Origin of the sequence: Planktothrix mougeotii LEGE 06226 (genome assembly GCF_015207485.1) — a bacterium.
In the GTDB taxonomy this organism is placed as follows: domain Bacteria; phylum Cyanobacteriota; class Cyanobacteriia; order Cyanobacteriales; family Microcoleaceae; genus Planktothrix.
In genome coordinates, this window is record NZ_JADEWU010000027.1 from 1 (window position 1) to 57,671 (window position 57,671).

At 38.7% G+C, this 57,671-nt stretch carries 49 protein-coding genes, 1 tRNA gene and 1 pseudogene (1 of these 51 running past the window's edge); 28 read left to right on the top strand and 23 right to left on the bottom strand.

The window, feature by feature from the left end:
* Positions 1-3: 3 nt before the first annotated feature.
* The 4 genes from IQ236_RS13185 to IQ236_RS13200 form a co-directional block, all read right to left on the bottom strand.
* Positions 4-588: a hypothetical protein gene (locus IQ236_RS13185; RefSeq protein ID WP_193869681.1), complete on the bottom strand. Its 585-nt coding sequence runs from the start codon at positions 586-588 to the stop codon at positions 4-6.
* 70 nt (positions 589-658) lie between these two features.
* Positions 659-4,483: a PAS domain S-box protein gene (locus tag IQ236_RS13190; protein ID WP_193869682.1), complete on the bottom strand. Its 3,825-nt coding sequence runs from the start codon at positions 4,481-4,483 to the stop codon at positions 659-661.
* 282 nt (positions 4,484-4,765) lie between these two features.
* Positions 4,766-5,716 carry a glycosyltransferase family 2 protein gene (locus tag IQ236_RS13195; protein WP_193869683.1) on the bottom strand — a complete coding sequence of 317 codons (951 nt, stop codon included), beginning with the start codon at positions 5,714-5,716 and terminating at the stop codon, positions 4,766-4,768.
* 16 nt (positions 5,717-5,732) lie between these two features.
* Positions 5,733-6,752: an Npun_R2821/Npun_R2822 family protein gene (locus IQ236_RS13200; protein WP_193869684.1), complete on the bottom strand. Its 1,020-nt coding sequence runs from the start codon at positions 6,750-6,752 to the stop codon at positions 5,733-5,735.
* A gap of 61 nt (positions 6,753-6,813) precedes the next feature.
* Between IQ236_RS13200 and IQ236_RS13205 the strand changes: the two genes are divergently transcribed.
* The 3 genes from IQ236_RS13205 to IQ236_RS13215 all read left to right on the top strand — a co-directional run bounded on the left by IQ236_RS13205 (position 6,814) and on the right by IQ236_RS13215 (position 10,930).
* Positions 6,814-8,046 (top strand): glycosyltransferase family 4 protein, encoded by a 1,233-nt coding sequence (locus tag IQ236_RS13205; protein WP_228041606.1) that lies wholly within the window; start codon positions 6,814-6,816, stop codon positions 8,044-8,046.
* 28 nt (positions 8,047-8,074) lie between these two features.
* The gene (locus IQ236_RS13210; RefSeq protein ID WP_193869685.1) at positions 8,075-9,742 is read left to right on the top strand and encodes a hypothetical protein; all 1,668 of its coding nucleotides are present in this window, start codon (positions 8,075-8,077) and stop codon (positions 9,740-9,742) included.
* A 153-nt stretch (positions 9,743-9,895) separates the two neighbouring features.
* The gene (locus IQ236_RS13215; RefSeq protein WP_190519121.1) at positions 9,896-10,930 is read left to right on the top strand and encodes a hypothetical protein; all 1,035 of its coding nucleotides are present in this window, start codon (positions 9,896-9,898) and stop codon (positions 10,928-10,930) included.
* A gap of 31 nt (positions 10,931-10,961) precedes the next feature.
* Here IQ236_RS13215 and IQ236_RS13220 read toward each other — a convergent pair whose 3' ends face one another.
* Complete coding sequence (locus IQ236_RS13220) at positions 10,962-12,401, bottom strand: DNA methyltransferase (protein ID WP_193869686.1); 1,440 nt, start codon at positions 12,399-12,401, stop codon at positions 10,962-10,964.
* A gap of 210 nt (positions 12,402-12,611) precedes the next feature.
* Between IQ236_RS13220 and IQ236_RS13225 the strand changes: the two genes are divergently transcribed.
* Together IQ236_RS13225 and IQ236_RS13230 are read left to right on the top strand one after the other, a co-directional pair.
* Positions 12,612-13,715 (top strand): GGDEF domain-containing protein, encoded by a 1,104-nt coding sequence (locus tag IQ236_RS13225; RefSeq protein WP_193869687.1) that lies wholly within the window; start codon positions 12,612-12,614, stop codon positions 13,713-13,715.
* Between the two features lie 239 nt (positions 13,716-13,954).
* Entirely contained in the window at positions 13,955-15,385 is a 1,431-nt protein-coding gene (locus IQ236_RS13230; RefSeq protein WP_193869688.1) for a sensor histidine kinase, read from the top strand.
* Here IQ236_RS13230 and IQ236_RS13235 read toward each other — a convergent pair.
* A complete protein-coding gene (locus IQ236_RS13235) occupies positions 15,336-16,181 on the bottom strand; it encodes a PHP domain-containing protein (RefSeq protein ID WP_193869689.1) in 846 nt (281 codons plus the stop codon). The genes IQ236_RS13230 and IQ236_RS13235 overlap by 50 nt on opposite strands.
* 97 nt (positions 16,182-16,278) lie before the next feature.
* On the opposite strand from IQ236_RS13235, the gene IQ236_RS13240 reads away from it, so the two are divergent.
* Both IQ236_RS13240 and miaE read left to right on the top strand, forming a co-directional pair.
* The gene (locus IQ236_RS13240; protein WP_228041607.1) at positions 16,279-16,998 is read left to right on the top strand and encodes a hypothetical protein; all 720 of its coding nucleotides are present in this window, start codon (positions 16,279-16,281) and stop codon (positions 16,996-16,998) included.
* A 225-nt stretch (positions 16,999-17,223) separates the two neighbouring features.
* Positions 17,224-17,823 (top strand): tRNA-(ms[2]io[6]A)-hydroxylase, encoded by a 600-nt coding sequence (miaE, locus tag IQ236_RS13245; protein ID WP_193869690.1) that lies wholly within the window; start codon positions 17,224-17,226, stop codon positions 17,821-17,823.
* An 18-nt stretch (positions 17,824-17,841) separates the two neighbouring features.
* Here the strand turns inward: miaE and IQ236_RS13250 are convergent, their stop codons facing one another.
* Positions 17,842-18,405 carry a Uma2 family endonuclease gene (locus IQ236_RS13250; RefSeq protein ID WP_193869728.1) on the bottom strand — a complete coding sequence of 188 codons (564 nt, stop codon included), beginning with the start codon at positions 18,403-18,405 and terminating at the stop codon, positions 17,842-17,844.
* Positions 18,406-18,517: 112 nt separating this feature from the next.
* Between IQ236_RS13250 and IQ236_RS13255 the strand changes: the two genes are divergently transcribed.
* On the top strand, positions 18,518-19,006 hold the full coding sequence (locus tag IQ236_RS13255; protein WP_193869691.1) for a GNAT family N-acetyltransferase: 489 nt from the start codon (positions 18,518-18,520) through the stop codon (positions 19,004-19,006).
* A gap of 282 nt (positions 19,007-19,288) precedes the next feature.
* Here the strand turns inward: IQ236_RS13255 and IQ236_RS13260 are convergent, their stop codons facing one another.
* On the bottom strand, positions 19,289-20,161 hold the full coding sequence (locus IQ236_RS13260) for a VHS/ENTH/ANTH domain-containing protein (RefSeq protein WP_193869692.1): 873 nt from the start codon (positions 20,159-20,161) through the stop codon (positions 19,289-19,291).
* 128 nt (positions 20,162-20,289) lie between these two features.
* Complete coding sequence (locus IQ236_RS13265; protein WP_193869693.1) at positions 20,290-20,715, bottom strand: hypothetical protein; 426 nt, start codon at positions 20,713-20,715, stop codon at positions 20,290-20,292.
* 327 nt (positions 20,716-21,042) lie between these two features.
* On the opposite strand from IQ236_RS13265, the gene IQ236_RS13270 reads away from it, so the two are divergent.
* The 4 genes from IQ236_RS13270 (at position 21,043) to IQ236_RS13285 (ending at position 30,510) form a co-directional block, all read left to right on the top strand.
* Positions 21,043-22,944 carry a response regulator gene (locus IQ236_RS13270; RefSeq protein WP_193869729.1) on the top strand — a complete coding sequence of 634 codons (1,902 nt, stop codon included), beginning with the start codon at positions 21,043-21,045 and terminating at the stop codon, positions 22,942-22,944.
* A 103-nt stretch (positions 22,945-23,047) separates the two neighbouring features.
* The gene (locus tag IQ236_RS13275) at positions 23,048-29,434 is read left to right on the top strand and encodes a PAS domain S-box protein (RefSeq protein ID WP_193869694.1); all 6,387 of its coding nucleotides are present in this window, start codon (positions 23,048-23,050) and stop codon (positions 29,432-29,434) included.
* A complete protein-coding gene (locus IQ236_RS13280; RefSeq protein ID WP_193869695.1) occupies positions 29,406-29,786 on the top strand; it encodes a response regulator in 381 nt (126 codons plus the stop codon). Before IQ236_RS13275 ends, IQ236_RS13280 begins: the two co-directional genes overlap by 29 nt.
* A gap of 115 nt (positions 29,787-29,901) precedes the next feature.
* Positions 29,902-30,510 (top strand): hypothetical protein, encoded by a 609-nt coding sequence (locus tag IQ236_RS13285; RefSeq protein ID WP_228041609.1) that lies wholly within the window; start codon positions 29,902-29,904, stop codon positions 30,508-30,510.
* A 54-nt stretch (positions 30,511-30,564) separates the two neighbouring features.
* Here IQ236_RS13285 and IQ236_RS28045 read toward each other — a convergent pair whose 3' ends face one another.
* Complete coding sequence (locus tag IQ236_RS28045) at positions 30,565-30,693, bottom strand: hypothetical protein (RefSeq protein ID WP_265578689.1); 129 nt, start codon at positions 30,691-30,693, stop codon at positions 30,565-30,567.
* A 33-nt stretch (positions 30,694-30,726) separates the two neighbouring features.
* Between IQ236_RS28045 and IQ236_RS13290 the strand changes: the two genes are divergently transcribed.
* From IQ236_RS13290 to IQ236_RS13325, 8 genes and pseudogenes are all read left to right on the top strand, one after another.
* On the top strand, positions 30,727-30,966 hold the full coding sequence (locus IQ236_RS13290; RefSeq protein ID WP_193869734.1) for a hypothetical protein: 240 nt from the start codon (positions 30,727-30,729) through the stop codon (positions 30,964-30,966).
* Positions 30,967-30,994: 28 nt separating this feature from the next.
* Positions 30,995-32,902 (top strand): putative bifunctional diguanylate cyclase/phosphodiesterase, encoded by a 1,908-nt coding sequence (locus IQ236_RS13295; protein WP_193869696.1) that lies wholly within the window; start codon positions 30,995-30,997, stop codon positions 32,900-32,902.
* A gap of 35 nt (positions 32,903-32,937) precedes the next feature.
* Positions 32,938-33,252 carry a heavy metal-binding domain-containing protein gene (locus IQ236_RS13300; protein ID WP_193869697.1) on the top strand — a complete coding sequence of 105 codons (315 nt, stop codon included), beginning with the start codon at positions 32,938-32,940 and terminating at the stop codon, positions 33,250-33,252.
* 117 nt (positions 33,253-33,369) lie between these two features.
* Positions 33,370-33,885: a hypothetical protein gene (locus IQ236_RS13305; protein WP_193869698.1), complete on the top strand. Its 516-nt coding sequence runs from the start codon at positions 33,370-33,372 to the stop codon at positions 33,883-33,885.
* A gap of 63 nt (positions 33,886-33,948) precedes the next feature.
* Positions 33,949-34,080: pseudogene (locus IQ236_RS13310) on the top strand (element excision factor XisH family protein); the annotation flags it as partial.
* A complete protein-coding gene (locus IQ236_RS13315; RefSeq protein WP_193869699.1) occupies positions 34,068-34,403 on the top strand; it encodes a XisI protein in 336 nt (111 codons plus the stop codon). The pseudogene IQ236_RS13310 and the gene IQ236_RS13315, both read left to right, overlap by 13 nt.
* Positions 34,404-34,455: 52 nt before the next feature.
* Positions 34,456-34,665 carry a hypothetical protein gene (locus IQ236_RS13320; protein WP_026789078.1) on the top strand — a complete coding sequence of 70 codons (210 nt, stop codon included), beginning with the start codon at positions 34,456-34,458 and terminating at the stop codon, positions 34,663-34,665.
* The gene (locus IQ236_RS13325) at positions 34,662-35,072 is read left to right on the top strand and encodes a type II toxin-antitoxin system VapC family toxin (RefSeq protein ID WP_193869700.1); all 411 of its coding nucleotides are present in this window, start codon (positions 34,662-34,664) and stop codon (positions 35,070-35,072) included. The genes IQ236_RS13320 and IQ236_RS13325 overlap by 4 nt, the downstream gene beginning before the upstream one ends.
* Positions 35,073-35,254: 182 nt before the next feature.
* On the opposite strand, the gene IQ236_RS13330 is transcribed toward IQ236_RS13325, so the two are convergent.
* From IQ236_RS13330 to IQ236_RS13350, 5 genes are all read right to left on the bottom strand, one after another.
* Positions 35,255-35,728, bottom strand: a complete 474-nt coding sequence (locus IQ236_RS13330; protein WP_193869701.1) for a type IV pilin-like G/H family protein — start codon at positions 35,726-35,728, stop codon at positions 35,255-35,257.
* Positions 35,729-35,920: 192 nt separating this feature from the next.
* The gene (locus tag IQ236_RS13335; RefSeq protein WP_228041610.1) at positions 35,921-36,325 is read right to left on the bottom strand and encodes a hypothetical protein; all 405 of its coding nucleotides are present in this window, start codon (positions 36,323-36,325) and stop codon (positions 35,921-35,923) included.
* 128 nt (positions 36,326-36,453) lie between these two features.
* On the bottom strand, positions 36,454-37,809 hold the full coding sequence (locus IQ236_RS13340; RefSeq protein WP_322744153.1) for a DUF3370 domain-containing protein: 1,356 nt from the start codon (positions 37,807-37,809) through the stop codon (positions 36,454-36,456).
* A gap of 122 nt (positions 37,810-37,931) precedes the next feature.
* Positions 37,932-38,003, bottom strand: a tRNA-Asn gene (locus IQ236_RS13345).
* Positions 38,004-38,126: 123 nt separating this feature from the next.
* Positions 38,127-38,675, bottom strand: coding sequence for an NYN domain-containing protein (locus IQ236_RS13350; RefSeq protein WP_193869702.1), 549 nt, complete (start codon positions 38,673-38,675; stop codon positions 38,127-38,129).
* Between the two features lie 293 nt (positions 38,676-38,968).
* Here IQ236_RS13350 and IQ236_RS13355 point away from each other — a divergent pair, with 293 nt between their 5' ends.
* Positions 38,969-39,820, top strand: a complete 852-nt coding sequence (locus IQ236_RS13355; RefSeq protein ID WP_193869703.1) for an alpha/beta fold hydrolase — start codon at positions 38,969-38,971, stop codon at positions 39,818-39,820.
* 72 nt (positions 39,821-39,892) lie between these two features.
* Here IQ236_RS13355 and IQ236_RS13360 read toward each other — a convergent pair whose 3' ends face one another.
* A complete protein-coding gene (locus IQ236_RS13360; protein ID WP_193869733.1) occupies positions 39,893-40,384 on the bottom strand; it encodes a GNAT family N-acetyltransferase in 492 nt (163 codons plus the stop codon).
* A 281-nt stretch (positions 40,385-40,665) separates the two neighbouring features.
* Here IQ236_RS13360 and pheS point away from each other — a divergent pair, with 281 nt between their 5' ends.
* The gene (gene pheS / locus IQ236_RS13365; protein ID WP_193869704.1) at positions 40,666-41,667 is read left to right on the top strand and encodes a phenylalanine--tRNA ligase subunit alpha; all 1,002 of its coding nucleotides are present in this window, start codon (positions 40,666-40,668) and stop codon (positions 41,665-41,667) included.
* Positions 41,668-41,705: 38 nt separating this feature from the next.
* Positions 41,706-42,353 carry an SH3 domain-containing protein gene (locus IQ236_RS13370; protein WP_193869705.1) on the top strand — a complete coding sequence of 216 codons (648 nt, stop codon included), beginning with the start codon at positions 41,706-41,708 and terminating at the stop codon, positions 42,351-42,353.
* A 63-nt stretch (positions 42,354-42,416) separates the two neighbouring features.
* On the opposite strand, the gene IQ236_RS13375 is transcribed toward IQ236_RS13370, so the two are convergent.
* Complete coding sequence (locus IQ236_RS13375) at positions 42,417-43,724, bottom strand: bifunctional folylpolyglutamate synthase/dihydrofolate synthase (protein WP_193869706.1); 1,308 nt, start codon at positions 43,722-43,724, stop codon at positions 42,417-42,419.
* A gap of 114 nt (positions 43,725-43,838) precedes the next feature.
* Between IQ236_RS13375 and IQ236_RS13380 the strand changes: the two genes are divergently transcribed.
* Positions 43,839-46,499 carry a putative bifunctional diguanylate cyclase/phosphodiesterase gene (locus IQ236_RS13380; protein WP_193869707.1) on the top strand — a complete coding sequence of 887 codons (2,661 nt, stop codon included), beginning with the start codon at positions 43,839-43,841 and terminating at the stop codon, positions 46,497-46,499.
* Positions 46,500-46,562: 63 nt separating this feature from the next.
* Here the strand turns inward: IQ236_RS13380 and IQ236_RS13385 are convergent, their stop codons facing one another.
* Positions 46,563-46,985 (bottom strand): type II toxin-antitoxin system VapC family toxin, encoded by a 423-nt coding sequence (locus IQ236_RS13385; RefSeq protein ID WP_193869708.1) that lies wholly within the window; start codon positions 46,983-46,985, stop codon positions 46,563-46,565.
* A gap of 3 nt (positions 46,986-46,988) precedes the next feature.
* Positions 46,989-47,240, bottom strand: coding sequence for a DUF2281 domain-containing protein (locus IQ236_RS13390; protein ID WP_193869709.1), 252 nt, complete (start codon positions 47,238-47,240; stop codon positions 46,989-46,991).
* A gap of 961 nt (positions 47,241-48,201) precedes the next feature.
* Between IQ236_RS13390 and IQ236_RS13395 the strand changes: the two genes are divergently transcribed.
* Entirely contained in the window at positions 48,202-50,634 is a 2,433-nt protein-coding gene (locus tag IQ236_RS13395) for a tetratricopeptide repeat protein (protein ID WP_193869710.1), read from the top strand.
* A gap of 127 nt (positions 50,635-50,761) precedes the next feature.
* Here IQ236_RS13395 and IQ236_RS13400 read toward each other — a convergent pair whose 3' ends face one another.
* The 4 genes from IQ236_RS13400 to IQ236_RS13415 all read right to left on the bottom strand — a co-directional run bounded on the left by IQ236_RS13400 (position 50,762) and on the right by IQ236_RS13415 (position 54,281).
* Positions 50,762-51,334 (bottom strand): Uma2 family endonuclease, encoded by a 573-nt coding sequence (locus IQ236_RS13400; RefSeq protein WP_193869711.1) that lies wholly within the window; start codon positions 51,332-51,334, stop codon positions 50,762-50,764.
* A gap of 107 nt (positions 51,335-51,441) precedes the next feature.
* Positions 51,442-52,140 carry a haloacid dehalogenase type II gene (locus tag IQ236_RS13405; protein ID WP_193869712.1) on the bottom strand — a complete coding sequence of 233 codons (699 nt, stop codon included), beginning with the start codon at positions 52,138-52,140 and terminating at the stop codon, positions 51,442-51,444.
* Positions 52,141-52,217: 77 nt separating this feature from the next.
* Positions 52,218-53,516 (bottom strand): TldD/PmbA family protein, encoded by a 1,299-nt coding sequence (locus IQ236_RS13410; protein ID WP_193869713.1) that lies wholly within the window; start codon positions 53,514-53,516, stop codon positions 52,218-52,220.
* 99 nt (positions 53,517-53,615) lie between these two features.
* The gene (locus tag IQ236_RS13415; RefSeq protein WP_228041612.1) at positions 53,616-54,281 is read right to left on the bottom strand and encodes a lysophospholipid acyltransferase family protein; all 666 of its coding nucleotides are present in this window, start codon (positions 54,279-54,281) and stop codon (positions 53,616-53,618) included.
* Between the two features lie 380 nt (positions 54,282-54,661).
* Between IQ236_RS13415 and metG the strand changes: the two genes are divergently transcribed.
* The 3 genes from metG to lptC form a co-directional block, all read left to right on the top strand.
* Entirely contained in the window at positions 54,662-56,269 is a 1,608-nt protein-coding gene (metG, locus tag IQ236_RS13420) for a methionine--tRNA ligase (RefSeq protein WP_193869715.1), read from the top strand.
* A gap of 118 nt (positions 56,270-56,387) precedes the next feature.
* A complete protein-coding gene (locus IQ236_RS13425; RefSeq protein ID WP_072718487.1) occupies positions 56,388-57,002 on the top strand; it encodes a LabA-like NYN domain-containing protein in 615 nt (204 codons plus the stop codon).
* A gap of 148 nt (positions 57,003-57,150) precedes the next feature.
* On the top strand, positions 57,151-57,671 hold the start of the coding sequence (gene lptC / locus IQ236_RS13430) for an LPS export ABC transporter periplasmic protein LptC (protein ID WP_193869716.1). 607 nt of this gene lie beyond the right edge of the window; only the first 521 of its 1,128 coding nucleotides appear in the window; it begins with the start codon at positions 57,151-57,153; its stop codon lies off the right edge, out of view.

The following is a 57,671-nucleotide window of genomic DNA, read 5'->3' on the forward strand; positions in this document are numbered from 1 at the left end:
CCCCTATCCCTCCTCAATCGGGGGTAATTGAGGTAAAGGTTGTTGAGCTTCGGGAAGTTGAGCAATAGAAGACGAATACTCTGACGGATTTGCTATTAACGTCGGTAACACAGTGGTTGCAGATTGAGATTGATTTTGAGCTTTAGTGAGTAAATCAACGGTATCGCCTAACGCTGTTGTTAAGCTATTGCGGGTTTCCAGATGAGCCGCTTTTTCGGCTTCTAAAGCTTCGACAAGTTGATGAATCTGTTCACGAGAGCGATCGCGTTCTAACATCGCTTCAATTAATTTAGCTTTCACCTCATCCAAGGTTTTTAACTGATCCATTTCTTGACGAACTGCAACCCGCACTTGTAACTCATTGGGAAGGGGAGATAAACGTTGCCATCGTTCTAATTCTCCCCGCAGTTCCCCTACTTGTTCTAAATATCGTTGCGCTTCTTGGCGTCGTTGCTGGGCTTCGATATTGTAGCGTTGTCGCCATTGGTCAGAACTTTCGATCGCCGCATTCAGTTCCCGTTGGGTTTGTGCCAACTGTTGTTTCAAGCGTTTAATTTCGTCTAGCCACTGTCGAACATCCTGGGTCATAGAACTTAGGGAAATCACAAATCGAGCAACTCATTATCTTAAGATTTTATCGAATTGCGGGTAAAGTCTGTTAAATCTGATTCAAATACTCGTCAATATAGACTTTCAGGGTTTCTAAATTCTGTTCAATTTTCCTGATCAGTTTAGAACACAGGGAAAGGTTTTGCTGTTGTGTCGCATTTTCCAGTTGATAAGCCAGTTGAGAAATAATGGTTGCTCCCACATTGGCACTAGAGCCCTTGAGGCGATGAGCATATTGTCGGAGGGTGGCAAAATCTTGATCGCTGATGGCGATTTCAATCTGACTAAAATCTTGATGGGTGCGGTCTAAATAAACGGCTAATAATTTTTGTTGAAAGTCTTTTTTCCCGCCAGAAATTGTTCGCAAACGTTCGACATTCAAAGGCGTTTGAGCCGCAGAACTAGAAGGAATTTTTGCCTTCATTAATCCTGAAGTTCCTAAAATTTGGGGTTGGTGACTTTTAGAATGAATCACCTGAGCCCATTTCATTAAAACCGCTTCTAAATCTTCGGGTTCAACGGGTTTACTCAGATAATCATCCATCCCCGCAGCAAGACATTTTTCTCGATCCGCAGGTAACGCATGGGCGGTCAGCGCAATAATAATCGTATGACGACGATCATGTTCTTGTAATCTTAATTGTCGAGTTGTTGCATACCCATCTAAAAGGGGCATTTGACAATCCATAAACACAACATCATAGGTTTTCTGGCTCAAAATTTCCAAAGCTTCCTGCCCATTATTAGCTAAATCTGCTTCATATCCTAATAAACTTAATTGATTTAAAATCACCTGTTGATTAATGGGATGATCCTCGGCTAAGAGAATCTCTAAGGGGGGTTTGGGTTGGGTATCTTTTTCCTGACGATAGGAAGAAGCATCTTGACGTTGTTGTTGTAAACTAGATGAAATTTGATTCGCCATTGCAGTCAATAACGCATCAAATAAACGAGAAGCTCTTACAGGTTTAATTAAATAACTGGCAATTCCTTGTTGTAACATTTGTTCAGCGAGATCCCGTTGATTCATCATGGTCATTAAAACTAATTTAGTTTGGGATAAATTGCGATCGCTACGAATCACCTCCGCCACATTTTCCCCATTTCCCCGTAATAATTGTTGATCAAAAATTGCCGCATGGTAAGGTTCCCCTTGAGTCGCCGCTTGGTGTAATAACGTTAATGCTGATTCTCCATTCATGGCTTCATCTAACTGCATTCCCCAAGATTGAGTTAAATAGCGAATAGCTTGACGAATCGTGGCACTACTATCAACAACTAATAGTTTTAAATTCATTAAACTGGGGGGGACAGCGCGATTTTTTGTTGCTTCCCCGGTCAAAAATTGAGCCGTAAACCAAAATTTAGAGCCTTGACCTAACTGACTTTCAACCCCAATTTCTCCCCCCATTAAAGTCACCAATTGTTTAGAAATGACTAATCCTAATCCAGTTCCACCATATTGACGAGTGGTGGAAGCATCCAATTGAGAAAAACATTGAAAGAGTTTTTCCTGTCCTTCAGGAGAAATCCCAATTCCGGTATCAGAAACTTCAAACCGTAATAACGTCATTTTAGAGGTGCTAGAAAGTTGCTTAACCCGCACCACAACTTCTCCCTGGGAGGTAAATTTTATTCCATTTCCTAATAAATTTAATAAGACTTGACGCACACGACCCGGATCTCCGCGTAACTGACGGGGGACTTCCAAATCAACAATAATCGCCAGTTGTAACCCTTTTTCTTCCGCTTGAGTGGCGACTAAATCAATAACCGTTTCTAAACAATTTTCTAAATCAAAATCTAAGCTTTCCAGCTTCATTTCTCCAGCTTCTAATTTAGAAAAATCCAGAATATCATTAATAATCGCTAATAAATGTTCCGCACTCATCCGAACACTTTGAACAAAATCCTGTTGTTTAGAGGTTAATTCTGTTTTTAATAATAATCCCGCCATCCCCATTACCCCATTCATAGGAGTACGGATTTCATGACTCATATTCGCTAAAAATTGAGACTTAATTCGAGCATTTTCTAAAGCCGCTTCCCGTGCTTCTACTAACTCATCAATGCGATCAGCTGCAATCACAGCACCGCCGATTTGTTCATTCGGTTCATACCAAGGATGAATCGCCCAACGAATAATACCTTTTGTGCCATCTGCATCATAAAACACATCTTCAGCACTGGAAATAATCTCCCCTTTTAAAACCTGTTTAAACGCATTTTTCCAGGCTTCCGGCATTTTAGGAAAGGCTTCAGGGTAGGGAGATTTAAGGGGGGAAGACTGTTGTTTTAATCCAACCAAACCAAAATCAGAAAGCCATTTATCACTATAGGCAATGTAACCCATTTCTCGATCAAACATTGCCATGGCAACGGGAGCATGGGTAATAATTTGTCGCAATTGTTGACGTTCTCGTTCAATGCCATCTTCTATTTGTTTTCGTTCGGTAATATTTCGACCTGTTCCATACATTAATCCACTACTAGCAACCCGAACACAATTCCAAGCAATCCATTTATAGGTATTATCTTTACATCGTAATCGGGTTTCAAAAGAAACAATCAACGCTTCTTGGGTATTTTCATCACTAATCGTCGCCTCAACAAAACTTAAATCATCGGGATGAACTAGAGATAGAAAGGAGGTTTGTAGCAATTCTTGGGACGTAAAACCCAGAATTTTTTCCGCAGAAGGACTGATCCGTTTGAATTTTCGATCTCGGTTGGCAATCATTAAGAAATCAACGGATAATTCAAAAAAGCGATCGCGTTCTAATTCTAATTCTTTGCGAGATGTAATATCTTCAATTACCGTAATCCCATAGCGTTTTTCTTCCCCTTGCCAGTAGGGAGATCGCTCTAACCATGACCCCAAAGAAACCGTTAAATTAATCCAAACAATTGAACCATTTTTCCGAAGATAGCGTTTTTCAATTGAATAACTAGGAATTTCTTGATCAATGAGCTTTTGAAACAAATATAATTCAGCCTCAGCATCATCAGAATGGGTAATATCAAATAACTTACATCTTAATAGCTCATCACGGGAATAACCAACAATATCACAGAATTTTTGATTAACTTTTAGCCATTTTCCAGACAGAGAAATATGACCAATGCCGACAGCAGCTTGTTCAAATGTATCTCTAAATAAACGTTCTTGAGCATGGGTTTTAGCAATTTGGATAGCTAACTTTTGATCTAGTTTCTGCATTAAATAAAGAGCAAATCCTGAACCAATTATACCCATTCCTGTTACAACAAACATAGAAATCCAGATCAATTTTGTTTGCTGATTTTGTAGACTTCTCCCGAGTTCGAGTAGACGTTCTTCTTCGCTAATAAATTGATTAATATCTTGACGAGTAATTTGCATTTGTATCCCCGTCTTTTTTAATAGATTTTGTAAAAATAGCGACTGGTTTGGGGATGGATTAGGAGATTGAGTCGTATTTAAGTAAAGTTTTAAGAGTTCTTGGGATTGATTAATAGCAGTTTCAAGCTTTTGAATTTGATCAGTTTGATTGGACTTCTCGGCAACTAAATCTTTAAGTTTTTTGATAGAGGATGGTAAACTTTTTAAGGCTTCTTGGTAAATGTTTAAATAATGCTTTTGACGAGTTAACGCATAATCTTTAACCCCCATTTCGGCGGTTAAAACTTGAGTTAACAACTCTTGAGCTTGATTACGGACAAGATAACTATGGCGGACTCGATTTCTCGCCTCTTGGCTTTGGTACTGAAAGATCGCAACAATCACCAAACCAATGGTTAAACTTGATATGGGAATTCCAATAATCAGACTGGCGCGATAACGCTGAATAAACTTCAGCCACTTAGGTAAGGAATTAGTAAAATCTGTGTTCATATTTTATAGCAGGGAATAGGGAGAAAAGGAGTTTAAAGTTCTGGCGCTGATTCTATGTTATCCCTAATGTTTCGATATGATTCCTATGACCCTTCCCATAAATCCATCAATGAATAATGCTGTCTACAAAAACACCGCTCAGAAGCGAGAGCGGTGCATAGGGGGTGTTATGGGTGTTATCTACTCTAAACAATAACAGATGGGAACTCGGCTTGGAGTGCAACTATGTGCTGGTTTCCAAATTGTCACAAGTGGGGTGTGGGTTGTCCGCAGTCCTAGATATTATCGATTTTGCAATTGTCGCAACTGTTTAAAGGTATATTGTCTTAGCTTCATCGGTAAAACTGATAAAATCAATGCCATTCCCGCTTTAAGATGGGAGTGGGATTTTCCCCGCCAAACCAATTTTTGTCCGGTTGGAGTTTCTCCCGCTTCAATTAACCGTAATCCTAATAATAATTGTGTTTCAATTAAACGGTATTGACGAATTGATTCGCAAGTTGCAGAATCAAATTTAAAGCTATTTAAATAATTTAATTTATCCCGTAAATAGGGAATAGCTCGCTTGATTGCTTTTTGTTCCTCATAAACCCGATATTCCATTAAGCGTTGGGGTAAATAATATCCTTTTTTTCCGGCTAATGCTAACCGAACAAATAAATCATTATCTTCACAGTTTTGTAGATTAGGACGCATGAAATCTACATCTAATAAAGCCTGATGACGAAATAAGGTCGCTCCTACCTGAAAACTTTGTTGAATAAAAACGACTTCTAAGAAATTCTGAACAATTCCTTCTGTTAAGTTGGTTCTTCCCCAGCGTTCAGAGTTTTGTTGAGTTAACGCTTCATCTCGCTGAGTATTCATATCAATAATCCAGTGATCGGTTCCTATAAAATCGACTTTAGGATTTTGATCTAAAATCGCTGTTGTTTTCTCCAGAAAATCAGGAGTTAGGCGATCATCATCATCAAATTTGATAAAATATTCTCCCGTTGCTTCCTGAAAACCTGAACGCATATTATTACTTTTACCAATATTTTGAGAATGGCGGATATAACGAATCCGAGAATCTTGATAGTCAGCCATTAACTCTGGAGTTCCATCAGTTGAACCGTCATCACAAACGATTAATTCCCAATCTGAATAGGTTTGTTGTTGAACACTTTCAATGGCTATTGGTAATAGGTGACAGCGATTAAAAGTTGGGATACAAACGGTAACTTTTATCATAAGTTGTTCAGGGGTACTACTGATACATTTTCTGGAGTTTTTGCATGGCTTTTTGAATCTTGCGATTGGTTTTTTGCAACAAACTCGGCGGTTTCAAAACTTGAGGTTTTAGTTCAGGTTGCTTGAGAAAACGATAGTGTAAAAATATATCTTGATAACGGATATTAACATCTTCCCCTTGGCATAATCTGGCAAAATCAGCCGAAGAATAATTCATATAATGAATTCGATGAATGGGTTTCAATCCATCTTGATTATAAAGAATATTATTAATATTCACAAAAGCATCCGCATCGGCACAATTTCCGGTGACTTCTTGCCCATTAGGACTTCTAGTAAAGTTAAAAAGTTTCAAGTTTCTTGCAAAGGTAATGTAGATTGATAACGCAGCACTTGACCACCAAAATTTAGGTTGTAACCATTCAATTTCTCCTTGGTCAATGGCTCGTTTTTTTAAATCTTCTAACTGCTCAACGCTAAATACACCTTTTTGAGAAGCAAAAAAACTATCACAGTGTAATCGAGGACGAATTTCAGGTTCTGTGAGTCCGGTTTTCTGTTCAATGATTGATAAATCGAGTGGGGTAACTTCTCTGGGTTTTTGATGTTCCCAATCATCTAAAATAAAATCGTACTCGTTGAGTTTTTCAAAAACATCATCTACGGACTTCATCGCTAAACTATCCGCATCAAAAAATACAAATTGATCAAATTTTCCATTAAAAGATGCCCATTTTCTCTGAAGAGGACTTTTATATCGGGCTGGACGGAGTTGTTTTAAATCCTTGGCTCTGGAGTAAGATTCCCAAACTTGATTAGCAAAATCATCCCATGTTTCTAGTACAATTGTATTGTCAAATAAAGTTACATTTTTTCTGAGACTGATTTCCTGTTTGACTCGTTCAAGACGATGATCGTAAGGAATCACGCAAACGGGAATATCAGGACTAATATTAACCTCAATACTATTGAGTAAAGCGACTAACTGGTCAAAAACCACATCATTTGCTAAAGTGTAAATGCCCCGAGACTGCATCTATTAACTCCTCGTGTTTCTCAAGCTCTTAACAATTTAAACTAAGGTTTCAGTAAATTCTATGATGCCAGACGATTCTCGAAAAATTTTAATGATTTCTTCAACCTTTCCCTATCCCCCCAGTCGAGGCGGAACCGAGATTAGAACGTTTAACTTGCTGAAATATCTACATTCTCACCACAATATTACCTTAGTCACCCAACGACATTCAGGGGTGAGTGATCACGATGTCGAAGAATTGCGTCAATGGGTGAGTCAACTCATGGTTTTTCCCCTTCCTCCAGAGCCTGGTTCTTCAGGAGTGGGTAAAGTGGGACGGTTTTTAAATTCCTTAATAAAAAGTACGCCTCCTAATGTTCTCTATCGTTACTCTAAAGAGATACAAACTTGGATTGATCAAGGAATTCAACAAAGCAAATTTGATATCATTACTTGTGAACATAGTGTTAATGAAATTTATATTCGACCTTCCTATCTCAACCAAGTTCATACCGTTGTTAATATTCATAGTTCCTTGGTGGGTTGGACTCGTAATCATTTAGAAATGGGGGCTTCTCCCAATCCTCAACGCGATCGCATTTACTTAAATTTACTCTTAGAACGGTATGAAAAACGCTATGCTGCGAAATTTCAGGATTTAGTCGTGACCACCGATGATGATGAAAAACAGTTTCAGGAGTTTAACCCTCAAGGTCAAATTCATGTGATTGCTAATGGCGTTGATTTAGAATTATTTCCCATGCGATCGCAAGATCCCAATAATCATAACTTAGCCTTTGTCGGTGCGATGGATGCTTCCCATAATATCGATGCGGCTCGATTTTTTAGCTTAGAGGTTTTACCCATTTTACAAGAACGCTATCCTGATACAACCTTTACCATTGTAGGAGCAAGACCGGTGCCAGAGGTTCAACAATTAACCAATTATCCCGGTGTAATTGTCACTGGAAGCGTTCCGAAGGTGGTGGATTATTTACATCAAGCAACGGTTTGTGTAACCCCCTTACGCAGTGGATATGGGATTAAAAATAAAACCCTAGAAGCAATGGCCGCAGGAGTTCCCGTCGTGGCCAGTGACCGAGGCTTAGAAGGATTGGCCGTTGATGGGCCAAATCATCCCCATCGAGCCTTACGCGCTAACACCGTTACTGAATATGTGGAAGCCATTAGTCGATTGTTTGAACATCCTAACCTCCGACACCAATTGTCGCAAAATGGGCGATTATTAATTGAAACTGAATATACTTGGGAACGAGCCGGAGAACTTTATGAACAAGTGTTGCTCCGCCGTTAGCATAACCCCATCTTACTTCTAAATCCCCATGATGAATCCTTTAGAGACAGGTCATCAACCCTCTCCCCAAAAAAAGAGTCAACCCCTAAAACCCAAGGCTAAACCGGGGAAACCCCAGGCTCCATCAGGGTTACAGCGTCGTCAAATTCGACGTTCTCAACAAGCTGTTTTGGCTTCTGGGAAAAAATCATCACCCAACGCCTTAAAACCGTTGGTTAAACGGGGAGGTCAACCGCTATGGATATTGTGGAAAAAATGGATCGCGGATGGGGTTGCCTTTACCTTATTGTTGGGAGGCTCAACCTTAATTGGCGGGTGTGCTTGGTTTAGTTATCAACTGATTGTTAATCCTGATGTGGGAATTTGGCTGAATCAATTTTTACCCGCTTGGACACAAATTCCTCTGCAACGCCGGGACTCAATTCAAACCTTAGAAGAAATTAGTCAAACCCTGAAAAAAGAGGGGTTAATTGCGGGCAAATCTTTTGCCTTACCTCAACTGAATTCCCCTAACTCCTTAGCCCAAAATCAAGCGGCTTTATTGCCTCTTCCTTCGGCATTTGTTGCTTCAAAAACCTGGGTTCAAGAGTCACCCGATCTATTAATTCCCGTGTTAAAAACTCGCAAATCTAGTGTGACTCATCCTTGTGAAGGAGTGTGTCAGGAAATCGTGCAATTGCGACTTTATCAAGCGGTGCAAATGCCCTATCAACGACCAGGTACCACTTCCTATTATCGCTTAACTCAACAACTTGATACTCAAGGCCCAGCCGAATCTTTTGTAATTGCATCTTTAATTGGAACTGAATCCAATCAACAAGGTTCTAATAAGCCACTTCCCTTAACGCGATTAACTCCATTTAAAGGCAAAATTCCTCAAATGGGGCTTTGGTTTAATCTCAATAGTGAGCGAGTTATGGGGGACAAAATTGTTCCCTACGGACAGATTATTCATTACAATCCCAATCACCATCATTTGAGTATGATGTTGGAGTGGAAAAGTGCCGCCGGACAGCAACCGATCTGGCAGGAAGTTACGGGAGGAAAAGACCCGGAATTATTAATTGAACAAACCATTGGCTTAGAACCTCAGTTTAGTATTTATCAAGTTCAACCCTTTAAATTTATTCCAAATCCGATTCAATTAACGGCTATTTCTTTAGATGAAGTCTTCTTAGATAATTATAATTATCGCCAAGCTTTACGATTAGCTAGAAGTGGGTTATGGTCGCCTGCATTAGATTTAATTAAACCCTTGAAAAAAAATATTGTTTCTGGAAATCAATCGACTTTAAAATGGTCATCCGCCGTTCAAGGGCAGTTAGATTTAATTGAATTTCATGCTAAAATTACAAAAGCGCAAGCCATTGCAGCCTGGGCGAGTCCCAGTCAACAAGTTTTAGCAAGTTTAATTGATGGACGCTGGAGTGAGGCGTTAGAAGTGTTAAAAAATAATCCAGGGAATCAACAAGAAATTGCTAATTTATTAAGATCTAATGGAGGACGAATTAAAAATCGTCTGAATGCTGCTTTATTAGAAAAACCCGATCAACTGGATTTAAAAACCTGGGGTACTTTAATGATTGCGGCGGAAGAGGGAAGAAATGAAGCGATCACTTGGTTAGATGAACAACCCGAAACTAATCAAAAAGATCGCCAAGAAATTTTAGAATTACTATTTAAATTAATCGAATAAATTGATCTTGTAGGGTGTATAAATGTAGCACACAGGCTGTTTAATTCCTATCGAATAAAACTGAATTTGGCGTTTGATCCTTGATCGATAACGTCAGAGGTTGCCTAATTGTGCAATAATGATCCGGCAGTCTCCCAACTAAGCGTGCGTCCGATGGCCGACAGTCCCCAAACTCCCGATGAACTTGTCCAGGTTTTAGCTGAATTTCAGGATCTGCATTTTGAACTTCCTGATCCAGAAGCAGAAATTCCTGAATTGGATTTTGAACACCAAATTGATGTCGCTTGGAAAGTTTGCGATCGCTTTGACTTGCAAACCGAAATTTGGCGCGGCAGAATTTTAAGAGTGGTTCGCGATCGGGAAAAAAAAGGTGGCGAAGGACGGGGTACAGGCTTTTTAAATTGGTTAAAAGAACGGGAAATTAGTAAAAGTCAAGCCTACGCTTTAATTGAATTAGCAAATAGTGCGGATACTTTATTACTTCAAGGTCATCTTAACCCCGATGCAATTAATAATTTTAGTAAACGAGCGTTTGTAGAAACTGCAAAAGCTCCCGCAGAAGTTCAACAAATGGTGAGTGATGCGGCGTGTAAAGGCGATCGCATTACTCGTCGTGAAGTCCGACAATTAAATGATGAATGGACGGCGATGAGTTCTGATTTAATTCCTGATGAAATTCGGGAAAAAGCAACGGAGGGTTCCATGCCACCTCGGTATCTTGCGCCATTAGTTCGAGAAATGGAAAAATTACCCGAAGCACATATTACAGAATTGCAACGGGAAATGGTAGAAAATCCTGATGTTGATACGATTAAACAGTTAACATCGGAAGCGAAAAATTTATCGAAATATTTGGATGCTGCGGCTCAAGTTCAAGCGTTAAATCAGTCTTCTGTGGATATGGAAATGGCTTTAGAAGAAGCGTTACGGGTGGGATGTTTAAATACGGCTTCTGATTTAGTTAAACAAGCCACTGTTCTCGAACAAACGATGGTTAAACTGTATAGTAGTTGGAAACGAGTCGGAAGTTTAGCGGATCGATTATATGTCGATACAGGAGCAAGTACCCCCCATTTGCGATCGCTTTTAGGGTGTTTAGAACAGTTAGCGGGTCAAATTATTGAAGTGCAATTAGGGGATGGTAGTGAGGGTAGAATTCGTTTACAAATTCTATCGGATAATGAGTAAACATTAAAGTGAAGATAGGTTTTTGGGGTTGTCATTTGCTTTTTCTCCAAATATAGATACACTTTCTTAAAGCGTCTCTCCCATGTAACCCCATTTGCTGACTACTGTTTCCTTTTGCATTAGGTAAGACTAAAATATTTTCAATATAAAATCCTAAATCTTCTGCAATTTTAGAGAGAATTAAATCCACAGAAATGCTGATTCCAGCATAGCGAACATTATCATTAACTAGAATTAGAGGTGCATGGGGTTTCATCACTCTACCACACTCCTGAATTACACAAGCCATTTCATAAAAATAACCTGTTATCATTCTAATAATACCATTATTATTTAATAAATTTTGTTTTTTTTGTTCTTGTAAATAATGTAAAATAGATTGTAATAATTCTTGATTACTGGTTACATCAAGAGCCGTTTTCCAACCGGGATTCATCTTTAATAAATCCTTGGCTTTATTTTCAACAGTACAACTTAGCATTTGTTGTCTAAGTTTTACCAGTTCTTTTTCATTCACCCCCAGTAATGCTAATTCTAAAGCATAAGTTCGAGTATAGTCATAACGATTACAATAAGGAGGAGAAGTAATGACAGCATCATAGATATTTTCAGGTAAGCTGGGTAGAATATCTAAACAGGAGCCGTTATAAAGTTTAAGTGTTCGTTGATCTGGATTCGTAGGAATAGAAAAAAGTTCTAATTGTTGACTAGAAGGCTGAATATCTTGAATAATTTCATCTAATTTATTAACAATGGCTTGTTCAAAGCCAATAATTTCTCCTTTATTAAAAGGTGTTTTACCTTGTTTATGACTTGAACGATAATCCCATCGTAAATATTGACCATCTTTACGAGTATAACTGACTTCTTCTAATATACATAATAAAGCAAAACATAATACAGTTTTTACGGGTTCAGATTCTAGTTTTAAAGCACCCCTATATTTTTCAATTGCTCCTTTTGTTTCTTCAGGATAAGCACCTTTTGTAATTCTCAATTCCAATAAAGGATCTAACTCTTTTGTTTCTAACCAAGGTTTTTGGGTTTTCCAATATTCAATTCTTGATAAATCTTCTTGAGTTAAATTACAATCAATAGTTTTTCTAGCCTTAATAATTTCCTGGCCAATTGGAAGTAATTCAATCCCATCTGTATTAATCCCATGAGAATTAGCTGCAAATAAAGTTGTCCCACTTCCTGCAAAAGGATCTAAAATATTACCTTGATTAATCTGATATTTTTTCAGAAAATATTCAATAAGAGGAACTGAAAAGGCTTCTTTATATTTAAAGCAACGATAAAGAGCCTGAGTTTTATTCGCTTGAAAACTAACTAGAGTTCTACTTAATTCAGGTTTTAAAAATAACTGTTTTGAGAAATACTCTTTCAGTTGACAATCTAAATTTATAAGTTTATCGATACTAGATGGTTGTAAGTTTTTACAATTTTGAGAAAGGGGTTCTATTAACACAGGTGTATTAGTTAAAAGATCAGTAAAACCATTATTAATACTATCACAAAAATCCAAATAATTCCAGTTGAAGCTTGATCTGAATGGAGGTTGACAACTACCATTCTGGTAGAACTTGGTTATGATAGAGAAGAATGAATTTGATCGGGGATTCTGAGAAACCTGATCTACTTCAGAACATCATATCTTTACAAACAACATCAACATTTTATGCTAAGTTCCAACGGATTTGATTTATACAACTTGTCCTACCCTATCACTTCTACTCCCTATGCTGACTTATCATCAACCCTTCAAAATCAATACTTATATGATTTTCAAGTTGATGTTTCAGAAATTGGAGGAGTTATCGCTAAATCTTTTAATTCTAATCCTTCATTACCTGGGGTAATTTTAACCGAAAATAAAACTTTTTTTGGCATGATTTCTCGACGACGATTTTTAGAACGATTAAGCCGTCCCTATGGGATTGAACTATTTTTCAACCGTTCTTTAAAATTGTTGTATCGCTGGGAAAAAACAGACATTTTAATTTTGCCTGGTTCCACTCCAATTTTAGAAGCGACTCAAATAGCTTTACAGCGCTTACCTGATTTAGTTTATGAACCCATTGTTGTCCAACTTGCACCTCAAACCTATCGACTGATTGATCTGTATCAACTGTTACTTGCCCAGTCAGAAATTCATCAATTAGCTCATCAAGTTTTGCAAGAATTATATCATGAATTACAAATCAAAGCCAGTTTAGATGGATTAACTCAGGTCGCTAACCGTCGCTTTTTCGACCAATATTTTGAGCAACAATGGTTACAACTTGAATCCACTGAATTTCCACTTTCTCTGATTTTTACTGATGTGGATTACTTCAAAGCCTATAATGATACCTATGGACATCATGCTGGTGATGATTGTCTCAAACAAGTTGCTCAAGTGATTGCACAAACCTTGACATCAGATCAAGGTTTAGTCGCTCGATATGGAGGGGAAGAATTTGTAGTTATTTTACCCAAAGTCGCCCAAGAACAAGCTATTTTAATTGCTGAAAAAATGCGAAATAATGTTAAAGCAATTCAGATTCAGCATCAAAGTTCTTCCGTGAGTTCTTATGTCACAATCAGTTTAGGAATTGCTACTGTAGAATTTGGTCATTCAGAAATCATTAGTAAGATTAAAACACCAGGAGATTTAATTATTGCAGCCGATCAAGCATTATATCAAGCTAAAAATCAAGGACGGGATCAGGTGGTCTGTTCCAGTATGAAACATCCTTACTTTTGGGCTTTAAGTTCCCAAATTTCCCTACAAAATTCCTAGAAGACTAGCAAAATAGCTAAAATCAACACTCAATCCTCTTTTGAACCAGGTCTTTTGGGTTTAGGGACTATTCAGCACTGATTAGTTTAAAAATAGGTAAAAAGATTAATAACAGATTAAATTAAAAATTTCGCTTCAAACTATAAATTATAGAATAAAATAGAATAAAATGCTTTCAGGGTTAAAAAGCATCCCTTATCCTATCAGTTAAATTTTAATCAATTACCCTTAATATAATTATGGTCAATCTCCAGCCTATGGAAACGCCATCCTCACCCCTTCCTTTCTCATCCATTCATAACTTAGAGCTAGAATCTACTCTCCAAGATCTCTCTTTGTATGATGTTCAAGTTGACATCAAGGAACAGGGAATGATTCTCGCTAAAAAGTTAGAAGTAAATCCCTTAATTCCTGGGGTAATTTTAAAAGAAGACGGTGAATTTACGGGGATGATTTCTCGACGACGATTTTTAGAACAGTTAAGTCGTCCCTACGGACGAGAATTGTTTTTACAACGTTCTATTCGTTCATTACAACGATTTGCTCAAGTAGAGTTATTTGTGTTACCTGGAAAGACTTTAATTGTAGAAGCAGCCCATAAAGCAGTACAGCGATCGCCTGAATTATTGTATGAACCTATTATCGTTCAGTTAACGGAAAATCGGTATCAACTTCTCGATACTCAACAGTTATTAGTTGCTCAATCTCATATTCATCAATTAACCACTGAATTATTACGTCAGCAAGCTCAATCTCAACTGATTCAAACCGAAAAGTTAGCCAGTTTAGGACAAATGGTGGCTGGAGTAGCCCATGAAATTAGAAACCCAGTTAGTTGTATTTTAGGTAATTCTGGCTGTCTATTGAATTATTATCAAGATTTAATGAAGTTGATTAAAACCTATGATGAAAATACTGAAAAACCTTGTGCTTTGATTGATGATCTCAAAGCCGAAATTGATTTTGAATTTCTACAACAAGACTTAGGAGAAGCGATTAAAAGTATTCTAGTCAGTTCAGAACGTCTGAGTCAACTTGTCAATAGTTTGCATAGTTTTTCGTACATGGATGGAAATCAACGCCGAGAAATCAATATACATGATTGTATTGATAGCACATTATTAATCCTAAAAAATCGCCTCAAGCAAGGAATTGAAGTGATTAAAAATTATGATGATATTCCTTTATTTAAGTGCTATTCTGGTCAACTTAGTCAAGTGTTTATGAATCTGATTTCTAATGCGATTGATGCGTTAGAAGATGGAAAACAAAACGGTCAAAAATCTCCTAGAATTGAAATTCATACTCAAGTTAAAATGCTATCTGAAGATCAAATCTATCCGGCTCGGTTAGCTCAACTTTCTCAAGAAAATCGTTTATTGTATTCTTTCCCAACTTACAAAAAAGCAATTGACCAAGATATTCTTGAGATTGATGTTAACTCAGAATGGCTATCAATTCGGATTCGGGATAATGGAAACGGAATTCCCCCGGAAATTCAATCTCGAATTTTTGATACCTTTTTTACCACTAAACCAGCCGGAAAAGGAACCGGATTAGGATTAGCCATTAGTCACCAAATTATTCGTGAAAAACATGGGGGTCAACTGAATTTTATTTCTACCCCAGGTGTGGGGACGGAATTTGAGATTTTATTACCCCTTCTTTAAGATTATAAGCGGTTTGTTTAATCGGTTCTAATAAATTCAAGGATAAATTAAATAGGTTTAAAGCGCTTCCTCCCCCATGATAATCACTCCCCCCTGTTTTTAATAAACCATAAGCTTCACAGAGTTTTTCTAATCGTTGAATTTGGGAAGAACTATGATAAGGATGATACACTTCAATCCCCATTAATCCGGCTTCTAATAATTCCTGAAAAACCGTTTCAACTTTTCCCCCTTGGTATAAATAAGGATGCGCCCAAACCGGAACTGCGCCACAGGATTTTAACAGTTGAATTCCATCAAAACTCGAAAATTTGTCATACTGAACAAAGGCAGGTTTATGTTCTCCTAACCAGCGTTCAAAGGCTTCTTGGGGAGACTGAATGTAACCCGCTTTTACCAGTGCCCTAGCAATATGGGGACGGGCTGCTGCAACGCCTTCTCCCATTGCTTCTAACTCAATAGGATAACCGAGTTGAGCCAGTTTTTCGAGGATTTGATTGGCTCGATTTTTACGTCCATTTAAACGTTCTTTGAGGGGATTTTCAAGTTTATTTTTATCGGGATAAAAGCCTAAAATATGTAACGATCGTTCATTATAAACCGTTGATAATTCAACACCGGGTACAATTTCAATATTATAGGATGCTGCCGCTTGAAAGGCTTCTTCCCAACCGGATAAAGTATCGTGATCTGTAATCGCTAAAGCTTTGACTCCGGCTTCTGCGGCGGCTATCACCAATTCAGTTGGGGTGAGTTGGCCATCGGAGTAGGTTGTATGACAGTGAAGTTCTAACATCGGTGTAATCAAATTTCTAGGAAACTGCCTGTTTTGAGTATAGTCCGGCAAATCTCGGCTTGGCTCTTGATCCTCTGAAAAGAGTTTGTTAAGATTTATGAAAATTATTAATTTTTTCTTCATGAGCTTTTTTCATCCCACAGAACCCATCATCCGAAGCAAACAGAACCATCTCGATATTCAAGACTTAAAAGGGTTATTAAAAATAAACTTAAAATTCGGTAATATAACGTTGTTATCCAGCTTTTACACCCGAATTGACCAAGTATTCTTACTTTGGGGCTGGATTTCGCTGATTATCTTTGCTATTGCTCAATTTTTACCCATTAGTTGGATTACCCAAGCTTACTGGTGGTCAATTCTAACAATTGTGGGAACTATTGGAATGATGGCTTTAAGTTATTATTGGGTACAAGTTGAACGATTGACTTGGATGGTTTATTGGTGGGTGGCGTTAATGGTCTTGGGTTTGGGGTTAACAAATCTGGGAATTTTTTGGGGATGGTCAGAGATTTTAATGAATCTTTGTCCCCTCTGGTTAGGGTTGTGTGCATTAGGCTATTTAGGAACAGGAATTGGATTGCATTCTCGTGCTTTTTTAATTGCCGGATTTATCCATTTCTGGGGTATTTTTCTATTGCCTTATTTTATCGGTTGGCAATTTTTAATTAGTGGTTTAATCCTGGGTGGAACTTTATTATTTTTTGCCGAAGTTCAATGGGATATGCGATCGCAAATTGAATCCTATTTACTAACGGCTGAAGAAATTGCGTTCAACAAAGAACAACATCAACGCCGACAAATGCAGAGTTTATAAGCAATGGGGAATTACGAATTACGAATTACGAATTACGAATGGGCACTCTTGCAATGGGCAATAGTGACAATACTTTTGGCTGTTTCATAGACGTTTAAAATTATTACAAACTATTTGGGATTCGTATATTATCCCGATTGCTTATTTCCTTAACTCAATCGGTCAATTACAGCCGTGATAGCTTATAATAGTAAGAAACGGATTTAATGATCATTCATTTGAGTTATGACTGCTGCTAGTTTCCCGAAAATAAAATTTCTGAAAATCCCTACCTCTCAAGCTTGGGTGGAACAGGCGATCGCAAATTTAGATATCATTTTACTGGATCATTCTCACTGTGAACGCAAAGCGGCTGGAGTGGCGATTAATTTAATGTTTCGCTATCCTTCAAGTGTGAAACTGATTAAAGAATTAACCGCAATTGCTAAAGAAGAATTAGAACATTTTGAACAAGTGAATCAATGGTTAGAACGGCGAGGCGTTCCCTTAGCACCGTTATCTGCACCGCCTTATGGTGCTCGTTTAAATCAACAAGTGCGGCGAGATGAACCCCAACGAATGTTAGATTTATTATTAGTTTCGGGATTAATTGAAGCCCGAAGTCATGAACGATTAGGGTTATTATCTCAAGCTTGTCCTGATCCTGAACTCGCTAAATTTTACCGAGGATTAATGGCATCAGAAGCGAGACATTATGGGATTTATTGGGGATTAGCAACGACCTATTTTGAGACAGAGATAGTTACCAAGCGATTAGAAGAATTAGCTACGGTAGAAAGTGAGTTATTATCAACCTTATATCCAGAACCGAGAATTCATAGTTAAACAAACAAGACTCTATTATTATTCTAATAACCATCCGAATAATTCCTCAACTTTTAATTCCAACTGACCCGCAAAGTCGGGAACAGGTAATAACCTTTCAGGTTGATCAAAAACTTCGGGTTGTCGTTGAGGATAATAGACAAAAATTGTTTGTTCTTCGGGGTGAATTAACCAACCCATTTGGGTTCCATGCTGCAAACAATGTAAAATATTTTTAATCACTTTGGTTTGGCTTTGTTCAGGAGATAAAATTTCGATCACCCAATTCGGTGCTAAATTAAACAGATTAGAAACGCGACCATTTTCTTGACGAGGAATGCTTTCCCAGGTAAAAACAGAAACATCAGGAACAATAGAGCGTCCGCCAAAATTACAGCGAAGTTCAGAAAATGCCCTCGCAATTCGTTGATGCTTTAAAACTGCATTAATAGCCGTTGCAAGTTCCGTTTGAATAGCACTATGTTCTCCTTGTGGCATCAGTTTCTGGGTAATTTTACCGTCAATATATTCACTGGCTGGGGTCGTTTCTGGCAATTGCAGAAACTCCTCTAGCGTTAAAGATTTAGTGGGAGTTTGTACTATCATTTTTGATAAAAAGATGATATTCTTCTATTCATTATATAATATTCTCAACCCGCTATTCAATTTTCGCAAATCGATTTTCTAAGCTGTTCTCCTTTCTCATAAACTGACGATGAACCTTCAATATCACTCCTTTTTAATTCGAGATTGGCAACCCCAGGATCGAGAGACTGCTGCGAGTTTAATTGCTTCTGTTTTAACGGAATATGGTTTAGGATGTGAACCCTATGGCGCAGATATAGATGTGTACCAAGTCGAAGAATATTATCAACAGCAAGGGGGAGAATTTTGGGTGATAGAAGAAAATCACAAATTAGTGGGAACCGCAGGGTTTTACCCAATTCCGAGAGGAAATAGGGCGGTGGAAATTAGAAAAATGTATTTATTACCCGAAGTAAGGAGAAAAGGATTAGGAAAATTTTTATTATTAGAATTAGAACGGGAAATTAAAGAAAAAGGGTTTAAAGAAATTTGGATAGAAACAGCAACAATATTAAAAGAAGCCGTCCAACTTTATGAACGTTATGGCTATGAACCGACAACAGGAGTGGAAACAAAACGCTGTGATTTGGTTTATAAAAAAGTCATTAATTCAACGTGAGTTCGATGGAGTGGGATGGCTACGCACCCGAACTGCTCATGAAAAGAACTTTCCCGAATGCAGGGTGTAAAAAGTATTTTATGATACAAATTTTGCCATCATGAAGGCTGGAAAGCTTGACAGAAGTGGATGATCAGCGTGCGTTATCACCCTAAGTACAGGAGAGCCAGGGGCAAGCACTTCAGCATTTCCCCCTTGTGTTAATGACCCTCATCATTCTTTGTCCTAAGCAGCAAACAAATATTTCAGTTCGGGAATTTCATGGGACATTATTATTATTTTTTATAACCCCGCTTGTTGTAAAGCTAACTCTAAAAGAGATTGGACTTGGAGAATTTCTGCCCATTGATTAAGATAGTTGAAGTCCAGACGTTCTCCTTGCACTTTTAAAACTCCCAAGACATCTCTCCACTGTTTTTGAGATTCTTTAGCAGACAGTAAATACCAATATAACTTTTGTAAAATTATATCTTCGGGTGAATAAATGTAAATCCCTTTTTCAGATTCATCAATTTTATAAAGTTGGCGACGATTCATTTTAGAACAAGAAAAGGCATCATCTCCAATCACAAAAATATCTATTTTTTCCAATGAGGTTAAATGAATAACATTAAAAGAGCGTTTCTCAGTCACCGCTTCGACAACCGCCGATTCACTAATATAAAACTCCTGTTCCATTGCTCGAATAAGTTGCTGTGCTTTTGACAGCGAAATGCTGATGACTAAATCTAGATCTTGAGTTGAACGACTTTCTCCTAAGAGGGAACTGGCTACAGACCCACCCACTAAATAGGAAATATTTAAAGTCTCAAATAGGGTTGCCATTCGACTAGCGAGTTCCAAAGGATCTTCAATCCTAAATTTTTCTTCAAATTCTGTTGTTTTTAATTTTAAAACGGTTAGCCATTCTGAGCCCAAATGCCTTCTGATGAATTCTTGATAAATCTTGGATGAAGAAGCATTAGGATAATGATTTTTAATGGCTATTATTGTTAGTTTGCGAGGGGCTTGATTGAAGTGTCGAAATCTTTGGGTTCTCTGTTGGAGTGTCAGTTGTCGAAGTAGTTGAAACATCAGCACATCTGCATCAATGCTGGTGTCTTCTGACTGAGAGCGGTATCCAGGTGTAACTACCGAGATAGGAATTTGTGGCATCAGTTATCTGGGTTATAGTTAAATTTAATACACCATTGCAGGAGGAGGAAACGTTATCGATTCAGAAACATTATTGAATCCGTTAAGAAAGGTGGAGATTGAGGCGTAAACGCCTCACTACAAATAGATTAGGAATGAGAGTTAAAAAGTTCAAAAATTTGCCGACAAAAGAGTTTTAATTTTTCAGCAGATTCAGGTTCTGGTTGAGTTTGACCGACAAAATTCCAATTTTCAATCGTAGAGACTTTCCACTGTTGTCCTTGATGGTCATATCCTGCCGCTTCGACACCGATCACACGGCGGGTTTTATCCACAGGATCATGATAAAAGCGAATTTCAATTAAAATACAACGACTTTGTAACAACCGACTGCGACCGGGGAAGTGAAAACCGATGTCAATCGAATCAGGATCAACCAGTTCCCTCGTTTCGGGGTCATTTGTCCAGGGTTTGAGATCCACCCGCGCATCAGGAAATTGAACTTTAAATAAATTGACAACCGATGCGATTTTGCTGGCAATTACCACGTTATTAGCCTGTTCAGCAGCGTTCACGAAACCACTCTCCTCCAAAATAATACTCTGAGTGCCTTTAATTAACTTATGTTAACTACAGATGATTGATCACAGACTGTTAACGGTAAACACTCCCCTGAAATTTCAATAAAAAGTCTACTTTTTACAAAAATTAACATAAAAAGCTGAATCCAGGGAGGAAAACAAGAGTTATAAACTTGATTTGATCAGCCAAGAATAGAGTTGTTTCGTCAAGGCTTGTCAACTTGATCTGACTGAATCTATCCATTAGAATTAAAGTAGAGAATAATAGATAATTCTGACTAAAAAGTGGGTCAGTGGTCAGATCTAAGGATGACACCAGCTATGAGAATTTTATTGGTAGAAGATGATTCAAGTTTTGCAACGATGATTCAAGAATTATTAAGTCACCACTATTATCTAGTGGATGTAGCTGATGATGGAGAAATGGGTTGGAAACTAGCAGAAGCCTTTGAATATGATCTGATTTTATTAGATTTGATGTTGCCTAAATTAGATGGTTTAAATTTTTGTAAAAAACGGCGACAAAAAGATGATCGCACCCCAATTTTATTAATCACAGGTGAAGATAATAGTACCACAAAAGTAGCGGGTTTAGATGCTGGGGCAGATGATTATCTGGTTAAACCCTTTGATTTAGAAGAATTATTGGCTCGAATTCGGGCTTTATTACGACGAGGACATGATGCCTTAAATCCTTTAATAGAATGGGGGCTTCTGCACCTTGATCCTAGCAATTGTCAAGTTACTTATGGTAATCAATGCCTTAATTTGACGGCTAAAGAATATGCTTTATTAGAACTTTTTTTACGCTATCCGCAACGAATTTTTAGCCAAGCGTCTCTGTTAGATCATCTGTGGTCTTATGATGAACCTCCATCCGAAAATGCGGTACGAACTCATATTAAAAGCTTGCGTAAAAAGCTTAAAAATGCCGGAGCAAATGAAGTAATTGAAACGATTTATGGGTTAGGATATCGGTTAAAAGAAATGGCTAAAAACTCTTTATTAGTAAAATCTCAGCCTCCTGTTTGTAATTCCAAAAAACCTCAGACTTTAAACTTAAACAAAATTTGGCAGAAACAAAAATATAAATATTTTGAACGAATTAATATTATTGAAGATGCAGTGCAATCCTTAAAAACCGATGCTTACACCTTAGAAATTCAGCAAAAAGCCTTGAGGGAAGCTCATACGCTCGTTGGTTCATTAGGAGCTTTTGGGTTTAAAGAAGCCTCTAATCTTTCTCGCCAAATCGAACAATTGTTAAAAGAAAAATATGAAAAAAATGAGTTGGATTATCAATATTTATCGGATTTAATTCAAAAAATTAAAGATCTATTAAATCACCCCTTATCAGATCCTTCACCTGTGGTTTCACCCCCACCTTTACCTGTTCCCCATTTAAAAGCCGCTAACCTGTTAATTGTAGATGATGATCAAAGTTTAGCAGAAGCATTAGTCGCCGAAGCACTTGCGAGAGGAATGATAGCTACTGCCACCTATAGCTTAGAACAAGCCCGCCAGAAATTGCAACATAATTCCTCCGATGTTGTCCTTTTAGATTTAAGCTTTCCTGAGTCTACAGAATCGGGGTTTGAACTATTAGCAGAACTTGCCATCCAAAACCCTCCAATTCCAGTCATTGTGTTTACGGCTCAAGAAAGTTTTGCCGACCGTGTGAAAGTTGCCCGTTTAGGAGGACGAGGATTTTTACAAAAACCTATTTCTCCGGCTGAAGTCATAGAAACCGTGAGTAAAGTTTTGCAAAAATCTCAATCTAATGTGGGTAAATTATTAATTGTTGATGATAATTTAGAAATCTTAGATTGGTTGCGGACTATATTAGAACCTTGGGGATTACAATTGATTTTACTCGATGATCCTCAGCAATTTTGGAGTACCCTAGAACAATCTAACCCCGACTTACTGATTTTAGGGCTTCATTTACCCGGTGTAAGTGGAGTAGAACTGTGTCAAGTTGTTCGTAATGATCCTAAATGGAATGACTTACCTGTGCTCATGCTTTCCTCTGAAAGGGATTCAGAAATTGTGCAGCAAGTGTTTATGGCAGGGGCGGATGATTATATTCAAAAACCCATTGTTGAGCCTGAACTCATTGCCCGCGTCTTTAATCGCCTAGAACGGAGTCAACTCAGGCGTAAAATTGTTGCTCAATGTTATCTCGGTACTTACCTTAACCCGAATCCGTTTAAAATGGAATGAGGGATGATCATTAAATCAGATACAATGAATTCCAGAGTAAAATTTTACCATAAATCAATAAAAATCCCCTTGTAGAACTTAAGATTAATTTAATTTTTATCCTATGGCTATCTCAGAAGTTGTTTCTTCCTTTCCTGAACCCAACTATCAAGTTATTTATGCCTCAACTTGGGATGAGCGGTGGCAAATCAATCAACTCTTGGGAGTCATTCACGATTTGATCCTGATTGTGGATAGTGAACATCAAGAAATTCAGGTTTTACCCACTCAAGCCCTGGCTGATTTAACCTTTCAATCTAACCGAATTGAGTTGATTTGGGAACAGCTACAAAACCAAAATCAGTCTCCTGAATCAATCTCAATCCTGCAAGCGGTTTTAACCGAGCAAAGAGCCTGTAAAATCATCTATGAATGCCATCATGACCCGAAAAATTATAGAATCTTAACAGAAATTTATCCCTTATCAACAACGGTTGTGATGGTTGGGATTAAGGATATTAGTGACTGTCCAGAGGGAGAAATTGTTCTGCAAAATCCATCGGAACAAGCGGATAGCAAAACCCCAATTCCCGCCTTACAAACAACCCATCAATGTTTAAGAAAGCAAATTGAAGAACGACAACGGATTGAAAACCACCTGCATACTCGTAAAACTGAATTAGAAACTTTAATGGATAATGCAGGAGATTGTATTGTCCGCCTCGATCACAAATTTCGCTATCTGTATGCTAATCGTAGAGTTGCTTTCCTGTTAGGAATTACTCAAAAAAATTTGCTGGGAAAAACAAATCAAGAATTAGGTCTTCCTCTGTCAATTTGTAAGCAGTGGGATTGGCACGCTCAACTGATTTTAGATACAGGTCAGCCCCAACAATTTGAATTTGACTTAGAAACTTATGAAGGATATCGGTCATTTCAAACCTTAATGGTTCCTGAAGTTCAATACCAGGGAGAAATTAAAACCATATTAGCAACAACACGAGATATTACCCAGCAAAAAACTGCCTTAGCTGAACTCAAGCAACAAAATAAATTTTTAAAATTATTAACAGAAATCACCTTAAAAATACGTCAATCTTTACAAATTAATTTAATTTTAAAAACAACGGTTGATGAGGTGCAAAAGGTTTTAAAGGTTGATCGAGTGATCATGTTAAAATTAAATTCATCTCAGGGAGGAACCGTTGTTCAAGAAGCTGTTTTACCTCAATGGTCATCTCTATTAGGTCAAAGAATTTATGCTTTGGATTTGAACCTGCACGCTCCCGATTCTGCTCTCAGTGATCAAGTCATTAGTTTTGCCGACATTGAGCAAAGTGATTTAGAAGCTGGCTATTTACAGTTAATGCAATATTTTCAAGTGAAAGCCAGTTTAATTATCCCGATTTTGTTGGGAGAAGAAGAGAGTGAGATAACTCTAAAAAAACAACAAAATCATCCAGAAGATGTCTACAATTCCTCAAAATTATGGGGATTTCTGATCATCCATCAATGTGTAGAAACTCGACCATGGGCAACTTTAGAAATTAACTTTTTAAAACAACTTGCAGCCCAAGTTGGAATTGCCTTAAGACAAGCAGAATTAATAGCAGAATTAAATCAAACTCATCAGTATTTGTCTTGCCATTTTGATAATTCTCCCTTAGCCGTTATTGAGTGGGATCAACAACTGAGAATTAAACGCTGGTCATCTCAAGCTGAGAGAATTTTTGGCTGGACAGCTAGTGAAATGTTAGGTCAACAATGGTCAAAATTTCAGGGGGTTTTTGCCACGGATGAGTTAGAAGTAACACAACAACTAATTCCCTTAATTGATGGTACCCAAACTCATCAAATTTTGGAAACTCAAAATCGAACTCAAGACGGGAGAGTGATTGATTGTGAGTGGTATAATTCCGTTGTTCGAGATGAAGATGGGTGTTTAGTATCCCTATTATCTTTAGCTCAAAATGTGAGCGATCGCAAACAAGCTGACCAAGCTTTAATTCAAAGTGAAGAACGATTTCGTACTATTTTTGAACAAGCTGCTGTCGGATTTGCCCTGGTTGATCCGACGGGAAAAATACTCCGTGTGAATCAACGTTATTGTGATATTACAGGATATTCTGAACAAGAATTAATTGGTCAAACGGTTCACAATTTGATCGATTCCCAAGATTTAGAAGAAATTGATGAGTTAAACTGTTTTCAAGAAGACGGTTTTCTCAAAAAAATTTCCTTAGAAAAACAGTATATTCGCGCCAATGGGGAATTAAATTGGGTACAAATTTTTGTTTCCCCCCTGAAGGGATTATGGCAAGGAAACAACTATATTGTCTTAGCTTTAGAAGATATTCAAGAACGCAAACAAACCGAAGAAGCGTTGCGAAAAAGTGAAGAACGATGGCAACTGGCCTTAAGAGGAAATAACGATGGAATTTGGGATTGGAATGTTCAAACCCATGAAGTTTTTTTCTCTCCTCGCTGGAAAGAAATGTTAGGGTATGAGGAACAAGAAACCTGTGAACATTTAACTCAATGGAAAAAACGAGTTCATCCTGATGATTTACCGGGGGTGATGAAGGCAATTCGAGACCATTTAGATCAAAAAACACCCTTTTATATTACCGAACATCGAGTGCAATGCAAAGATGGCAGTTATAAATGGATTTTAGACCGGGGCCAAGCACTTTGGGATGAAGCTGGAAATGTGATCCGAATGGTGGGATCTTATACGGATATTAGCGATCGCAAACGAGTCGAACAAGAAATTAAACAAACCCGAAATTTCTTAAAAACGATTATTGATCATTTACCCGTTGCTGTCTTTGTGAAAAGTGGAAAACCCGAAGAATTTGGGGTGATTAAACTTTGGAATAAAACCAGTGAAAGCCTGTTTGGTTTAAGTGCGGAATATTCCGTTGGACGCTCTGTTAATCAAGATTTTCCCCCGGAACAAGCTCAATTTTTTGAACAAAAAGATCGAGCCGCTTTTGCCCAAGGATTTCCCGAAGATATTCTCGAAGAAGAAATCGAGAGTCAAAGTTTAGGGAAACGACTCTTACATACCCTAAAAATTCCCCTTTATGATGAGCAGAATCACCCGGAATACTTAATTTGTATTTCTGAAGATATTACGGAGCGTAAACAGGCAGAAATAGCGTTAAAAGAAAGTGAAGCTCGCTATAGTTCTATGACCAATGATGTTTTAGATAAATCGGCTGTCGGAATTTTCATTTTAGATGCTAACTTTCATATTGTTTGGATTAATCAAGCTTTAGAAAATTACTTTGGAGTTCAACGAGAAACGATTATTGGTCAAGATAAACGAAACTTAATTCAAGAACACATTAAATCTCTCTTTGAAGATCCTGAAAGTTTTGCTCAACGGGTTCTAGCAACCTATAATAATAATCAATATATTGAACATTTTGAATGCCATATTCTGCCGACGGAAACCCGCGAGGAACGCTGGTTAGAACATATTAGCCAACCCATTCAAAGCGGACTTTATGCTGGAGGTCGAATTGAACATTATACAGATATTACAGATCGCAAACGGGCAGAAGAAGAATTACACCGGGTTAACCGAGCTTTAAGAACCATTAGCGACTGTAATCAAGCCTTAGTCAGAGCCACGACAGAAACGGAATTATTAAATGCTGTTTGTCAGATTTTAGTCGATGTCGGTGGCTATCATTTTGCTTGGGTGGGTTATCCACAACTGACCGCAGAAAAACGGATTATTCCGGTTGCTAGAGCCGGATTTGAATCGGGCTATTTAGACAATTTAACGATTACTTGGAATAATAATAAATCAGATCAAGGGCCATCGGGAACAGCCGTCAGAACCGGGAAAACCTGTGTTTTTCAAAATATTTTGATCAATTCCCAGGATGCACCTTGGAAAAAACAGGCACAACAACGGGGTTATGCCTCCTCCATCGCCCTACCTTTAATCATGACCCCAGACCAGCAAGAACAACATTTAGACAAAGAATTTACAACGGTTGTTGCTGAATCTTTTACTCCAATTCCCTTTGCTGTTCTCAACTTATATTCAACTCAAGCCAATGCTTTTAATCAAGCTGAAGTGAAATTACTCAAAGAATTAGTGGATGATATTGTCTATGGAATTGTAGCATTAAGAATTCGAGCGTCCCATGCAGAAACCGAGAAAAAATTCCGGCAATTAGCAGAGAATATTCATGATGTTTTTTGGATTACAAATGCTCAAGGTAATCAATTTATTTATGTCAGTCCCGCCTATCAACAAATTTGGGAGCGAAATTCTACTGAACTTTATGAAAATTTCCAAACTTTTATTAATACCATTGACCCAGAAGATCAACAGCGTGTTTTACAAGCTCTACAAAGTCCTGATGGGGTAGGATTTGATATAGAATATCGCATCCTTCGCCCCGATAGATCTTACCGTTGGATTTGGGATCGAGGATTTCCCATTCTCAATGAAACCGGACAATTAGAACGTCGGGCCGGAATTGCGAAAGATATCACCCATCGCAAACAAACCGAACAATTATTGCGACAAAATAATGAAGAATTAGAACTACGGGTGGTGCAAAGAACAGCAGAATTAGAAACAGCCAATGAACGATTACAATTTGAATTAATGCAGCGACATCGCACGGAATTTAAACTGCGAAAAAGTGAAGAACAATATCGAACCTTAGTTAAAAATTTCCCCAATGGGGCTGTATTTTTAGTTGATCCCGATTTTCGGTATACCATTGCCGATGGCATGGGATTAGTCGCTAAGGGATTATCTCGATATCTGTTAGAAGGAAAAACGATTTGGCAAGCGTTACCCTCCTCTTTATTAACGACCGTTGAACCGTTATATCGGTCTGCATTAGCCGGAGAAGTCACGATTTCAGAAGTGGAATATGATGGGCGAATTTATTATCATCAAGCCTTACCCGTTCGCAATGAACAGGGAGAAATTTTAGCCGGAATGGTCGTGATGCAGGATATTACAGAGCGCAAACAAGCGGAGGCAGAACGAGATAAACTGATTGCTATTATTGAAGCGACTCCTGACTTTATTTCCTCAGCAAAACCTGAAGGAGAAGTAGTTTATTATAACCAATCGGCTCGACGGATGTTAGGATTAGATATAGAGGGAAAAATCACTGATCAAAGTATTCCTAAAAATCATCCCCAATGGGCAAATAATATCATTGACAATGAAGGAATTTCTACAGCAATTCGAGACGGATCTTGGATTGGTGAAACTTCATTAATGAGTCATGATGGCCGAGAAATTCCCCTTTCTCAACTGATTATTGCCCATAAAAATAATGAAGGACAGGTGCACCTTTTATCTACCATTGCCCGCGATATTACAGAACAGAAACAAAGTCAAGCGAATTTACGCGAAGCCGAACGACGGTGGCGGAGTTTATTAGAAAATGTTCGGCTATTAGTCGTGGGATTAGATCGCCAGGGGAAAGTTGAATATGTTAATCCTTTTTTCCTGGAAATTACGGGGTATACCCAAACGGAAGTTTTAGGTAAAAATTGGCTGGATAATTTTAAATCCCATCCGACTCAACGACCAAGCTCCCCTCAATTTTCTGACTTATTAGATTATTATTTTAAACCCTATGATCAACAGTTAATTTTAACAAAGTCAGGAGAAGAAAAAATTATTGCTTGGAATAATACCGTGTTGAAAAATTTACAAGGAGATGCCATTGGGATGATGAGTATTGGGGAAGATATTACCGAACGCTATGCCATCGAACGGATGAAAGATGAATTTATTTCCGTTGTCAGTCATGAATTACGAACGCCATTAACCTCAATTCATGGGGGATTAAATTTATTATCCACTGGGTTAGTGGAACCGAACACCGAAAGGGGTCAACACGTGATGAAAATTGCCGCAGAAAGTGCGGAACGGTTAGTGAGATTGGTTAACGATATTTTAGAATTAGAACGGTTAGAATCGGGTAAAATCTGTCTATCTAAACAAGGAGTCAATGCGACGGATTTACTCTTGCGGGCAACGGAACAAATGCAGGTGATGGCTAATCGAGCCGGGATTAATTTACAAGCTTGTAGTCAAAACCTAGAATTTTATGCAGATCCTGATCGGATATTACAAGTTCTTACGAATTTATTAAGTAATGCTATTAAGTTTTCCGAATCCGGCGATACGGTTTGGTTGAGTGTTCAGGAGGAACTCAGAGAAAATAGTGCAGATAATCGAGCCATTTTGTTTAAAATTCAAGATCAAGGTCGAGGAATTCCCCCGGATAAAATTGAACGGATTTTCGAGCGATTTCATCAAGTGGATGCCTCCGACTCTCGAAAAAAAGGTGGAACTGGGTTAGGATTAGCAATCTGTCGCTCCATTGTGGAACAACACGGGGGGCGGATTTGGGTGAATAGTCAATTAGATGAAGGTAGTTGTTTTTACTTCACCCTTCCAATTGAGAGACAAAAAGAGGTAAACCATGACCACAAAACGAATTTTAATTATTGATGATGATGATGGTGTGCGGGATATCATTCAAATTTCTCTGGAAGTTGCGGCGGGTTGGGAAGTGATTACGGCTTGTTGTGGCACTGAAGGATTACAGTTAGCCCAAAGCCAACAACCCGATGCGATTTTGTTGGATGTGATGATGCCTGATATGGATGGGGCAACGACGTTTAAACGTTTACAAGCTAACCCAGCAACTCAGCAAATTCCCACGATTTTGTTGACGGCTAAAGCTAAAATGAGTGAAAAACAACAATTTATTGAGCTAGGGGTAACGGGGGTAATTACTAAACCGTTTGAAGCTATGGATTTAGTGGATCAAATTCGCACCCTTTTAGGATGGACAAACTAAATCGTAACAAATCATTACAACCTCAAGTGGGGAATTCAATACTCACAAAATCCTCACATTTATTGTTTAAAGTTCAATCATAAGCAAAAGCCCTTTTTAGGTTGAACGATAATCGATGTATTTGACATCTCTGAATCCAACTGGGGTTGATCATACTCTTTCTTCAATTGATCCCTATCCTCAATCTTCCCAGAAAGAGTATTTCCTGATCTCGTTTTCGGCTTCTCGCTCGGTACATGAATCTTCTCGGCAGGTTAGTGTTTTAGAACGGAAGACCGTGATCAACCCATCCTCTCAAGACCCAGAAAATCCAGGTGAGGTCGAGCAATCTTATGTGGAATTAGCGGTTGATATTTTACGAGTTCAACGCCCTGAATCGATTCAATCTTTGAAGGATTTTTTAACGGTTTTACCCAATCCTCGTTCTATTGAAGATGTTTTAATCCGGGCCATTTATCAACTGGCAGAAATTGATGATCAAGCTTGCCGTTGGATTTTGCGTCACTCTAACTATTTAATGCCGGAGTTAGATGTGAAAAATTACGCCCTGCAATGGGTTTGTTTCAGGCTCCAAGCCCAGGGTTTTGTACTCAATCAAGATTTCCAGTTTACAGCCCCTCAACATCTTCAACTCACCGAATATGCTCAATTAACTTTATGTCAAAATCTCTCTAGGGGTGATTCCTTAATTCTCACAGAAATTTTCAATTTTCAGCATGGCTAACAATGTTTCTAACGGTTTCTTCCTGTCTTAACATCTGTTTAACTTCTGATTTTTTTATAGGAATTGTTTTAATATTCCATCCTTCATCCCCTGTTCCCCATTGGTAATTCGTAATTCGTAATTCGCAATTCGCAATTCGTAATTCGTAATTCGTAATTCGTAATTCCCTAAGATCAATTTCAAGATTTCATATTAGATATTGAGGATGTCTATTTTATGTCAAATGCGATTTGTCCCTGTTGTTCCTCCACGCTCCTGCGCCATATTCGCCCCGCAGGAATTTATTGGTACTGTAGTCATTGTCATCAAGAGATGCCGAATTTATCTCAAAACTTTCGAGTTAAAGCTAAAGCAAAAAGCTCACTCTCTTTAGTCGAAAAACCCTCAAATTTTTTACCCGATTACATTGACTTAATCAATCAAAAGGCTTGGCTCAGGGTTGCGAATTCTGCCTGATTCTATTGTTATTTACCCAATAAACCTCATGAAACTAATTGATCAACGGCTAAAATTGAATGAGTCAGACTTAAACTCACTCTGGGTATTAGGGACAAAATTTTTTCAGTCCTTTATGATTCTGCTCGGTTTAGTTCAGACTACAGCGAAAGCCAAAATCGAGTTATTTGTCGCTGATCATTTAAGAGCCAAGAACTTTTCTACCTTTTTGGGAAGTCATCATCTAAAACAAGCCTTAAAACGATCTTATAAAGAATTATCTGATTTTAAATTTGCCTTAGATCAATCTTCAATTGTTGCCATTACAGATGCTCGTGGCTGTATTACTTATGCTAATGATAAATTTTGTGAAATTTCTAAATATTCTCGAGAAGAGTTAATCGGAAAAAATCACAGATTCGTTAATTCCGGTTATCATTCTAAACAGTTCTTTAAAACCCTGTGGTCAACGATTCAATCTGGCAAAATTTGGCGAGGTGAGATTCGCAATCAAGCAAAAGATGGAACTTATTATTGGGTAGATACGACCATTATTCCGTTTTTAGACGATAACGGAAAACCCTATCAATATATTGCCATTCGGAATGACATTACCGAGCGCAAGAAGGCAGAATATCAACTGTTATATGATGTTTTTCATGATCGATTAACCGGATTAGGCAATCGCAGCTTATTGATTAATGAAATTGAGAAATCTATTGAGCAAGTTCAAAAATATCCAGAAGAGTTATTTGCGGTACTTTTTTTAGACTTAGATCGCTTTAAAGTTGTTAATGATAGTTTAGGACGAATTGTAGGCGATCAATTACTCATGGCATTTTCTCATTTATTGCAATCTTTAGTCTGTTATCCGAATATTGTGGCTCGTTTAGGAGGAGATGAATTTGCAATTTTACTCAAATCGATTCAATCTCCCCTAGAAGCTATTGATCTGGCTAAACATATTAATCAAATCTTAACGAACCCCTTTGAAATTGGGGGATCTCAAGTTTTTAAAACCACAAGTATTGGGATTGTTTTAGGAACAAACCATTATTATCAAGCGGAAAATGTTCTCAGAGATGCCGATATTGCCATGCACCAAGCTAAAGAAAAAGGCAAGGGATGTTTAGAAATATTTGACAAAGAAATTCATGATAAAGCCATGCTCAAGATGCAGCTAGAAATCGAACTGCGTCAAGCTTTAATAAAACAAGAATTTGTGGTTTACTACCAACCTATTATTAATTTAAAAACCGGAAAAATTACTGGATTTGAAGCCTTAGTTCGTTGGCAACATCCCCAGCGTGGGATGATTTCTCCGGCTGAATTTATTCCCTTAGCAGAAGAAACCGGATTAATTGTTCCGATTGGAAATTGGGTCTTACAACAAGCTTGCGAACAATTGCAAAAATGGCAAATTTTAAGAGACGGGGAAAATTCTATCTATCCTCTAACTTTAAATGTTAATTTCTCAGCCCAGCAATTTCATTTATCCAATGTCATCGAGATTGTCGAAACTATTATGAATCAAAGTAATATTTGCCTATGGGATCTCAAAATAGAATTAACCGAAAGTGTTTTGATGGATAATCAGACCACTCTTGAAGGAATTGCTCAACTTAAATCCTATCACATTGGCTTGAGTATTGATGATTTTGGGACGGGTTATTCTTCCCTCAGCTATTTGCATCGTTTTCCCTTAGATACCTTAAAAATTGATCGTTCCTTTATTCAAAATATTGGGGAGCGGGGTCGGGAAACAGAGATTGTTTTAGCAATTATTAGTTTGGCCCATAATTTAGGGATGGATGTTGTCGCTGAAGGTGTTGAAACCGAGGAACAATTGAATCAACTGCGACTATTTAATTGTGAATATGGCCAGGGTTATTTATTCTCTAAACCCCTCAGTTCAGAAGCCACCGAAGCTTTGTTACGTTCTAATCCGCAATGGTAGAATCAACTTATTATCGTTAATCACAGGATGCAGAAATGATTCTAACCACCACTAGCACATTACAGGGTAAAGAAATTATTGAATATTATGGTGTCGTCAGTGGAGAAGCCATTTTAGGCGCTAATATTATCCGCGACTTTTTTGGGGGAATTCGAGATATTGTAGGGGGACGTGCCGCCGCTTATGAACAATCCTTACGAGAAGCCAAAGATCTGGCAATGCTAGAAATGATCGAAGAAGCTAAAGCACTAGGAGCAAATGCGATTATCGGGATTGATCTTGATTATGAAACCGTGAGTGATGGAATGTTAATGGTGGCCGCGAGTGGTACGGCGATTAAATGGGTTTAAGGCAAACTCTCCCCTTAAAGTTTAACGCCGCCCTTTGCCAAAATTTGCTAAAATTTGCTCATTATTTGGACAAATTTCCAAAAATAAAAAATTATTGAATTCCAACCGGGAGCAAACATGGCTGATAACAGACTTCGTAACTTTTTAATTGGCGCCGGAATTGCCACTGCGGGTGCTATTGGGACTAAAGTAGCCGTTGATTATTTCAAAAATCGAGGCAAAGAAGAGGTTGTAGATGAAAGTCAAGGGGACGCGATCGCAGCCTCTCCAGAACAGGTGAGTTATGCTGTAGTTCAACCGAGTTCTGTACAGACCTTTTTAGATAAAAGTTTTGGGGAACCCGGTCGTTATGTGCCCATTCGAGAACCTAAAGTTTTTGATTATCAAGGCCAACAATACATGGTGATTTGGGCTAAAGATAATAAAAACAACAAAAGTCAAATGATGGCTTTCCAATACACTGACGCTGGCCGGAAAATGATTGCTAGTGTTGGATATACGGCTGCAAAAACCGATTATAATCTTTCAACTTTAAGTAGTACCCCCTTTGCAGTAGAAGTTAATGGTCAAAAATTAACCTCTGGTCAAGGAGAAACAGGTGGCAGTAACGATGTCGATTTTGTTCTAGCCTAACCCCCGTAGAGACGTGCCACGGCGCGTCTCTCTACTCTCTTTCTATAATATCGAGTTCTTTATTTAGCGATTCCTTTAACAGCTTATGAATCCTTTTTCTATCGAGATTTGCCAAGGTTAGCAATTCAAAAATATCAAGTAAAACTAATTGTTTATGAACCCCAAGCGGAGGTTATTTTAGAATGGATAAATTAGCCAAATACCGCCAAATTATTCAAGAATTATTATCAGAATATTCAACCGGGAATCCCTTGGGTGGTGAAATTGAATCCCAGACTGTTTTTGATCAGCAAACAGACCGATATTTATTAGTTGATCTGGGTTGGAATGGGCAACGGAGAATTTATACTTGTTTGATTCATTTAGAAATTCGAGGGGAAAAAATTTGGATTCAGCGCAATCAAACTGACTGTTCTTTAACGGATGAATTGTTGGCTAGGGATGTGTTAAAAGAGGATATTGTCTTAGGACTTCAGCCCCCTGAGTTACGAAAATATACGGGTTTAGGTGTGATTTAAAGATTTCTGGGAATGGGGTAAAATAGAGGGGCTATCCTCAAAATGTGGTGTCATGCTAACCACCGAAACCGAAATACTAGCTATCCTTCGCAACCTACCCCAACCCGCCCTGGAAGAAGCCAAAATATTCTTAGACTTTCTAGCTTGGCGGTATCAAAACCACTCGCCTCAAGGAGCAAATTTAATCGCCAGTTTGCGGGGAAAAGCCACCGGAGAGATGACCACTGATGAGATTCTCAACTTAACACGGGGTGAAGAATGACGGATTTCCTCGTGGATAGCAATGTGATTCTGGATGTGTTAACGGAAGATCCCCATTGGTTTGATTGGTCATCAGCGCAACTGGCTGATTATGCCCAAACCGGAACACTGCATATCAACCCTATTATTTATGCAGAAGTATCCATTGGGTTTAAAGATGTAACGGAAGTCGAATCGGTATTATCTTCTAGCTTTTTTCAGAGAGACGCATTACCTTATGAGGCGGCATTTTTAGCGGGTCAAGCCTTTTTACAATATCGTCGCCGGGGTGGTGTGAGGCGATCGCCTTTACCAGATTTCTATATTGGTGCTCATGCCAAGGTGTGCGGGTACACCCTGCTAACTCGTGATGCCACCCGTTACCAAACCTATTTTCCTGAACTTATCCTCATCAGTCCTTCAGTTTAGCAGTATGAAAGCGAGAGTTGGGTGGGGTTAGAAAAAACGGGATTTCTATATATTATCGCCCTGCTTTTGAGTACATTCTGTTCTTGGGGTGCATGGAAATTAATGAAAAGGCGAATTGAGAGTCGGAGAAAGCGATCGCTAAAAACTACCTCACAAAAACCCGCCATTAAATCTGATAAATCCTACTTGACCGGACTCGAACCCGCAGGACATTTTAACCCTTCTCCGGGTACAGGAGTTGAGGACAAAGCCGGGGGTTCGGTGGAGGGTTGATCGGTTTTACAAATATTGGCCAGAGCCATCACACCGCCTTCTGTGTGGCTAACGGTCACGACTCCAGCATAACTCGGTAGTCCCTCTTGTTTCGCCGCCGCCGTCATCACCACAGTTTGAGCATATTGACCTTCTGTGTTAATGCTGTAGCGATATTCTCCGGTGTCTAAATTGGCATTTAAAGATAACCCTTGAATGGAATTGGCAAACTGACCATTGGCTTCATAATAAGCTTGTTGTCCGGTGGTCATAGCTTGCATCACAAATTCTGCCTTATCGCTTTCATTAAGTTGGGGTAAGGATAAATTCAGAGAGCAACTCGTTAAGAAAACAGGAGCAACGAGGAGAACTCCCGAAACCCAATTTCTCAAAGACTTATCCATATAACTCTCTATTAACCTGTGATCAGGTGTCTAATGTTTGTTATCCCTCTCTACAGGAGATAACCAGAAAATTCCTGATCGTAAAATCTGGATTCTAAGAATCAGAAAAGACACGGGGGTTTAACCGCAATGTCACTTACCTCTCAGGTCTAAAGACGCGCTCGTTTCCCCCATCCCGCTTATTTTTTTTGATCAGAGACTACAGTTTCCTCGACTCCAGCCCCATTCTTCCACACCAACAGAAATTTGCGAACCGGGTTGAACATTGCCACCAGAGAGATCCACTAAAGTCACTGTTACGGCTGCCATTAAGGAACCTTTGTAGATGGGTTGGCCTTTGTCATTGCTAGAGATGAATTCGAGAGTTGAGACTTGGGGCGGTTGTCCAGAGCGTTCCCAACGAATTTGGGTAAAACGTCCGTCGAGAAACTGGGCTGAGTAAGTCCACCCATTATTCATTCGTCCAGTACAAGAGAAGCTTTGAGCCGCGCTCAGGGGGGAGAATAGGGTCTGTACGAAGACTAAACCCACGGTTGCTAATCCCGTTAAACCTGCGATCGCACGGTTCCCTAACTTCGAGTTCCAATCCATTTTCATCTTAATTTCCCCGATTAATCTGACGAGAATGCTTGAAATTGTAACTCTAAACGCCGTACCTGTGTTGTTCCTAGCCCAACTGGAAAGATTTTTTGAAAATCAATAAAACAGCCCAAAACTGGACTATTTTATTTTAACGGTAATGTTTGCACCGTCAAAACTTGAGGCGCAGACGCATCTGGAGGATACAAAAAATCAACTTTAACAGGTCTGGTTTCTTTGGGTTTTAAGGTTAATTTCACTAACGGTTCTCCGGGTTGACCTCGTTTTTGGACTAAATGAACATAGCGAGTTTGGGATTTTCCTTGATCATCTTTATAACTAAATCTAACTGTTCCTCGGAAAAACACTTGAGGTGCGGGGGGGTCAAAAAACCTTAAGCCGGGTTGGGATAATTTTTCTTCTTTGATGGGAGTTTGTAACGTTAAAATAACGGCTTGGGCTTGATTGGTAGAATTATGTAACGGTAAATTTAAGTTATATTCTATTCCATAATTGCCATGAGCTTGATAAGCCGTATCAGGATATCGAACGACTAAAGGAGCACTTTGAATTTGATGAGTTCCTAACTGTCCTCTGGGTAATGTTGCTATGGGATAAGAAAAGGCTTCTCCAGGTTTAGGAATGGTTAAAATCGAACGATTTGCATCAACAATATTCCCATTCCAACGGGAACCTAATGCAACTCCGGCGACTCTTCCATAAATGATTTGTTGAGGATTTGTATTTGGAGGGGTGGGAGTGCGATCGCGTGGTGTGACTAATGTTCCTAACTTTAATAATTGTTCCCATTCTGTTAATGTGGGTGGAATTTCGGTTCTATTGTCTTGCACCGTTGCATATTTCGCTAAACTGGCAATATAAACTTCTCCATTACTTTCTAAACGCATTAAGGTAGACCGACCATTTAAAGGCGGTTCTAAATTTTTAACCGGAATAGGCGCATTTAATAATAGACGACTGCTTTGAGGTGGAATCATAATTTTTTCAACAAATTCACGTTGTCGTTTTCCCCTTAAAATATCATTCATCACTCGACTTCCTGGCCCCGCATAAATATTACCATTAATATTATCTAAAACAGAATCTAGGGCAATAAATGGAGCATCGGGTTGACTTAAATAACTGGCAGCTTGTAAAATAGAAATAGTAACGGTTTTATTCCCAGGATTATAAGCTAATATTCCTAAATAAAGGGTTCTTAAATCGTTTTCTTGGGGAGGTTTAGCGACGTGGTGGGCAAAAATATCAAATTTGCCGTTAAAGGGAAAATTTAAGTGGGCTTCTGGTTGTTTTTTATCGGTTTTGGGAAAGGTTGAAAGTAAAATTCCTTCGTTTAAAATCAGTTCAGGACTATTACTATTAAAAACGGGAATTTGATCTAATTGTCCGGGTAACGGTCGCACCTCTTGAGGTTGTACAATTTCCCTCGCAGGAGGGGCGGCTTGGGCTAATAAAGTTAAACTGAGAAATAAAGGTAAAATCATCCTTGTGATTAAAATAGACAAAACAATATCCTACCTTTCTCGGAAGAAATGCAGGATACTGATTAAAATACCAGATCAGGTTATAGTCTGATGTGATATTCAAAGATTATTTTGTTAAACTCCTCGGGTGGGATTCGAACCTACGACCAATCGGTTAACAGCCGACCGCTCTACCACTGAGCTACCGAGGAACGTTGTGTCTCTCTTTTAGCCACAGTTAATTATAGTAGCGCCAAACCCTAAAATTTTGCAAGCCTTTTTGAAAAAATTTTTTTTGAAGTTTGATTTTAAACGCTGAAAAGCCTTGATTAAAGCTATTTTAAGCCCATTCTCAATTGAGCAAGGCGGGTTTGAGCCTCTGCGTCCAAGGAACTGGCCAAGAAACGACTAGAAGATTGCTTCCGGGGGTGATGACGACGCTGGCGACGGCGGGTTGTAGCTTCCACCGCTTCAGCTAATTGTTCGGCGGATAGCCATTCAGCCCCATACCCCGTGACCGTCAACTGTTGAGCGCGGTCTGAAGTTGCTACAATTAATCGACGTCGGGACAACCGCAATTGACGTCCCAAAGAAGCACAGAGTTTTTCAATATAAGTATCTGCGGTTTGCCCAAAACCGGTATAATGAATCGACACATTGCGAGTAATGGTTTCACTAAAGCCGGGGGTATTTTGATAATGAGCATCAAACACAATGCGAGCATCCAACCCTTCAAAGGCGCTATAGTCCACTAACGTCTCAATCAAGTGTCTACGGGCCTCTTCCATCCCGTCACCATCCCGTTTCTGTCGCAATAGCGGCCATATTCCAATAATGTTATAGCCGTCTACAAATAAGACAGCTTTAGCAAGAGAGCTACTCATGGTTCAGTTGTTAAATAAGCTTGCATGGGTTGGACGATTAATAAAAATACGCCCAAGGTTAATTTTTTCTTTACATATTATCACAGAACTATACAGTTGATGGTTGACCGTTAACTGTTGACCGTTAACTGTTGACTGATGACTGATGACTGATGACTGATGACTGATAACTGATGACTGTTGACTGATAACTGTTGACTGATGACTGTTGACTGATGACTGATGACTGATGACTGATGACTGATAACTGATGACTGATAACTGAAAAGTACATTTCAGGATACGATAGGATTATGGCTACTATCGATATCCAGGGAGTTAAACACACTTACGAATTGACGTCGCCCACCTCATCGGGTGACGTACTGGTTTTTATTCACGGTTGGTTATTGAGTCGTCATTATTGGCAACCCGTCATCGACCTGTTAGCTTCCCAATATCAATGTCTATCCTACGATTTACGAGGATTTGGAGATTCTCAACTGTTGGCGGGAAACCCCTCCCGACTCGCTATTTATACCCCCATTTCCTACGCTGAAGATTTAGCCATTTTGTTAGACACCCTAAACCTCAACAATGCTTGGTTAGTAGGTCATTCTCTAGGGGGAACTATTGCCCTTTTAGGAGCGGATAAACTTCCAGAACAAGTCAAAGGCGTTATCTGTGTGAATGCGGGTGGCGGAATTTACTTAAAAGAGGAATTTGAGAAATTTCGGTCTGTTGGCGAACAAATCGTTAAATTTCGCCCCCGATGGTTATGTTATTTACCTTTATTGGATTTAATCTTTACCCGTGCTCAAGTCGCCTGTCCCCTCAAACAACGGTGGGGACGACAACGGTTAATCGATTTTGTTATTGCCCATCCTGAAGCGGCATTAGGAGCATTATTAGATTCTACCACCGAAGCCGAAGTTCATCGTTTACCGCAGGTGGTGTCTCGACTACAACAACCCGTTTATTTTATAGCGGGACTGCAAGATGTAATTATGGAACCTCAATATGTTCGCCATTTAGCCAGTTTTCATTGGTTATTTCGTCAAGGGGATAACAATGTGATTGAAATCCCCAATTGTGGACATTTAGCAATGCTAGAACAAACCCATACCGTTGTTGATCACATCAAAACGATTTTAAATCAACATTGAATCTCGTAATTCGTAATTCGTAATTCGTAATTCGTAATTCGTAATTCCCCACACCTTTGTTCCTTCTATTTCTTACTCGATATGCCGTCCCATAATCACTAAATCTCGTTCAATACCGTCTAAATTGGCAACTTTGGGCAAATAACCCCATTGTTTAAACTCAAAACTTTCAAATAATTTTAAACTCGGTTGATTGTGAGCAAAAATTAACGCCACTAAAGCTTTTAATCCTAACTTAGGACTGTGATTTAGAGCTTGGGTTAATAGTCTTTTACCAATTCCTTGACCTTGATACTCAGGATGAATATAAATACTGAGTTCTGCGGTACTTTCATAAGCTGGACGGCCATAGAACACCTGAAAACTTAACCAGCCTACAATTTGGTGATCTAACTCGATAACCCACACCGGACGAGTTTGGGCTTTGTGTTCGTGATACCAAGAAATTCGGCTTTCTACCGATATCGGTTCTAAATCAGCCGTTGCTGTCCGTCCCGGAACCGCCGCGTTATAAATATCTACAATTGTTACTAAGTCCGTCTCTACTGCATCCCGAATCTGCATACCCATCCTAACCCCTGTTTGCCCATCACCTTAAAAAATCTAATATAGTTGAGTCAGAATCAAGTTCTCAAGATGGGTTTGGCACAAAAAATATGTCCATTTTTTGCTAATGATCCGAATCTTCAATCTTAATCCGTCTCACCTGTGAATTAGTTGTGATCTTGATTGTTTTAGCCTAAAGACTCATCCCAGAAGGGGAGCAAATTAAGTTAAACTCAGCAAAGGCAGGACAAATTCAATCCCCCTACCCCCCTTAAGCGCTCTATTCTTGATCCTAATATATGGCAACTCAACTTAGTGAATTAGAAACTCAACTGGAAGACTTACGCGGCGAGGGAATAACGGCGATCGCAGCTTGTCAAACCTTGGATGAATTAGAACAGTTACGAATTAACTATTTAGGTAAAAAAGGCAAAGTTTCTGTAGTTTTAGGGGCAATGGGAAAACTTGACCCCAGTGAACGCCCTCGCATTGGAGCCTTAGCCAATGAGGTTAAAAAAGCCTTAGAAACGGGTTTAGAGGAAACACGCACCGCCTTACAACGCGCCCAACTCGAAGCCCAACTTCAGTCGGAAACCCTGGATGTTACTATGCCGGGAGTGTATCATTCCCAAGGTCGAATTCATCCCCTCAATGGCATTATTGATCGCGCTTTAGATATTTTTGTGGGGTTGGGGTATACCGTTGCCTCTGGCCCGGAAATGGAAACGGACTATTATAATTTTGAAGCTTTAAATACCCCCCCTGACCATCCCGCACGGGATATGCAGGATACCTTTTATTTACCCGATGGCAATTTATTAAGAACCCATACCTCATCGGTGCAAATTCGCTACATGGAACAACATCAACCTCCCATCCGCATTGTCGCACCCGGTCGGGTTTATCGTCGGGATACGGTTGATGCGACTCATGCGGCGGTGTTCCATCAAATTGAACTTTTAGCCATTGAAGAAGGCTTACGGTTTACAGATTTAAAAGGAACGATTAAAGAGTTTCTCCGACAAATGTTTGGGGATTTACCCGTACGTTTCCGAGCCAGTTATTTCCCCTTTACCGAACCTTCAGCCGAAGTCGATTTACAATGGCAAGGAAAATGGCTAGAAGTGTTAGGATGTGGCATGGTTGATCCTAATGTTTTAAAAGCCGCCGGGTATGACCCTGAAAAATACACGGGATTTGCAGCAGGTTTTGGTGTAGAACGGTTTGCGATGGTTCTCCATCAAATTGATGATATTCGACGGGTTTATGCCAGCGATTTACGCTTTTTACGTCAGTTCTAATTTAAAAAATGTGTGGGATTTAATGAGGAGTGAAATTCATGAATAATTTTAGATTAAGGAGTCAGTCTTTTCGAGTTTTGGCATTCGTTGTATTAGCCGTAATGGGAAGTCAATTACCCACCTTAGCTAATATTCAAACTAAACCCCAGAGTCCGAATTCGGACACTCAAATGGCTCAGAGTCGTTCCAGTTTGTGCCGTCGCATTGGGGAACCCCAGGGGTTAGCGGTTCATGCTCGACCAACTCCCAATTCCCCCGTAGTGGGTGGAGTGGGTTTTAAAACAGAAGTTACCTTAGCCAATAATTCTACAGGCACTCGTGGCCCTGATGGTCGGACTTGGATTGAAATTACTGCCCCTGTAAAGGGTTATATTTCTAATGGTTTTCCTGATGCAACGGGTAATTTATTAGACTGTGAAAATCAAGCGGAAAATCCTAAGCCAACACCTGTGAGTCTTTGTCGTCAAATTGATTTATATGCCGCACCCAAAGGGGTTGTTGTACGGGAAAAACCCTCTCGATTTTCTGAACGGGTTGGGGGTGTTGCTTCAGGAGCACGGGTAAGATTAGTTGAGAATTATAAATTAATTCCTGATACCAATGGGGAAAAACGAGATTGGGTAGAAATTAGTGAACCTCTGGAGGGATATATCTCGGCTAATACGTTAATTATGTGTCGAAGATAGGAAGCAGGGGGAGTTATTTTGACATCTGTAAGGGCGAGGTGACCTCGCCCCTACACCGGAAATTCATTTGTTCTCAAGAAGTTGAAAAAAATAACCTAATAAATACAATGATCCACAGAGAACAGGTAAGGTATTTTCCTCGGTGATAGCCGCTTCTAAGGCAGGAATTAAATCTGGATAAAGTTGACAATAGTTTAAATCAGGACATAAGGTTTTAGCAAGAGTAGCTAACTGTTCTGGCTCTGCATAAGCATGATCGGGAATAGGGACTAAATATAATCGATCACCGGGTCTTAATACGGCTTTAAAAATATTAGTATGATCTTTAGTCGATAACATTCCCATGACCCAAGTGACTGAAGAACCTTGTAAATTGTCTACATATTGACGTAAAGCTTCTGCGGCGGCTGGATTATGCGCTCCATCAATCAGTAAACGATGATTTTTCCAGGTCATCCATTGTAACCGTCCTGGCCATTGAGCCTTTTCTATCCCTTTAGCAATCACCTCCTCTGAAATATTCCATCCCTGCTGACCGAGGATTTGCGCTGTTGCAATTGCGATCGCAGAATTCATTAACTGTATCTCGCCGAATAGGGGTAAAGGGTATTCTAAACCCTGATAACGGGCAATGGGGAATGTAGAGACGCGCCCGGGCGAAGCTATGCCGTAGGCTTTTGGCGCGTCTCTACGACGATTTTGATCCCCAACCCAAACCGCAGGTTTAACCCAAGTCACCGGACAGTTCAATTCACTCCCACGCTGTTGAATCACCTTTTCCGCTTCCGGTGGTAAAACACCGACGACAACCGGACATCCAGGTTTAAGAATTCCCGCCTTTTCAAAGGCGATTTCTGCAAGGGTTGAACCCAAATATTCTTGATGATCTAAACTAATGGAAGTAATCACACTGACCAAAGGATGATCACAAACATTTGTGGCATCTAAACGTCCCCCTAATCCTACTTCAATGACAGCAATATCTACCTTTTTTTGGGCAAAATATAGCCAAGCTGCCAGTGTCACAACTTCAAACAGAGTTGGAGGAGGTTCATCGGGTGAAATTGCGTGTTCGACTTGTTGTAAAACTTGTAAAAAATCGAGTTTTGAAATCGGTTGTTCATTAATACATAAGCGTTCTGTCCAATCTATTAAATGAGGAGAAATGTAGCGCCCGACATGATAACCAGCCTGTGTCAAAATAGAAGATAAGTAAGAACAGACAGAACCCTTGCCATTTGTGCCTGCGATATGGATGATAGGAATATCAACGTGCGGATTTCCTAAGCGTTCCAGGAGTTGTTGAATGCGTTCTAAACCCAAATGAATCCCAAACTGTTGATATCGTTGTAGAAATGTTTCCATATTCACCCTATTGAATTACAATTTTTACTGTCCTTTAAGAATACTGTTGAACAGGCTATTATTAAACACTATGCAATGATATTCTATCTTTAAAATCAGTAGTAAAACCGGGAGATTAGCGTGAAATTGAGATTGATTCGATCTGGTATCCACAAAATTTTATATGAAACTTCATTTTGGATAGGTGGATTGGTGGGAATTTTGATTGTCACTGCCATCGAAGTTTCCAAAAATATGGGTTTCCGGGTTCCTATCCCCTTTTTAACGATGGGTTTTACCGTAATATTATGTGCGAATTTAGGAGGATTAAAAACCGGATTAGCCTGCACCAGCGTTATTTCTATTTATATTATTTATATCGCTTGGATAAAATGGGTTCCTAGTGTATTCACCCCAGAACCCATTCGGATTAGTTTAGTGATTTTATTGATTTTGATAACGGCTATTTTATTGGGAAGAACAACCGACAAAAAGAATTTATTAATTAAAACTTTAAAAACAACTCAAAATGAGCTAAAAAAACGAGTCTTAGAATTAGCAGAAACCAATGCTTTATTAGAACGGGAAAATCAAGAACGTCAACAAATGGATGCAGTTTTACAAAGCTTAATCTTAGAGACTGCATCCGTAACCGGGGTTGAATTTTTTCCCGCCTTAGCCCAACATTTAGGGTTAACTTTAGGGTTTCGTTATGTGATTGTTACAGAAGTTATACAAGAAATACCCGGACGAGTGCGAACCTTGGCTTTTTGGGGAGGTGATCACTTTTTAGAAAATACAGAACTTGATCTGGATCAAACCTTGTGTAATGAGATTAATAAAACTCGATCCTTAACCTATTTTCCTGACCGGATTCAACAACTCTTTCCTCATCTTTCATTCTTAGTAGAATTGCAAGTTATCTCCTCCATTGGAGTTCCGATTATTAGTCATTCTGAACAAATTATTGGTTATTTATGTTTACTCCATGATCAACCGATCAAAAATGAAGATCGAACACAATCTTTGATTCATATTTTTGCGGGACGAATCGTGGCGGAATTAGAACGAAAACAAGCAGAAGAAGCGCAACAAAAAGCAGAAGCTAAATATAGAAGTATCTTTGAAAATGCCATTGAAGGAATTTTTCAATCTACACCTGATGGTTATTATCTCAGTGCTAATCCTGCCTTAGCTCGCATCTATGGTTACGATTCTCCCGAAGATTTAATCCAGAATCTTAGGAATATCTCAGAGCAATTATATGTTAATCCTAAAGAACGACAAGAATTTACCAAAATCATGGTAGAACAGGGTCAAATTTCGGGATTTGAATATCAAGTTTATCGCCAAGATAGACAAGTGATTTGGATTTCGGAAAATAGTCGTTCTGTTTATGATCATGAAGGCAATATTTTATATTATGAAGGAACGGTAGAAGATATTACCCAACGGAAACTAGCTGAAGAAAAGCTACTTTATAATGCTTTTTATGATGAACTTACGAGCTTACCTAATCGAGCTTTATTTATTGATCGGTTACAACAATCTTTAGCCCATGCTCAACGCCGTTGTGATACTTTATTTGCTGTTTTATATGTCGATTTAGATCGATTTAAAGTGATTAATGATAGTTTGGGACACGCCGTAGGAAATCAACTATTAATCGATTTAAGTCAACGATTGATCAATACAGTTCGAGAAGGAGATACGGTCGCCCGTTTAAATGGAGATGAATTTGCTGTTTTAGTAGAAGATATTCAAGACATTGAAGACGCTACTCAAATTGCAGAACGCATTTCCCTAAGCTTATCCCAACCTTTTCAACTCGAACAACAAGAAGTATTTACGAGTGCTAGTATTGGAATTACCTTTAATTTTCAAAGTAGCGGACATCTGTATGAATCCGCAGAAGAATTATTACAAGATGCTGATACAGCCATGCGCCATGCTAAATATTTAGGACAGGGATCTCCTCAACTTTTTGATCAAAGAATGCAGAAAAATTTCCGCAGTCGGTTACAGTTAGAAACAGATTTAAGACGGGCAATTGAACGAGATGAATTGTCATTAAATTATCAATTAATTGTATCATTGTTAACAGGAGAAATTGCCGGATTTGAAGCTTTAGTGCGTTGGAATCATCCAAAACGGGGTTTAGTTTCCCCTGTACAATTTATTCCTTTAGCTGAAGAAACCGGGTTAATTGTTCCTATAGGAGAATGGGTGTTAAGAACTGCTTGTAAACAAATGCGTCAATGGCAAATTGAACAATTAGTGAATCAGAATGTGACCATGAGTGTGAATGTTGCGGGACGGCAATTTGCTCAACTTAAACTTGTTAATATGATTCATGATATTTTGCAAGAAACAGGTTTAGATGCTAAACTTTTACGGTTAGAAATTACAGAAGGGGTGATTATGGAGCATTTTGAATCTGCTACCACCCAATTACAACAACTGCGAGATTTAGGAATTCAATTGTCAATTGATGATTTTGGAACAGGATATTCTTCTTTAAGTCGGTTACAACAATTTCCGATTGATATTTTAAAAATTGATCGCTCTTTTGTTAGCCCATTAGGAAGTAAAGCGGAAAATCGAGAAATTGTAGAAACAATTATTAATTTAGCAGTTAATTTAAAAATGAGTGTGGTTGCTGAAGGGGTGGAAACCTTGGAACAAATCTTAGAATTAAAACAATTAGGTTGTCATTATGGACAGGGATATTTCTTTTCTCGTCCCTTGGATAGTGAGGGCATTAAACAGTTAATTCTTAATCATCAATTTAAGTATTTATAGTCTTGTTTGGAAAAATGCGATTACCGTTAGCTGTATTAAAAAAAATCAACAAAATAATTAAATTTAGATTTCATCAGGAATTATCAAATTAATCATTTCATGTTGATTTTTGCGATAAATTCTAAAATCACTATCTAAGGTTAATATAAAACTCCCTGGAATTAATTCACTCATTCTTACTAAACAAGCATCGGCTAACGACATCGGTACATTCTGATAACGCTGCATTAAATTTCCAATGACTTCAATTTCTTCTGTTAAATGAAAGGGAATTTCAATCACTCCCGATTTCAATAAAGCAATGACAGCTTTCTCTCCTCCATAAGTCCTATGCAGCAAAAAACACGCTTCAGAAATAACCGCTTCACAAGTAAATAATGGAAATTGACTTTTTCCCCATTCACTCACTGCCCAACTATGATATTGATCTTGGCGTTTGAGATAAGATACTAATGGCCCTGTATCCAATAAGATCTTATTTCTCATTTTTTACCAATTCCCGTGTAAATACTTTTTATTGGTAGAAAGGTCAGAGGGGCCACCTTCTAAACAACCTGCAAACTCTTGAGCAGCTTCATAGGCTGAAATCTTTTGTTGTTCTTCTTCTGGAGGTTGAATTTCTTGTTTTTGGGCTTTAAAATGCAAAAATTCAATAAAACTAATCACTTCCTCTTGTTGTTGAAGCGGTAAGGTTTTAATCATCTCGACAATAGCTTCTGCTTGAGTAATTGTTTGAGTCATGGTGTTTTCCTGTAGTTTTTAATAATATAAATTAGAATGTTTCCGAATCTTAAATCAATTGTAAGATGAGATCGGTAAACTTCTAATATATTGCTTGGGTATAACCGATCACTAATCTTCAAAATGATCTAATTACTCAGAAAGATGCGTTTTACACACCTCATAGACTGATAATTTTTAGGTATGGGGGCGGTGGGACTTGAACCCACACGACCGGGTAAGGGTCAACGGATTTTCATTCTCCCGCAGCTTTCGCTACTGCCCATTGGCGTTGAGAATTGGACTCTCTCTTTACCCTCGGCTTAACGTTAGGGTAGCTCCCGTCGAGTCTCTGCACCTTCCAAAGTTTTGATTTTAGATTGGGGAAATTCCCTCATTTCTAAATTCTTTGGCTTGGCTCAGGATTGCCTTGTCTGACGTATCAGATTTAGGTTTCCCTGAATTTGAGAGCTTACACTTGAGGAATTTCTCACCTCAAGGCTCAATTTACCTTAAGTCCGTAGCGTCTACCATTCCGCCACGCCCCCGTATTGGGTGATGTGTTTATTTGTTTTTTATAACCACATTTTTATATTTAAGCATTTTATTTCGAGTTACGCAAGTGTTTTTTCAAAAAATTTTCTGAAACCGCTCAATTCCTCCATATAGGGCTAGGGAACAGGGAACAGGGGAAAGAGTTTCATGATTTAGACTGTCCTAACTGTAATGCCTAGCACGATAACGCTCAAAAATCAAGTCAACTAAACTTTTTAAATCTGGCACTTCTAAATCGGGTTGGGCGATCGCATATTTTCCTATGAGGCAATACAGAGCTTATCTATCGCTATAGCGAGAAAGATCACTGACACTCATTCTTTGATAAGTAGGCTCTTCGTATGTTAAGTTTTATATAACCCATAAAAGCGATCACACTCAACCGCCTATAATTCACAAAGGATTTCAGTGTAAATCAGTTACTGCTATGACTAATCCCTATCGATTCTTAAAATTATTATTCATTTCTTTATTAATTTCTGCGATTGGTTTATATGATTTCAGTTCTGTCGCTTTTGCTCAAAGTTTCTCCCCCAAGAATGAATTAAATCTCTCCTCAACCCCATCACTTTTAAAAGAAAATCTTAAAAACGTTCGATCTCAAGAAGATATAAAATCGATTAGTCCTTTTATTGGTAATGATTTTGTCTTTTATGTAAACACATTTAAAAAATTAGGTTCCCAGGGAAAAAAATCTAATCAAGATTTTCCTAACTTATTGGGAGATATAAATATAAATGTTACAGGATCTAAGAACCCTTCGATACAAGGTGGATTTTTCAATTTTAACATTCCCATTAATAATAATATCCACGAAATTAACTTGTTAAAGATTGTTAATAATGAGAATAAATCCTCTAACCAAGACCCTAAAGTATTTCAACTCTATAAAGAAGGCCAAGAAGCCTTAGAAGAAAAAGAATATGAAAAGGCTGTTAAATATTTTACCCAAGCTTTAAGTTTTGATGATCAGTTTTCGGAAGCTTATGCTCAAAGAGGTTTTGCCAATTATAACTTAGATGATTGTAAAGAGGCTTTAAAGGATTTTAATCTGGCAATATCAGGCTCTCAACCTAAACTTGAAGATCATGTTAACAATCCCCAACTTTATGTTGATCATATAATATTAAGGGGATGGTTTTATATAAAAATAGGAGATTATCAAGCTGCTTATGAAGATTTTAGTGAAGCTATAAAGCGGAATCCTCAAGTTTATCAATCTTATCTGTATCGAGCAGTTGTTTATTTACTAAATCTGGATGATCCCAATGCCATTAAAAATGCTATTAAAGATTTAGATATGGCTATCAAGAAAGACCCTACTTCTCAAGATGCTTTTCTAATCAGAGGTTCAATTAAAGCTGAATTAGGAGAATATGAAGATGCAATTGATGATTTTAAGCAAGTGATTTATTGGAATAAAAAAGAAAATAGTTCTTCTTCTTTAGCTCAGACTTATTATAAACAAGGACTAGCAGAGCTTAATTTAGGAAACTATGAAGCAGCCATTAAGAGTTTTAATGAAGCGAAAAATAATAATCCTAAATACCCAGAACTTTTTTATAATCAAGGACTAGCTTATTATTATCAAGGAAAACTGGATCAAGCCATTAATTGTTACAGTGAAGAAATTAAGCGTAATCCTAAATTTTTAGAAGTTTATTATCAACGTGGTAAAAGTTTTTATAAGAAAAATGATTTTGAGAAAGCTAGAGAAGATTTTAAGAAAGTTTTAGACAAAGATCAGGAGTATATAGAAGCTGAAATGGAATTAGCTAATACTTATTTTGATTTGGCTGTAAAATCTAATAAAGATCAAATCTCGAATTTGGACTGGTCTGATCAGGAGTATAAAAAAGTTATTCAACATTCCTCAGAACAATCTAAATATCAAGATTATGTATCTCAAGCTAAGTCAATAAGAAAAATTATCAAAAATTTCTTAGAAGATCAAGCTATTTTTCGTGTAATTTCTAATCCAGATAAATTTGGATATGGTCTGGTTGATACAATTGCTATTAGTCCTAGTGGAGATAGGATAGCAAGTGGAGGTGACAATAATATAGTCAAAATTTCTACTTTTAACAAAGAAAAATTCCAAGAAGAAAAGTCGTTTGATAATCAAAATCAGGTATATACCCTTGTATTTAATCCTCATAAAAACAAATTAGCAATTGGGGGAGCGAAATCCTTAAAAATTTGGGACTTAAATTTTGGAAAAGGGGAAGCTTTTCAGCTTCCTAATGATAACGCTATTATTCGCAGTCTTGTTTATGATTCGACAGGAGAAATTTTGATTAGTGCTGGAGAAAATACTCCTATCACCTTTTGGGATGAGAAGACAGGTGAACAAATTGGGCTAATCACAACCCAAACTAAAAAGATTAATTCTCTTGCATTAAGTCCCGATGGAAAATGGTTAGTCAGTGGGGGATATGATAAAGTTTTGAGAAGTTATGATTATAAAACGCGGACAGAATTTCGTACTTTAGACCAAGAACACCGACATACAGACATCATTCGAGCTATTGTGATTAGTCCAGATAATCAATTATTAATTTCTGGAAGCAATGATAATACGATTAAAATATGGGGCTTAAATTCAGGTGAATTCAGATATCAACTAACAGGTCACACTAAAGCTGTTACATCCTTAGCTATAACTTCAGATTCTCAATTTCTAGCGAGTGGTGCTGATGATGGAACAGTGAAGATTTGGGATTTAAAACATCGTCAAGAACTTGCTACTCTTTCTTTTCCCTCTTCTTATGTACAGTCTATAGCTTTTACTCCTGATAACAAATTTTTGGTTTCTGGAGGAGATAAGAATGCTATAAAAGTCTGGAAAATGCCATTTTAAAGTTAATTTTAATGCAAGCCTGAATATACGTTATCAAAAGTTTGCTCTAGGGGAATCTTGAGTAAAATATATTCCTTATTATTGTGATTTGGGTTATGGAATTGTGCTGAAGCACAACAACGAGAGTTTACCAAATATGTTCTAAGTTTAAGGTAAATTGGGGTAAAATATTTTCTCCTGATAATGTTAATGGATTTTGTAAAATTTCTACATCTTGATTGGGTCGATAGATTTCTACGGTTTTGGTTTGAGGATCAATTAACCATCCTAAACGAGTTCCGTTTTCTTGGTATTCTCTCATTTTCTTTTGAATATTTTTGAGATTATCACTTGGAGAACGCAATTCAATCACAAAATCAGGACATACAGGTAAAAACTTTTCTTGTTGTTCAGGAGTTAAATCATTCCATTTTTCTAACGGTATCCACGACCCATCGGGAGAACGATCTGCACCATTGGGAAGTTTAAATCCTGTAGAAGAATCAAAAGCAATTCCGCATTGATTTTGACGACTCCAAGCTTGCAATTGATAAGCAATTTCAATATTTCGATGTCCTGTTTTTCCTCCTGCGGGTGACATAATTACTAACTCCCCGTTGCTGTTGCGTTCAAATCTTAAATCTTGGTTATTTTGACACAGTTGAAAAAATTGTTCGTCACTTAGCTCAATGGTTTCTAAGTTTAAAGTAAATTGGGTCATAGTTATTCATTGTAAGGGGATTGTGGTTGAGTTTACAACTATTATAAGCGATGCGCTCTTCTGGCTGGACTAGCGCGATCGCTATTTTTATGGCATATCCAAATTTTCTAATGCTCAAGAATTAAGTTAACTAAACTCTTTAAATCCGGCACTTCTAAATCCGGTTGAGCAGTGGCAGGTTTTGTTGCACCTCCTCCAGATTTTCCTTGACGACGATTAACCCAAACTGTTGTTAATCCTAAACTTTTGGCTGTGGCAATATCATGAAAAATGCTTTGGGCAACGTGCAGAAGCTCATCCTTAGAAAGCCATGTTTTTTCTAAAGCAAATTCAAAATTATGGGCTGATGGTTTATAGGATTGAGCTTGTTGTGCCGTAATAATATCATCAAATTCTATTTGTAGATGTTGGTTCGTTTGGGCAAATAAATCATCATCAATATTAGAAATAATCACTAATTTATACTTTTGTTTTAATGCTTTAAGGGCTTTTACCGTATCCGAAAAAGGTTGCCAATGTTGAATTGAATTGGCTAAACTCTCTAATTCCGTAGGAGTTGGAGAAAACCCTAAACGTTCTCCCAACTTTTGTACGACTTCTCGGAGAATGTCTCGATAGGTTTTATAGTCTCCGCTTTGAGCTTCTGGTTCTAAGATTGCAAATAATTCCAGTAACTCTTGATCAGTCATTGTAATCCCATGAGCCTTAACTAATTGTTGTAAAACGGGAGTAATCCCGCTTTCCCAGTCAATTAAAGTGCCGTAGCAGTCAAAGCTCAGGGCTGTAAATTGATTAAATTGAATCATGATAATTTTAGGGGAATTTTTAAAGGGGAACCTGATATCGCCTTCTCAATTCTAGGGAATGATTAAAATTGAGGGGATTAACCTTTACCAATGACTGATAACCCTTCAACAATAATTGAAGGAGTATAACAAGACCCATTCCAAGAGGCATCACCCCCTAATTCTACAACTTGTTTGAGGGCTGTATAAACATTCCCCGCCACCATTGTATTTTTCACCCGTCCGACAATTTCACCCTTTTCAATGCGATATCCTAAATCAACATTAATCGAAAAGTCCCCACTCATTCCGGCACTTCCTCCTAACATTTGATCAACGATTAAAGCTCGATCTAAACTTTGGATTAATTCATTTAAAGAACTTTTTCCGGGTTTTACTAACAGATTAAATAACCCCGGCGTGGGATAACTGCCTAAATGAGTGCGAAATCCGTTTCCGGTTGTCCCACTTCCCAAGGTGCGACCCGTAGTTAAGTCGGTATAAAAGAGTTGTAAAACGCCCTTTTGAATAAAGGTAATGGGACGGGTAGGAATCCCTTCATCATCAAAGGGACAACTATAGGGGCCGACATCAGGTTCCTGAGAGAGCGTTAACAGGGGAGACATCACGGGGGTTGTTAAGCGATCGCTCCAAGGAGAAGCCCCTTCCAAGACCTGTTTGCCATTCAAGGCGGCGGAAATGGTTCCCCAAAGCATATCGGCAGCTTTAGCGGTGAATAACACCGGAATCCGGGACATGGGAGAAGGGACATTATTCTTGGCCCAATTTAACCGCATTAAAATCCGTTCAGCTAGGAGGGTGGGATCTAAAAAATCCCGTTGGGTTTGGCCATCGGAAACCGCTAAAAAATCATCCCCCCGAACCCATTCCGTTTCCACATAACCACTGAGGGTGGTATCGGTATGGCGACAGTCCAGTCCCCGTGAGTTAATCAAGCGAATCGATTCCACTTCACAATCCCATTCCGCCATACATAAGACATCGGGATAGGAAGAGCGAATTAATTCAATCGCCTGTTTTCCCCAACTGACCAATTGTTCAACGGGTACAACTTCCCCAATATCGGGATACTGGGATGGAGTTGTTGATTCGGTTAGTTCAATGGTTTCGGGTTCATTGAGGGTACTCAAGGAAATCGCCCGTTCCACTAATTTTTTCGGTTCCACTGGGCCATAAGCAACCGCTAAACCCGGACGGCCATCTCGCCAAAGTCGCAAGGTTGTCCCTTCCGATTGGCTACTTTCGAGTTGTTTCAGTCGATTGGCTTCAAAAAAGATTGGCTTGGATAGGGATTGAGATTGAAACACTTCCGCAGCCTCAGCGCCGGATGCGGCAGCTAACTCTAATAGCTGTTCGGCGGATTGGTCGTAGGTCATGGATGGTAGTCATGGCATAGCGTCATCGTTCATCCTACCGTGATCGGTGATTCCTATTCCTGATTTCTCTGGAGACGATTTACGGCGGTGGAGGACATTCTAAACGCTACCTTGACGGAGTAAATGGGTAATTTCCCGATGACAATACTGGGTCAACTCTTCTACCGCTTTTCGGGCTTGTTTCCCTTGATATTGACGTTGTACTCGCGGGGTAATCCAATAGGGACGGCCCATTAAGATTTGGATTCTTCGATAGAGAATCATAGGATGCCAACCGGGTTGATCAAATAAGGGTTCAGTTGGATCGAATACACCCAGTAACCTTAATGGAATGGCTGACGGTAGGGTTTGTTCTTCTAATGTTGCGATCGCCACAGGTAAAACGGCTAGGTCTGGAACCCCTGAACGTAATGCTAAATGAGCAAATCCCCGTTGAAAGGTTCCCACAACATTCGGTTGGGTTTGTTGTAACATTGGGGTTGCTCCTTCGGGAAAGATCCCCACCATTTGTCGTTGGTTTAATAGTTGGGTTGCTTGTTTAAAAAACTGTTGAGGTCGATGTTCGGGTTCATCAAAGGGGAAGGCACCAAATGTTGTGACAATTTCGCGTAAAAGGGGGACTTGACCCATATAATGATGGGATGCAAAACGAAGAGTCCGACCGACACCTGCGGTTAAGACAATCGGATCAATCACACTGCGATGGTTACTCACCACAATCGCAGGGCCTGTTTCAGGAATTCGATCTTCATAGGAAATGAACATCTGTATTCCCAATCCTGTCACCAGCCACCGACAACTCAATCCCGTTTGATCAAAGAACATGAATCACCAACACACTGCTTGAATCGGGTTACATTTGCGCTAAAAACTTAAGACTTGTTTGAGAATTTTGAGAAACTTTAAAGAAAATATTATAATCTATAAGTTTCGGTGTCATGTACTGTGAAATTTTTATTCAGGTACTAGACAGAAACACCCTAAAAAGCGCACATTTCTACATCTGTAGAGTGAGCGTGGACATCAATAAAAAGTGCTCTTAACATTACGGAGAAATCCGTGAAGGAGAAATCCTCAAACCCAATTAAACGCCCTACTGAGGCGGGTCTAACAAGAACAATATCGGTAGCCTCTATCTGTTTAATATGAAATTGACACAGACCCATTTCAATACCTTTACCCTGACAACACCTCTCTATTATGTCAATGATGTTCCTCACATTGGTAGTGCTTATACCACAATGGCGGCTGATGCCATTGCTCGGTTCCAGCGACTTCAAGGAAAATCCGTCCTATTAATTACTGGAACCGATGAACACGGTCAAAAAATTCAACGTACCGCCGAGGAGTTAGGGCGTTCTCCCCAAGCTCACTGCGATCAAATTGCCGATGGTTTTGCTTCCCTGTGGCAACACTTGAATATTCAGTATGATCGCTTTAGTCGCACGACAGCACCTCGCCATGAAGCCATCGTCAATGAGTTTTTTCAACGGGTTTGGAATCAAGGAGATATCTATCTCAGCCAACAACAAGGCTGGTATTGTGTCGCCTGTGAAGAATACAAAGAAGAACGAGAATTAGAACAGAAAAAATACTGCCCCATCCATACCAATAAAGCCCTAGAATGGCGAGATGAGCAGAACTATTTTTTTCGGTTGTCTCAATACCAAGAACAGCTAGAAGCTTTATATCAAGAGCATCCTGACTTTATTCAGCCGGAAAGTCGGCGCAACGAAGTCATCAATTTTGTTAAACAAGGATTACAAGATTTTTCGATTTCTCGCGTTAATATTGACTGGGGATTTCCCGTTCCCTGTGATCCAAGCCATACCATTTATGTTTGGTTTGATGCGTTGTTAGGCTATATAACGGCGTTGCTTGACCCAGAGGATGAACCCACCTTAGAAAATGCTTTATCGAAAGGGTGGCCGATTAATTTACACCTGATTGGTAAAGATATTTTAAGATTTCATGCCATTTACTGGCCCGCCATGTTGATGTCGGCTGGCTTACCTCTTCCCGGTCGTATCTTTGGACACGGTTTTTTGACCAAAGATGGGAAGAAGATGGGCAAAAGCTTGGGAAATACCCTTGATCCCGTTGCTTTAGTCAATCAATATGGTGCTGATGCGATTCGCTTTTATTTCTTGAAAGAGATAGAATTTGGACAGGATGGTGATTATAGTCAAACTCGGTTTATTCATACCGTTAATGCTAACTTAGCCAATGACTTAGGTAACTTACTCAACCGCACGCTGAAAATGGCGTTTAAATACTTTAACGGTTGTGTTCCTAATGTTAACGGTGAGGATATCCCCAAGGATGATGCCCTGAAATCCCTCGGTCTAACCTTGGCAGATACTGTCACTCAAGCCTATGATGCTCTGGCGTTTAGCGAAGTTTGTACGGCTATTTTCACCTTAGTTCAAGCCGGAAATAAATACATTGATGATAAAGCTCCTTGGAGTTTGTACAAGCAAGGAAAACAGGAAGCGGTTTCCCAAGTCTTGTACTCCGTTTTAGAATCCGTTCGACTGGCAGCTTATCTTTTGTCCCCTATCATTCCCAATATTAGCACTCGGATTTATCAACAATTGGGATACACCCTCGATTTCAATGATCAGACTATACTAGCGACAGCACTGTCCTTTGACATCCATGCTGTTTGGGGCGCGTTACCTGCTAATCAACCCTTGCAGGAAGCGCAACCTGTCTTTAGACGCTTGGAAGATGCAGAGGGAGCATCATCCTAATTCAAACCCGTTTAAGTGATAGTCTAGTTTAACATAAAACATCCTTTTCAATTGGTTTAGTTTTGGTTTACTTTACCCATACTCAGATCATTTTTTTCATAAAAAAAGAGGTATAAGAATGTTGAATAATATCAATCATGGAGAACTTTTTACTCCTGAACAAGTTCTTGAAAACAGGGGCCGAGTTGCCATTTTTATCGATGGCTCTAATCTATTTTATGCCGCTTTACAATTGGGCATTGAAATTGATTACACCAAATTATTATGTCGTTTAACGGCTGGTTCTCGGTTGTTACGCTCCTTTTTCTATACGGGAGTAGATCGCACCAATGAGAAGCAACAAGGCTTTTTATTATGGATGCGACGCAATGGTTATCGTGTCATTGCTAAAGATTTAGTCCAACTTCCTGATGGCTCTAAAAAAGCTAATTTAGATGTGGAAATAGCCGTTGATATGATGGCTTTAGTGGGTTCCTATGATACCGCCGTTTTGGTGAGTGGAGATGGAGATTTAGCTTATGCGGTGGACTCTGTAAGTTATCGCGGGGTGCGGGTGGAAGTTGTGAGTTTGCGCTCAATGACCAGTGATAGTTTAATTAATGTCGCTGATCGCTATATTGATTTAGAAATGATCAAAGAAGATATCCAAAAAACGCCCCGTAGTCCCAACTATACCTACCGTCCCCTATCAGGAATTAGTTTAATAGATGGGCAAATTATAGAAGATTCTTAGGAGAATCACAGGAGTAAAAACTTATGGTATTCCTGGTTTTTACTCCTCAATTCCTAAACTTTTGAGATCCTAAATTCTTAGGATATAGATAGGTTTACCTTCTATCTGTTCCCTGTTCCCTGTTCCCTGTTCCCTGTTATCAAATTAGATGCGGTTGTTACTCCTTTGGGTGATAATTTTAGTCGGAATTTCTGCTTGCGCCCCAAAAAACGTCGAACCAACTTCAACGGACGCTAAATCAAAGACTTCTAAAGAATTTGAACGGACATTAACTTTAGATGATGTTACGTTAGAACAGGCTGATGAACAAGGAAAATTACTCTGGAACATTAAAGCCCAACAAGTCAGTTATAGTAAAGACCAAAAAATGGCAACCGTGAAAAATCCGGTTGGAGAATTATATGATCAAGGCAAACTTCTGTATAAAATTAAGGCAGATCAAGGAGAATTTGAACAGAATAGCAAACGGATTTTTTTACGCAATAATATTGTAGCAACTGATCCCAATACAGGCTTAGTTTTGAAGGGAAAAGAGCTAGAATGGATTGTCCAACAAAATATTATTGTAGTGCGGAATAGTGTTACGGGAGATCATGCTCAACTCCAAGCTATTGCTAGAGAAGTTCAGGTTTTTTATCGTCAAAAACGAGTAGAATTTTGGGATAAAGC

Coding starts and splice junctions, on each gene's coding strand:
- IQ236_RS13320 (WP_026789078.1), top strand. CDS start 34,456: ATGCTAACCACCGAAACCGAAATACTAGCTATCCTTCGCAACCTACCC.
- miaE (WP_193869690.1), top strand. CDS start 17,224: ATGACTGCTGCTAGTTTCCCGAAAATAAAATTTCTGAAAATCCCTACC.
- IQ236_RS13350 (WP_193869702.1), bottom strand. CDS start 38,675: ATGAGTAGCTCTCTTGCTAAAGCTGTCTTATTTGTAGACGGCTATAAC.
- IQ236_RS13270 (WP_193869729.1), top strand. CDS start 21,043: ATGAGAATTTTATTGGTAGAAGATGATTCAAGTTTTGCAACGATGATT.
- IQ236_RS13390 (WP_193869709.1), bottom strand. CDS start 47,240: ATGACTCAAACAATTACTCAAGCAGAAGCTATTGTCGAGATGATTAAA.
- IQ236_RS13290 (WP_193869734.1), top strand. CDS start 30,727: ATGTCAAATGCGATTTGTCCCTGTTGTTCCTCCACGCTCCTGCGCCAT.
- IQ236_RS13360 (WP_193869733.1), bottom strand. CDS start 40,384: ATGCAGATTCGGGATGCAGTAGAGACGGACTTAGTAACAATTGTAGAT.
- IQ236_RS13325 (WP_193869700.1), top strand. CDS start 34,662: ATGACGGATTTCCTCGTGGATAGCAATGTGATTCTGGATGTGTTAACG.
- IQ236_RS13335 (WP_228041610.1), bottom strand. CDS start 36,325: ATGAAAATGGATTGGAACTCGAAGTTAGGGAACCGTGCGATCGCAGGT.
- IQ236_RS13200 (WP_193869684.1), bottom strand. CDS start 6,752: ATGCAGTCTCGGGGCATTTACACTTTAGCAAATGATGTGGTTTTTGAC.
- IQ236_RS13185 (WP_193869681.1), bottom strand. CDS start 588: ATGACCCAGGATGTTCGACAGTGGCTAGACGAAATTAAACGCTTGAAA.
- IQ236_RS13235 (WP_193869689.1), bottom strand. CDS start 16,181: ATGTTAGAACTTCACTGTCATACAACCTACTCCGATGGCCAACTCACC.
- IQ236_RS13425 (WP_072718487.1), top strand. CDS start 56,388: ATGTTGAATAATATCAATCATGGAGAACTTTTTACTCCTGAACAAGTT.
- IQ236_RS13240 (WP_228041607.1), top strand. CDS start 16,279: ATGAAAATTATTAATTTTTTCTTCATGAGCTTTTTTCATCCCACAGAA.
- IQ236_RS13415 (WP_228041612.1), bottom strand. CDS start 54,281: ATGTTCATTTCCTATGAAGATCGAATTCCTGAAACAGGCCCTGCGATT.
- IQ236_RS13230 (WP_193869688.1), top strand. CDS start 13,955: ATGGTCAATCTCCAGCCTATGGAAACGCCATCCTCACCCCTTCCTTTC.
- IQ236_RS13395 (WP_193869710.1), top strand. CDS start 48,202: ATGACTAATCCCTATCGATTCTTAAAATTATTATTCATTTCTTTATTA.
- IQ236_RS13300 (WP_193869697.1), top strand. CDS start 32,938: ATGATTCTAACCACCACTAGCACATTACAGGGTAAAGAAATTATTGAA.
- IQ236_RS13355 (WP_193869703.1), top strand. CDS start 38,969: ATGGCTACTATCGATATCCAGGGAGTTAAACACACTTACGAATTGACG.
- IQ236_RS13295 (WP_193869696.1), top strand. CDS start 30,995: ATGAAACTAATTGATCAACGGCTAAAATTGAATGAGTCAGACTTAAAC.
- IQ236_RS13205 (WP_228041606.1), top strand. CDS start 6,814: ATGATGCCAGACGATTCTCGAAAAATTTTAATGATTTCTTCAACCTTT.
- IQ236_RS13195 (WP_193869683.1), bottom strand. CDS start 5,716: ATGATAAAAGTTACCGTTTGTATCCCAACTTTTAATCGCTGTCACCTA.
- IQ236_RS13315 (WP_193869699.1), top strand. CDS start 34,068: ATGGATAAATTAGCCAAATACCGCCAAATTATTCAAGAATTATTATCA.
- IQ236_RS13190 (WP_193869682.1), bottom strand. CDS start 4,483: ATGAACACAGATTTTACTAATTCCTTACCTAAGTGGCTGAAGTTTATT.
- IQ236_RS13280 (WP_193869695.1), top strand. CDS start 29,406: ATGACCACAAAACGAATTTTAATTATTGATGATGATGATGGTGTGCGG.
- IQ236_RS13410 (WP_193869713.1), bottom strand. CDS start 53,516: ATGACCTACGACCAATCCGCCGAACAGCTATTAGAGTTAGCTGCCGCA.
- metG (WP_193869715.1), top strand. CDS start 54,662: ATGAAATTGACACAGACCCATTTCAATACCTTTACCCTGACAACACCT.
- IQ236_RS13400 (WP_193869711.1), bottom strand. CDS start 51,334: ATGACCCAATTTACTTTAAACTTAGAAACCATTGAGCTAAGTGACGAA.
- IQ236_RS13305 (WP_193869698.1), top strand. CDS start 33,370: ATGGCTGATAACAGACTTCGTAACTTTTTAATTGGCGCCGGAATTGCC.
- IQ236_RS13370 (WP_193869705.1), top strand. CDS start 41,706: ATGAATAATTTTAGATTAAGGAGTCAGTCTTTTCGAGTTTTGGCATTC.
- IQ236_RS13330 (WP_193869701.1), bottom strand. CDS start 35,728: ATGGATAAGTCTTTGAGAAATTGGGTTTCGGGAGTTCTCCTCGTTGCT.
- IQ236_RS13405 (WP_193869712.1), bottom strand. CDS start 52,140: ATGATTCAATTTAATCAATTTACAGCCCTGAGCTTTGACTGCTACGGC.
- IQ236_RS13210 (WP_193869685.1), top strand. CDS start 8,075: ATGATGAATCCTTTAGAGACAGGTCATCAACCCTCTCCCCAAAAAAAG.
- IQ236_RS13275 (WP_193869694.1), top strand. CDS start 23,048: ATGGCTATCTCAGAAGTTGTTTCTTCCTTTCCTGAACCCAACTATCAA.
- pheS (WP_193869704.1), top strand. CDS start 40,666: ATGGCAACTCAACTTAGTGAATTAGAAACTCAACTGGAAGACTTACGC.
- IQ236_RS13225 (WP_193869687.1), top strand. CDS start 12,612: ATGCTAAGTTCCAACGGATTTGATTTATACAACTTGTCCTACCCTATC.
- IQ236_RS13255 (WP_193869691.1), top strand. CDS start 18,518: ATGAACCTTCAATATCACTCCTTTTTAATTCGAGATTGGCAACCCCAG.
- IQ236_RS13215 (WP_190519121.1), top strand. CDS start 9,896: ATGGCCGACAGTCCCCAAACTCCCGATGAACTTGTCCAGGTTTTAGCT.
- IQ236_RS13385 (WP_193869708.1), bottom strand. CDS start 46,985: ATGAGAAATAAGATCTTATTGGATACAGGGCCATTAGTATCTTATCTC.
- IQ236_RS13285 (WP_228041609.1), top strand. CDS start 29,902: ATGTATTTGACATCTCTGAATCCAACTGGGGTTGATCATACTCTTTCT.
- IQ236_RS13260 (WP_193869692.1), bottom strand. CDS start 20,161: ATGCCACAAATTCCTATCTCGGTAGTTACACCTGGATACCGCTCTCAG.